Below are 41,480 nucleotides of genomic sequence, written 5' to 3' on the forward strand. Positions count from 1 at the left end.
CTCCCCACACGGGGGTGACTACCACACAAACCATCCCTCCTCATCATCCCCCACTCCCTCTTTTTTTTATAACTGGGCGGGGGCCCGGGCGGGGGGGGGGGGGGGGGGGGGGGGCCCCCCCCCCCCCCCCAACGATCCACCCACGTACGATCGAAAGGCTCCTGACATGACCCGCACCCGCCTCCGTCGCGGTGCGCGCGCACTCGCGGCCTCCGCAACGGTCTTGCTCATGACGGTGGGGTCGGGTGGCATGTCGGCCTCGGCCGCAGTCGTGCCCGCCGGTGCCGAGGCCGTCGTGCGCTACACCGAGCACGGGATTCCGCACATCCTCGCCGAGGACTACACCGGACTCGGCTACGGCTACGGCTACGCGTCGGCGAAGGACAACCTCTGCGCCCTGTCCGACGTGTACATGACCCTCCGGGCCGAGCGCTCCCGGCACCTCGGCCCGGACGCGCCGCCGAACGAGGGTCTCGCCAGCGTCGACAACAGCCTCGACAGCGACCTCTACTACCAGGGAGTGAACGACAGCGGGGTCGTGGATAAGGTGTCCGGTCAGCAACCGCCGCTCGGCCCGAAACCCGAAATCGTGGAGATGGTGCGCGGATACGTCGGCGGGTTCAACCGGTACCTGGAGGAGACGGGTGCCGACGGCATCACCGACCCCGCGTGCGCGGGTGCGGCCTGGGTGCGCCCGATCTCCGAACTCGACGTGTACCGGCACGTCTACGACGTGAGCACCTCGTCCGGGCTGGGCAGGCTGGCGGGAGACATCGTCAACGCACAACCTCCGGGGACGCGGGGGCGGTCGGCGGACGTGCCGCACGACGTAGGTGCCGTGCTCAAGGGGCTCGGTGCTGGAGACGGAGTGCGGCCCAAAGCGAGCAACGCGATCGCGGCAGGCAAGGACGCCACCCGGTCCGGGCAGAGCGTGCTGCTGGGCAATCCGCACTACCCCTGGCACGGACCGAACCGCTTCTGGCAGGCGCACCTCACCATTCCCGGTGAACTCAACGTATCCGGCGCCTCCCTGCTCGGGATTCCCAGCGTCCTCATCGGACACAACGACGAGATCGCGTGGAGTCACACGGTCTCCACGGCGGCGACGATGGGGCTCTACGAGGTTCCGCTGGTTCCGGGCGAACCCACCGCGTACCAGGTGGACGGAAAGCGGGAGGAGATGACCGGCCGCACCGTCCGGGTCGAGGTGCGCAACACCGACGGTGGCACCGACACCGTCGAGCGGACGCTGTGGTCGACCCGTTACGGCCCGGTGATCGCGGGTGCGGGCGGTTCCCCGCTGCCGTGGGAGACGACCGCGCACGCGGTGCGCGACCCCAACGTCACCAACCTCCGCACGCTCAACACGTGGCTCGACTTCGGTACGGCGGAGAGCACGGCGGACATGTCGAGAGCCCTTGCCGACAACCAGAGCCTGCCGTGGTTGAACACGATCGCCGCCGACCGGAGGGGAGACGTACTCTACTCCGACGTCCAGGTGGCTCCGCACGTCACCGACGAACTCGCGGAGAAGTGCAGCACTCCGCTGGGCGCGCAGATCTTCGCGCTGAGCGGTATCTCGGTTCTCGACGGAGGACGGGGTGACTGCGCCTGGGGCAGCGACGAGGATGCCGTGCAACCCGGCATCTTCGGCCCCGGCGCGCTTCCCGAGATGGTGCGTCGTGACTACGTGCTCAATGCCAACGACAGCCCGTGGCTGACGAACCTGGAGCAGCCGCTGGTGGACTACCCGCGCACCATCGGTGATGTCGGGACCGAGCGCTCGGCTCGGACCAGGGAGGCGATCGAGTCGGTGCGGGAACGCCGTGCGGGCGAAGACGGGTTGCCGGGCGAGGGATTCTCGCACGAGACGATGAAGGACATGCTGTTCGCCGACCGCAGCAGGGTGGCGGTGCTGGCGGCAGCGGATACCGCCGACATGTGCGAGTCGTTCCCGGGTGGCCGAGCACCATCCAGCTCAGGGCCGGTCGACGTATCGGCCGCCTGCGATGCGGTGGCGAAGTGGGACCACACGTACCGGCTCGACAGCCGGGGTTCGCTGCTGTTCGAACGCTTCGTCCGTGCCCTGGGGTCGGTCGAGGGCGGGCCGTGGCAGGTCGGGTTCGACCCCGCCGATCCGGTGCACACCCCGAACACGCTCAAGACCGGCGATCCCGCCGTGCACCGTGCGTTCGGCGACGCGGCGGTCGAACTCCGGAACGCCGGTATCCCGTTGGACGCTCCGCTCGGTGACCACCAGCAGGTGACCCGCAACGGTGCGGAGATCGGGATCCACGGCGGACCGGGGGAGTTGGGCGTCCTCAACGTCATCACACCCGAGTGGGATCCCGGGCAGGGCAACACCGAGGTCGCCCACGGATCGAGCTTCGTCCAGGTGGTGGAGTTCGGGAGTGCCGGGAGCCCGAAGGCCTCGACTCTGATGACCTACTCGCAGTCGACCGATCCGACCTCGCCCCACTACGCGGACCAGACCGAGTTGTACTCCGCCGGCCAGTGGGTGACCGACCGGTTCAGCGAGCAGGAGATCGCCAACTCCCCGGAACTGCGGGTCGAGGTCCTCGACCGGTAGCGGAGATGACCCGGGCGGCCGGGTGACGAGTGAGGAGAGCGGATGCCTTTCGCGTCGGTGAACGGCGTGCGCCTGCATTACGACGAGTTCGGCGTGGGCGAACCGGTGCTGCTCATCATGGGAAGCGGCGGACGGGGCCGCGCCTGGCACTTGCACCAGGTGCCCGCCCTGCGCGCCGCGGGCTACCGCGTCGTGACGTTCGACAACCGGGGCATCGCCCCCAGCGACCTGTGCGCGGACGGTTTCACGGTGCGGGACATGGTGGGTGACGTCGTCGGACTCATCGAGCACCTGGGCCTGGAATCGGTGCGCGTGGTCGGCACGTCAATGGGTTCCTACATCGCACAGGAACTCGTGCTCGCGCGGCCGGATCTGGTCCGGCAGGCGGTTCTGATGGCGACCAGAGGGCGTACCGACAGGTTTCGGGCTGCGTTGTCGACCGCGACTCGTGAGCTGCACCGCTCGGGCGCGGTCATCCCGTCGTCCTACTCGGCCGTGACGCAAGCGATGCAAGTCCTGTCACCGGCGACCCTGGCCCGGGACCAGGACGCCGCGGACTGGCTCGACCTGCTGGAACTGGCGCCACCGCCGGGTCCCGGCGAGTTGGCTCAGCTGGCCGTGGAACCGATGCCGGACCGGTTGGAGGCATACCGCGCGATCGAGGTCCGGTGCCACGTCGTGTCGTTCTCCGACGACCTCTTGACGCCCGCGCAGCACGGCAGAGAACTCGCCGAGATCATTCCTGGAGCGACCTACGAATGCGTGGCGGACGCGGGTCACTACGGTTATCTGGAGGTTCCCGAAACAGTGAACAAGTCTATTGTGGAGTTCTTTCGGTCGGCCTGTTGATTCCGCCGGGCAAGGGGAATTTCGCCCGGACTTAATGGCGGCGACTGCGGTCGCGGACAGTGCTAACGTGCGATCCAGTGAGGTCGTGCAGGCGTCAAAATCCTGCTGCGCCAGGGGTTTTGGGGACGCTGGGGGGCGAATTCCGCCTTCCTCGCGGTGAGCCGACTCACCGCCTTGATGGGCGCGTTGCCCGACGCCGCGTGGAGGGAAGACGTTTTTCGATGATGGACGTAGCCGCATTGACCAGACAGGTCGGCAGGATCGGTGACCTCGACCCGTCATTGCTCCAGCGCGCCAGCCGTGAAGGGGTGAGCGTGCCCGACGAGTGGGGACTGGAATACGGCGAGTACCAGAGCGGTGGGTGGCTGACGCTGTCGTTGTACAACGAGAGCGGTGATCCGAACGATCTCACCATCCGTGACTGCGAGCCGCAGGAAACCACGCTGTTGAAGCGGATGCCCGCCACTCGGGAGCTGCTGCGGTCCTTCGGGCTCAGCTACATGTGGGTGCGGATCGCGCGGCTGTCGTCCAACTCGTTCCTGTGGGAACACCGAGACTACGAGGAGCTGTCCGATGTAGAGCGGCATCGGCTGCACATCCCGCTGCGCACCAACCGTTCGTCGGCACTCGTGACCGGCGGGGCGAAGGTGCATCTCGGCTACGGCGGCATCTGGCGACTCGTCCCGACCCATGCGCACGGTGCGTGCAACCTGACCGGGCCGGACCGGGTCCACTTGATCATGGATTGCTACGCCGACGACGCGTTCCGCCGTTTCACCGAGAACATCCACCTCACGCAGCAGGACGTCCAGGTGTTGCCGGAGCCGGAAGACGACGTGCTGGAAGGACACCTGGACCGCGCGGTGCAACTGCTCACCTTGGGCTACGGGCGGGTGGCCGAGCAATCCCTGCTGCGCCTGTTCTACAGCTACGCCATGCCGGAAGGCACCGTGTACGACCTGATCCTCGAAGCCCACCGGCGGTTCGGCGACGAGTCCCAGGTCGCGGCCTGGCAGGACACGAAGAAGGTCATGCTCGGCCTCGCCTGATCTTCCCACCACGGCAACCGATCATTCCCCGTCAGATCCTCGCTAGGAGTAGGCGTGAGCACCTCGTTGATCAGCGACCTCGCGGAGTCCAGCCCGCCGACGATCCGACCACTGCTGGAAGTGGTGGTGGACGCGTTGTCGAGCAGTCCTCGCGTCCGCCGCATCGCGCTCACCGGTGGGCGGGTAGCCGACCTGCACGGGGCGGGCGAGATCGAGCTCGTCGTGGTGGTGGACGACGACTGCCTCGCCCTCTTCGCCCTCGTGCTCGACGACCTGATGACGCACGGGGTCGGGACGCTGTTGCCGGGTTGGCGGGAGAACGCGGACGGTGCGACCACCAGCGTCGATTCGCTCTACCTGGCCCCGCACGCCGGGCGGCTGCACCGATTGCGGGTGCGCCTCGTCGGCGGCGGACTGGCCGAGGCGGTCGAATCGCGGGAGCCGAGCTGCCCGCTGTACGTGGCGGATCAAGTCACGGCGGGGGTCGACTCCGCATCCGGGGTGACGGCCGAGGCGCTCACGGATCGACCGCCGACGGCGGCAGGTCTGCTCTGCGAGTTGCTCGTGCGCCTGCACACCCTCCGCGACGAGCTCGGCGTCAGCGGCTACCTGCGTGGCTACGGACGTGTGGTCGAGGTGCGGGAGACGCTGGCCCAACTGGTCGCCGCGGTGCTCGGCCTGCCCGAGTCCCGCAGGCGGTGGGCGGATCTCGACGGCGAACTCGCGGTCACCCCGTTGGGACGGGCGTGCCGCACCGCGCTGCACGACCTCGTCGCGGCACCGGTGCCGGGAACGCCGACCGACGTGGCGGCGACGGTGCGGACCTGTCTGGACCTGGTGGCCGTGGCCGACCCGGCGCTGGCCGCCGAGTGGGGCGGCACCCTCGACTCGTACCGGCACTACCTGGACGCGGCATGAGCGGTTACCTGCTCGTCCCGTTCCCGCTGCACGGCCACGTCAACCCGATGGTCGCCGTGGCGGAGGAACTCGTGCGTCGGGGCGAGCCGGTCACCGTCGCGGTGAGCGCCGGCTTCGCCGAACCTTTCGCCGCGGCCGGCTGTGCGATCGTGGAGCTGGACATCCGGGCTCGTGAACGCATCCCCGAACAGCAGGACCTGCGCTACAAACTCGGCGGGTTGCGCAGGGCGTGGGACATCGTCGCGGAGCGGTTCCGGCTCACCGAAGTCCTCGGCCGCGTGGTCGAGGACTTGAATCCGGACGCCGTGGTCACCGACATCATGGCGATCTGGGGGATCAAGGCGGCCGAGGCCAACGACGTCCCGTTCGTGTCCTTCTACGTGACCTACGCCCTGAGCGAGGAAATCCTCCTGTCCGATGTGGACCGCAAGTTCGGCCCCCGGATGAAGACCCTCGCCAGGTGGTCCGGTATCGCCCGCATCCAGCCCGGACTCCGCCGTCGCGTCACCGCGCACGCGGCCATGGCGCTGGTGAACGTGGTCTCGGAGTTGCAGCCGATGCGGTGGTCGTTCGATGGGCGTTTTCGTTTCGTGGGGCCGCTTCAGCGGGGTTCGTCGGTGGGGTATGAGGGTGGGGATCTGCCGTGGGACCGGATCCGCAGCGGCCCGACCGCGTACGTCTCGACCGGGACGTTGTTCACCCGTGGTGCGGAGTACTTCCGGCGGGTGGCGGAGGGTTTCGCGGGTTCTGGGTGGTGCGTGGTGATGGCGACGTCGCATACGGATCCGGCCGAGTTGGGTGTGTTGCCGGAGAACGTGGTCGCGCGTCGGTATGTTCCGCAGTCCGAGGTGTTGGCGCACAGTGATGTGTTCGTGACGCATGCGGGGATGAATTCGGCGATGGAGGGTTTGGCGCTGGGCATCCCGATGGTCCTCGTACCACGCGCCTACGATCAGCGCGGCATCGCGCGGCAGATCGCCTCCCTCGGAGCAGGGGAGATCGTGGCGGCCACGGCGGCGGCATCGGAGTTCCGCGAGGCGGCGGACCGAGTGCATGGCGACGAACGGATGCGAGCAACCCTCGACGAGCTGTCCGCCAGCGTGCGGGGCGCGGGCGGAGCCGGCGCCGCGGTGGATGCCCTGCAGAAACTCACGGCGAACCGATGACCCGCTACCTCGTGTTCCCGTACCCGCAGCATGGCCACGTGAGGCCGATGTCGGCGCTGGCCGCCGAGCTGGTGCGGCGCGGCGACCACGTCGCGGTCGCCGTGACCCCCGAGTTCGCGGCCGAGTTCCGCGACGTCGGTTGCGAGGTCACCGAGTTCGCCGCGACGGTCGGCAACGCCCACGTACCCGAACGGAAGCCACGCCGCACCGTGCTGCCCCGCCGAGTGGTCGCAGCTCTGTCGCGTCGGCGGAGCCGGAAGAGGGTGGTCCGTCGGATCCGCGGGTGCTGGACGTCGTGGAATCCCGATGTGGTGGTCACCGATTACGTGGCGGGCTGGGGAGCAACGGCAGCCCGTGCCGAAGGCACGCCCTGGGTCGCGCTGAGCGTCACCTATGCGCTCAACGACGAGGTCGTCCTGGACGAGTTGCGGGCGCGCACGGGGCCGATCGCCGAATCCTGCGCGCGTCGCACCGGGCTCACCCGCGTCCACCCGGCATTGCGGATGCCGGGTGCACGAGCACCGCTGGTGCTGGTGAACGTGGTCGCGGAGTTGCAGCCGATGCGGTGGTCGTTCGATGGGCGTTTTCGTTTCGTGGGGCCGCTTCAGCGGGGTTCGTCGGTGGGGTATGAGGGTGGGGATCTGCCGTGGGACCGGATCCGCAGCGGCCCGACCGCGTACGTCTCGTCGGGAACCGTGTTCTCCCGTGGTGCGGAGTACTTCCGGCGGGTGGCGGAGGGTTTCGCGGGTTCTGGGTGGTGCGTGGTGATGGCGACGTCGCATACGGATCCGGCCGAGTTGGGTGTGTTGCCGGAGAACGTGGTCGCGCGTCGGTATGTTCCGCAGTCCGAGGTGTTGGCGCACAGTGATGTGTTCGTGACGCATGCGGGGATGAATTCGGCGATGGAGGGTTTGGCGCTGGGCATCCCGATGGTCCTCGTACCACGCGCGGGCGATCAACTCACGACCGCGCGCCGACTGCGGGACATCGGGGTCGGCGTGGAAGTGGACGCGAACGCCTCCCCTGCGCAGTTCCGCGCCGCGGTGGAAGCGGTGCGCGACGACGAGTCCGTCGCGGCGGCGCTGGCGTCGCACGCGCGACGTGTTCGTCAAGCGGGTGGTGCGGGCATGGCCGCGGACCTGCTGTCGGAGTTCGCCCGCTCCTCCGCGGTCACCTCCCGCGCGTCGTCCACGAAGGACTCGACGTCGCCTGCGGGAGGTTCGTGTTGACCACGTTGCGACGCCGCACCTTCCTGTGCGGTTCGACGGCGGTCAGTGCTGTCGCCGTCGGAGGCAGCTGGGCGGCCGCACCCGTCTTCGCGGCATCGACCGAGCCGCACGAGGCGATCGTCAGGGACGCGCACCTGCACTGGAACTCGGTTCCTCGGGACTGGCGGAGTGCGCCGTTGCTGGGCAACGGTGTTCTGTGGGGACAGGTTCACCGGAGCGCGGACGGCAGGGGACTGACCGTGGCGCTCGGCGGCGCGAGCACACCCTGGGAGGCACCGGACGCCCGACTCGCGCTGGTGCTGGCCGGGACCCCGACGGAAGCGCGGTGGGAACTGGATCTGTGGAACGCGGAACTCACCGGGACGCTGACGACCACGCGTGGCTCCGTGCGCTTCGCCGCGCTCGTGCCGCGTTCCGAGAACGTGTTGATGATCTCGCTCACCCCGTCGGAAGGCGAGAGCCGCGCGGCGTGGGTTCCGGACGAGGACGCACAGGTGTCCTGGTGCGAGCGCCGCCAGGGCAGTCGGCGGATCGTGACGGCCTCGCTCGACGCCGGCCCCCCGCGGGACGTGGACGGTCCGGAGCTCGTCGAGTCGCACCGGGCGTGGTGGAACAGCTTCTACCGCCGCAGTTTCCTGTCGATTCCGGACAAGACCGTGCAGCGGTTCCACTGGGCGCAGCTGTACCGGGCCGCCGCGACACGTCCTGGCGGTGAGCACGCGACGGCGATGCTCGACGGGTACGGGCACGGCGCCTGGGCGGCTCCCTCGACCCCGACGCACGCACGGGCGGCGATTCCCGGCACCGGGTCCAAGGAAGGATTCACCGGGAACATGATCGCTGCGGCGGGTTTGCCCGCGCTGTGGCGGCACTGCGTCCACAGCGGCGACGACGAGCTGCTGAGGGAGACGGTGCGACCGGCGCTGCGGCGTGCGGTCGGCTTCTACGGCCAGTTCCTCGTCGAAGACGCCGGAGGGCGGCTCCACCTTCCGCTGACGCACTCGCCGACCTACGCCGACGTGCACGACAGCACCTACGATCTCGAACTGCTCCGCTGGGCAGCGCGGGCCTTGGTGCGGTCCAGCACGTTGCTGGGGGTGCGGGACCCTCGTGGCGACCGGTGGAACGACATCGGCGAGCGGTTGGTCCGGGCTCATCGGGACGTCGGTGGAGCTCCGATGGTCGGCGCGGGCGTGGCCCTCGGCGAGTCGCATCGGCACCCGTCACACCTCGTCGCGCTGCACCAGCTGGACGACCTCGCGGACTCGCACGATCGCGCCGTCTGGAAGCGGGGGTTCGAGTGCTGGTCGGCGCTGCGGGGTGACTGGCAGGGACATTCCCACCTGGCGGCGGCCGCGATGTCGAGCGCGCTGAACGACGGCGACGTGGCGCGCGCCGAGCTGGAGCACGTTCTCGCGGAACGCGTCGGGGACTCGGAGTTCCTGCCGAACACCCTCTACCGCGCGGGAGGCGCGGCACCGCCGGACGTGGGCTACGCGGTCAGCCGCATCCTGCGCGACATGATGACTCGGTGGCGTGGCGACGTCGTGGACCTCTTCCCCGCGGTGCCCGCGGGGTGGGCCGACGTCTCGGTGTCCGGCCTGGAAGTGCGGCAAGGCATCCGTGTCGACGCCGGGCGGAGCGGCGGCCGAACCGAGTGGGTGCGCGTGCACAGCGGAACCGACCGGGCCTGGACGTTGCGGCACGGGATCAACGGCCCGGTGACCGTGCGGGACGGGCGGGGACGCCGGATCCACGGCGGTGGTCGGGGGCCGGCGGAGGTGCGCGTCGCACCCCGGGCACACGGCGCGGTCGTGGTGGTCGAGCGCACGGGATTCGAGGGTGGCACCGAACCCCGCGACGTGACCGCCAGCGGCAGCGGGAGGCGATGGGGCTCGCCCGCGGTATCCCGGCGAGAACTGATCTGAACCGTGCAGTCGACCTAGTGGAGGGGTGAGGGACATGTCGCGACCTTCGTTGGTGTGCGTGCCGTTCGCGGGAGCGGGCGCGTCGTACTTCCGGCCGTGGGCGGAGCACGTGGAGCCCGCGTTCGACCTGGTACCGCTCCCGCTTCCAGGCAGAGAGCGGGAGATCGGCGCCGAACCGTTCCGGGATGCCTCGGTGGCGGCCGATTTCCTTCGGGACGCGGTGATCGAGCGGGTAGGTACGGGCGAGGTCGTCCTGTTCGGGCACAGTCTCGGAGCAGTCCTGGCCTACGAGCTGGCACACCGGCTGGCCGACGTTCCGGGCATCGACCTTCGACGCCTGGTCGTCAGCGGATCGCCGGGTCCGTGGAGCACCCGGCGGCAGCGGGCGACCGGGCTCGCGGACGCGGAGTTCCTGGACCAGGTGAGGGAATTCGCCGGTTACGACCATCCGGCCTTGCGATTCCCCGAGATGCGGGAGTTGATCCTGCCCGCGCTGCGTGCGGACGTCGAGATGCACGAGAACTACCGGCCGAGTCGAACCGAGCCGCTGCCGGTGCCGATCACCTCGCTGCGGGGACGCGACGACGAACTCGTGGACACCGAACACGCGGGGCAGTGGTCCAAGGCCACCACCGGGACCTTCGACCTGGTCGAGCTCCCCGGCGGGCACATGTACCTCACCGACTCGGTGGGCGCGGTCGCGGAACTCATCACCGCAGCGCTGTCCGAGGCGGACGGCAGCTCCTGGACCATCGGCACGTCGGCGACCTGAGCACGATCGCCCGGAAGGAACTCCGTTGCGCTTGATGGGAAAGACCGCGGTCATCACCGGAGCGGCGCGTGGGCTCGGACGGGCCTGCGCGGTCGCGTTCGCCCGTGAGGGGGCGAGCGTGGTCCTGACCGACATCGGGCAGGACCTGGACGGCGTTCCCTACCCGCTGGGCTCGGCAAGCCAGCTGGCCCACACGGCCGAGCTGTGCGCGGAACACGGCGTGGCCACGATGACCTCCGAGCTCGACGTTCGCAGGGCTGGCGAGGTGGCTGCGCTCGTGGACACCGCTCTCGGGCGGTTCGGGGCGGTGGACCTGCTCGTCAACAACGCCGGGATCGCCGCACCCTCAGGCCGTGCCGCGCACGACATCAGCGAGGACGAGTGGAATCTCATGCTCGACGTGGATCTTTCCGGCGCGTGGCGGATGATCCGTGCGGTCGCTCCGTCCATGTTGGACCGCAGGAACGGGAGCATCGTCAACGTCGCCTCCACCGCGGGTTTGGTCGGCTACCGCCATTTCGCGGGCTACGTCGCGGCCAAGCACGGTCTGGTGGGCCTGACCAAGGCCGTGGCACTGGACTTCGCGCCGAAGAAGGTCAGGGTGAACGCGGTGTGCCCCGGCTCGGTGCGGGACGACAAGTGGGCCGAGGGGCGGATGCTGTCCGAGATCGCTCGCTGCCTGGAGGTTCCCGTGGACGAGCACGAGGAGACCTTCGTGCAGGCCCAGCCGATGAACCAGTTGATCGAGCCGGAGGACGTCGCGGGAGCGGCGGTGTTCCTGGCTTCCGACGATGCGCGTCAGGTGACCGGTTCCGTGCTGACCGTCGATGGCGGGTTCACCGCGCGATGACGTGGCAGACAGCGCTCCCGGCGGAGCCGGGGACCACAGGAGAGGCGACGCCATGACCGACTTCTCAGCAGCCGGTGACGGGGGAGCGGAGGCTCGGCCCGACGCCGCACGCTGCCACGCCCTGTCCGTTCGCCTGGCCCCCTCGGTGGAGCACGCGACGATCGCCGCGAGGCTGGCGGCGGTCCGCCAACAGGATGCGCGCCGTCCGGCGCACGAGTTGTGGGTGCAGCGGATCGCAGGCTCCGCCGACGATCCGATCGCTGAGCGGATCCGACGCGGTGAGACGGCTCGGGGCGTTTCCCGCGCCGACGGGCTTCGGGTCGTCCTCCTCCAGTGCTCGGACGCGGTCGAACTGGTGCTGGTCGCCCATCGGGCGCGGTACACGGCCGGCCACCTGCGCGACACCGCTCGCTCGCTTGCCGGAGAGTCCGCGCCGGTGTGTCCCGCGTCGCCCATCGCCGGTCTGGACGAGGAGCTGTCCTTCGAGCCCGCCGACTGGGGCCTCGGCACGCGTGCCGAGAGCCGCCCCGGGCGGTGCGAACTTCCGGTGCGGGAGTCCGGGTCCGCGGAGACGTGGATCGCCGCGCTGTCGATCGTGCTGGATCGGTACGGGCAGGAGGCGACGTCGCTGCCGGTCGTGGCTTCGCGGCAGGCGGGTGGCGGGTGCCGTCTGGTCGCGGTGTCGACGGAGCTGTCCGGGGCCACCCAGGTCACCTCGCTGCTCGACGGCATCCGATCCGGGCTTGACGCACCGGAAGCCCAGGTGACGACGAAGGTCGCGCCGGTGGGTTTCATCGTGGACCGGATCGAGCCGGAGCACGACGGGGCGGTCGAGTACGAACCGTGCCTGGCCCCCACGTTCCCGGTCACGCTCTCGTTCGCAGCGGGGCGCGCGGACGGCGGAGTGCTTCGCTGCGACCACGATCCGCGCTGGGTCTCCCCGGAGATCGCGCACCAGTTGGTCCGGCACGTCGTGCGCGTGCACGACCAGATCATCGCGCACCCGTCGAGTGCGGTGCGGGAAGCGGAGATCCTCGGCGCCGAGTCGGCACGGGTGCTGGCGTTGGGGACCGGCCCCTCGCTCGACCGCGCCGAACCACGGCTCCTGCACGACCGGGTCAGGGCCAGGGCGGCGGAGACACCGGGAGCCATCGCGATCACCGAGGGCCCGCGACGGATCACCTACCAGGAACTCGACGATCAGTCCGACCGGTGGGCCCGCGCGCTCCGGGCGCTCGGGGTGCGGCGCGGCGCTCGGGTGGGCGTGTGCCTGGACCGCTCGGCGGAGATCCCCGTGGTGCTGCTGGCCGTGCTCAAGGCGGGCGGCGTCTACGTTCCGATGGAGCCCGCGTATCCCCGCGAACGCCTCGCCTTCATCGCCGAGGACGCGGAGCTGGCGCTGGTGGTGACCCGCCACGGCGAGTTCCCCACCGGTGCGGGCAGGAAGGCGGTCTCGCCGGAAGCGCTCTCCGCGGCACCCCCCGCCGACCATCTCCCGGAGGACGGGGAGCCCGCCGATCCGGCCTACGTGATCTACACCTCCGGTTCGACCGGCCGGCCCAAGGGCGTGGTCGTGCCACACGGCAACATCTGCGCGCTGCTCGACGCGACGAGTGTCGACTTCGGACTCGGCGGACAGGACGTGTGGACGTGGTTCCACTCCTGCGCGTTCGACTTCTCGGTCTGGGAGATCTGGGGATGCCTGGCGACGGGAGGCGGTCTCGTCGTCGTCCCGTACTGGGTCTCCCGCGACCCGGAGCGCTTTCTCGAACTCCTCGGCCGGGAGCGGGTCACGGTGCTCAGCCAGACGCCGTCGGCGTTCGCACCGCTTGCCGTCGACCAGGGCACGGCCGGCGTCGCGCCGCGCCTGGTCGTCTTCGGTGGTGAGCCGCTGGACACCCGGATGCTGGTCGGCTGGTTCGACCGGCACCCCGAGTCCCGGTGCCGCGTGGTGAACATGTTCGGCATCACCGAGACCACCGTGCACGTGACGGTGCAGACCGTGACGCGGCGCATCGCGCTGGAGGAGTCACGCGCGGTGGGACGGCCGCTGCCGGGATGGTCGGTGTCGGTGCGCGATGAAGGAGGACGGGTGTTGCCGCTCGGAGTCCCGGGCGAGATCTACGTCGGCGGTGCTGGTGTCGCCGCCCGGTACCTCAACCGCCCCGACCTCACCGAGCACCGGTTCGTCCTGGATCAGCACACCGGGCAGCGCGTTTACCGCAGCGGCGACCGGGGGCGCCTGCGGCCGGACGGCGTGCTGGAACACCTGGGCCGCCTCGACCACCAGGTGAAGATCCGTGGATTCCGCATCGAACTCGACGAGATCCGTTCGGTCCTGTTGGAGGACCCGGCGGTGAGTGCGGCGGCCGTGGTCGTCAACCGGACCGATCCGGACGACGCGGCCTCGGCCAGGCTGGACGGCTACGTCGTGACCGAGAAGTCCACTTCGGACATCCGGGCTCGCGCCGCACGACTCCTGCCGGAGCACATGGTCCCCGCGACGGTCTCCGCGATCCCCGCGATGCCGTTGACGGCGAACGGAAAACTCGACCAGCAGAGGCTGCCCGCGCCCCACCCGGCACGGCCGGCGAGGACCGCACCCGACAGCGGCGGATCGGCGACGATGGCGGACGCACTACGGGTGGTGTGGAGCGAGGTGCTCGGGGTCGAGGTCACCTTGGACGACGACTTCTTCGAACTCGGCGGCAACTCGCTGTTCGCGGTGCGGATCACGACCGCGCTGCGGGAGCGGGGCGTGCCTGCCGTCCCGCTGCGCGATCTCTACCGCTACCCGACGATCCGGCAGCTCAGCGTTCTGCGTGCGAGCGGCGGAGCCTCATAGCGGCTTGCGGAATCCCCGCACGGCGAACACGGCGCTGATCGCTCCCAGGACTGCGCTGGTGCCCAAGGCGAGGAACACGCCGTTGCCGGTCGGCAGCGCAAGGGCGAGGTTGCGGGAGGCGTCCACCGCGTAGGTCAGCGGATTCACGACGGCGAGGACTCGCAGCCAGTTCGGCAGTGCCTCCAGCGGTACGAACGCGCTGGAGACGAACATCAGCGGGAACATCGCCAGGAAACCGATGCTCTGCATCACCTCGGCCTTGCGCACCCAGGTGGCGATCGCCAGGAAGACCCAGGTCAGCGACCAGCTCACGACCAGCGCCAGCACCAGCGACGCGACCACGCCCCAGAAACCGCCCTGCGGGGAGAAGCCGAAGAGGGCGGCGGCCGTCGTCAGCAGGACGATCAGTTGCAGCGCGCTGCGGACGAGATCGGCGACGCTGCGCGCCAGCAGCACCGAGCTGAGGTGGATCGGTAGCGCGCGCAGGCGGGCGACGACTCCGTTGTGCATGTCCGAGATCAGGCCGATTCCGGACTGGAGGCCGGCGCCGATGCTGGTGGTGATGAGGATGGCGGGCATCAGGTAGTTGATGTAGTTCCCGCCCGGTGGGTCGATCACCGTGATCGCTTTGCCGAAGACCTGGCTGAACAGGACGAGCATGATCAGCGGCTGCAACATGCTGAACAGCAGCATGCGCGGGTCGACGAGCAGGGCGCGCAGCGATCTGCTGCTGAGCAGGTAGACCTGGGCGGGCATCGCGGCTCCGCGCCACCGGCGCGTGGGGGTGTCGGGGATCGTGGTCATGAAGGGACTCCCACTGGCTGTGCCCGTTCGGTCGATTGGTGGTGCGCGAGGTATACGTCGTCGAGGGTCGGTTCCCCGAGCCCGAGCGCGGCGACCTCGACCCGGGCTTCGTCCAGCGCCCGCACGACCGCCCCGAGTTCACGGGAAGCGGTGACGGAGGTCGTGATCTGGTGCCGTTCGGCGTCGTAGTCCGAAGGAAGTCCGACCGACGTGAGCGCACGCAACGCGGTGTCGGCGTCGGCAGGGTCGGACAGCGTCGTGGTGACGCTGCGTTGGCCGACTTCCGCCTTGAGTTCGCCGGGCGTGCCCGCCGCGACGACCCTGCCCTGGGACAGCACGGCGATCGAGTCCGCGAGGCGATCGGCCTCGTTGAGGTACTGGGTGGTCAGCAGCACGGTCGTACCCCGTTCCACCAACGCCTCGACGATCTCCCACATCCCCAGCCGACTGGTCGGGTCGAGGCCGGTGGTGGGTTCGTCGAGGAAGATGACGTCCGGATCGCCGACCAGGCTCGCCGCGAGGTCGAGCCGTCGCCGCATCCCACCGGAATAGGTGCCCGCGAGGCGGGTGGCGGCCCCGGTCAGGTCGAAGACGTCGAGGAGCTCGGCGGCGCGTTGCCGGGCCTCGGCCTTGCGGGCACCGAGCAGCCGGCCGATGAGCACGAGGTTGTCCACGCCCGACAGCTGCTCGTCGACGGAGGCGAACTGGCCGGTCAATCCGATGCGGGCGCAGACCTTCGCCCGGTGCCGGGTGACGTCGTATCCGGCGACCCGTGCGGTCCCGCTGCTCGGCGGGAGCAGGGTGCTCAGGATGTTGACCAGCGTGGTCTTCCCCGCACCGTTGTGGCCGAGCATGCCGAGAACGGTGCCTTGGTCGACCGACAGACACACGTCGTCGAGCGCGGTGACGGTACCGAACGTCTTGGTGAGGTGGTGGGCCTCGATGACGGGCTGGGACACGGTTGAACTCCTGGGCTGCCTGTCGTGGTGGTCATCGCGGGCGGCTCGTTCCACACCGCGGTCACGTCTGCTTCTCGGCGAAGCCGTCCCCGTTCAGCAGTGCGAGTCCGAGCGGTGTGAGCGAGTGCGACACCGCGTTCTTCTGCCTGCGCGTCGTGATCAGCCCCGCGTTGCGGAGCACCGAGGTGTGCTGGCTTGCGGCGGCGGCCGAGATGCCGAGCCGTTGCCCGAGCCCGCCGGTGGTGTAGCTGTCGAGCAGCGCGTGCAGCGCTTCGGCGCGCGTGCGCCCGAGCAAGGCGCCGAGCGTCTTGCCGCCGGACGTGCTGCGTGCCCACAACTGCTTGGTGTTCACGTCCAGCGGGGCCGGATACACCAGGACGGGGGTGCTGTGCGGATCGGTGTTGCTGAACAGCAGGGTCGGGCGGTCGAACAGGAAGACCGACGGCGTGATGACGAGACCGGCCGAGTCGAGGAAGATCTTGCGCGCCGGGCGGCCCGCGATCTGGAGGAACGGGGGCTCCCAGGTCGCCGTGGCGTGCAGGCTGCGGAGCAGTCCTTCGATGCCGTCGTTGAGAACGGCCTGCCCGCGAGCCGAGCGTTCGATCTCCAGGAGCACGGACAGGCGCTGCCAGTAAGGCTGCACGGCGGTCCTGCCGAACTCGTGGACGGCGGCGGTGGTCTTGTGGACGTCCTGCACGGGGCGTACGCATCCGGCCCGTCCGAGATCCGGGTGTGGTTCGGTGAACAGTTCCGAGGTCGGCCGCACGGCACGCACCAACTCGGTGAGGTGACGTGCTCGGGGCCCCAGCCGGGAGCGAACGGCGTAACGCCAGGGATCGAACGCGGCGGCGCCTCGACGCTGCCACAGCAGATCGGCGGCGAAGAGGATTTCGGCAACTGGAGAACGCGGGACGGCGATCCTCGTTCTGAGGAGATCGTCCGCCGAAAAATGGATACGAAGCATGGATGACCCCCAGGTCGTCGTTCACGTGCGGTTGCCACTCGTGGTGTCGGTGGAACGGTTTCCACGAGCTGATCCACCCTTGGTCCTGGAAGCAGCGCCCCGTGCGTGGCGTGCCTCCCCCAGAGGACCGATTGAAGCATCGGACGCTGGCCTGCCCTCCTGTTCTCCGGGATGATCACGATTTCTCGTGTCACGGATTGGTGCTGCTCATGATTCCTTCTCGTTCGATCCGGCAGGTCTCATTCCCGGAGAGGTGAACACCGGACGCGGCGGAACGTCCGCGATCGCGAATGTGCGATCGCGCGCGGCGTGACGGAACGCGCGGGTCGGCCCGGCCCCGCCGAGCGCGCGAATGATCATGATCGCAGCGCACGAGTTCGCTCCCGGCTGTCGTCGGACGGCAGACCGACGATCATTCTCAAGAATGATTCTCCCGGAACGTCTCCCGGGCCGTTCACGGCGTCTCCCCGTGGTCCGCCGCTAGAAGCTGTCGAATTCATGCGGAAGTCTGATCCCCCCAGGATCTTCGTCCAGTCCGCTGGACAGGCGCACGACGCTCGACCGTGCGCCTAACGCACCCCGATCTCACCTTGATCAAGGTCACGGGTGAGACTAGCCGATCGGCGTGCCGCCTGAGCAAGGTTTTTAAGTGCTCGCTGCAAATGCCAGGTCAGGCTCCGCTGGTCTGCGCTTGATGCCTCACTCGGAGTATTTTTACTCGCATTCGGCGGATGTCGGGGTTGTGGGTGACCGGGCAGGGTTGGGTTTGGCACGAATCGCGGTCCCGGTGGGTGTCGCGCGCCCGCTCGGGAATCGTGCGGTACTGGGATGATCTTCTTTCTGGGGCGGGCCGTCAGATCTGCCGCGGTGGTGCGGCGCGCAGGTGATTGCTGTGCTGGGAAAGGAAACATATCGCCGTGACGTGTCCGCGGGCGGTTCGGAGCGGACGATGCGAATGGGTTCATGGGAGGAAACGGCGTTGCAGGGTTCTGGGGGATCCGGGAATGTGGGAATGTGGCTCGTGGGCGCCCGCGGGTCGGTCGGGACGACCGCGATCTGCGGTCTGCTCGCGATGCAACGGCAAGCGGTGCCGCCGATCGGATCGGTCACCGAGGGCATGAGCTTCGGTGCCGCCGACGTGCCGGAGTGGAACGACATCGCGATCGGCGGACACGATGTCGTCGACACGCCGCTGCGCAAGCGCGCCGAGCAGCTCGCCGCCGCCGGATCGCTGCCCGGGCGACTCGTTCCGCTGATCGCGGACGACCTGTCCGAAGTGGACGAAGATATCCCGATCGGCTGCACCTCGGGCCGGTCGACGCAGCCGCAAGAGGACACGGTGCGTCGCCTCGCCGCGGACATCAGCCGGTTTCGGGACCGCCGCGGCCTGGCTCGGGTCGTGGTCGTGAACGTGGCCGCGACGGAGGCACCGCTGTCGCCGGAACCGGGGCACGAGGATCTCGCCGCGCTCAGGGACGCACTCGCCACTCCCGGGCGGGCGGTGTTGCCACCCAGTTCCCTCTACGCCTACGCGGCCCTGTCCGCTGGGTGTTCCTACGTGGACTTCACACCGTCCCCGGGCATCCGGCTCCCGGCGCTGGAGCAGTACGCGCGTCAGCGCACGCTCCCGTACGCGGGCTCGGACGGCAAGACCGGGCAGACGTTGCTGCGCACGGTGCTCGCTCCGATGTTCACCGCGCGTGCGCTGGCGGTGCGGTCCTGGTCGGGAACGAACCTGCTCGGCGGCGGCGACGGCGCGACGCTCGCCGAGAGCGACCGCGCGTCCGCCAAACTCGCGTCCAAGTCCCGTGGACTGGGCGCGTTGCTGGGGCCGGACGTGACGGCCCCGTTGCACATCGACAACGTGCCCGAACTCGGCGACCGCAAGGTGGCGTGGGACCACGTGCAGTTCGAGGGTTTCCTCGGTGCTGAGATGAGCCTCCAACTCACCTGGTCCGGTTACGACTCGGCCCTCGCCGCACCGCTGGTCCTGGATCTGACCCGCTTGCTCGCCGGCGCGCACGCCGCCGGACTCAGCGGCCCCGTCGCGGAACTGGCCTGCTTCTTCAAGGATCCGGTGGAAGGCGAGGAACACGGTTTCGCCGACCAGGTCCGCACGTTCGAACGGTGGGTCGCGGAGCTGGGGGCGGACGCGTGAGCCGCTGGATACGGCTGCTCCGGGCACCCGCGGCGTTGACGGCGTGGGCCGATCCGGTGGTGGGCTCGGTGGCCTCCGGGCGGTCTTTGCAGGGGCGCCGCCGGCTCCTTCCCGCGTCGGCGGCCGCGTTCTACTGGGCGGGGATGGTCCTGAACGACTGGGCCGACCGCGACGAGGACGCGGTGGAACGGCCCGAACGCCCGATTCCGTCCGGCGAGATCGCCGCCGAGCACGCGATCGCGGCGGCGACCGGACTGCTGACGGCGGGGGTCGGGCTCGCGGCGCTCGGCGGAGGCAGGGACGCGGTGCACATCGCGGTGCTGTTGGGGGCGACGGTGTGCGCATACGACCTCGTGCTCAAGAACACTCCTGCCGCACCCGTCGGCATGGGTGCCTGTCGCGCGCTGAACGTGCTGCTGGGCGCGGGCTGGTCCGGCATGCGCGCGGCGGCGTACGAGGCCGGACTCGTCGCCGCGCACACGGTGGGCATCACCGCGCTGTCCCGAGGCGAGGTCCACGGAGGGTCCCGGGGGATCGCCGTCGCGGCGCTCGGCGGCACCGTGGCCGTGGGAACCGCCGTGGTGGCGTCGCCCGCACCGTCCGCCCGGCACCGGGTCCAGGCGTCGGCAGCGGGTCTGACCTATGCCGGTCTCGTGGGGAGTCACCAACTGCGTGCGGTGCGCGGCCCCGCCGCTCCCGCAGTCCGATCGGCGACCGCGGCGGGGATCCACGGCATGATCGCGTTGCAGTCCGCGCTGGCCGCTCGCCGTGGTGCGGGTGCGGTGGCCGTCGTCATCGCGGCGGCGCTGCCGCTCGCACGGCGGCTCGGCAAGAAGGTGAGCCCGACATGAGCGGGTTCGCGCTCGGCTACGGCACCAACGGCTTCAGCAACCATCGGCTCGACGATGCGCTGACGTTGATCGCGGAACTCGGTTACACGGCTGTGGCGCTCACCCTCGACCACGACCACTTGGACCCGTGGGCACCGACGTTGTCCGGGGACGTGGCTCGGGTCGCGTCCCGGTTGCGGGAACTGGACCTGCGCTGCGTGGTGGAGACCGGAGCGCGGTACTTGCTGGACCCCCGCCGCAAGCACCATCCGACCCTGCTGTGCGCGGAACCGGAGCCGCGAGCGGAATTCCTGCGACGAGCGGTGCGGATCGGTGCCGAGCTGGGAGCCGACAGCGTGTCGTTCTGGTCCGGCGTCCGGGAGGCGCACGTCGCCCCGGAACTGGCGCGGGAGCGACTGCTCGCGGGTATCGCCGAGGTCCTCGACGAAGCCGGGCGCAACGAGGTCCCGTTGGGGCTCGAACCCGAGCCGGGGATGTTCGTCCAGCAGCTGAGCGAGGCGCTCGACGTGCGCGAAGCGCTCGGTTCACCGGAGTACCTGGGCATCACGCTCGACGTCGGTCACTGCGTCGCGGTCGAACCCGTCGACGCCGCGACGTGCGTCCGCCAGGCCGCCGGGTCGCTCGTCAACGTCCAACTCGACGACATGCTGCCGGGCGTGCACGAGCACCTCGAATTCGGCGACGGTGACCTCGACCTGCCCGGCACCCTCGCGGCCCTGGACGAGGTCGGCTACCGAGGGGTGGCGGCGGTCGAGCTGCCACGGCACAGCCATGCCGCCCCGGCGGTCGCACGGCGGGCCATCACGGCGCTGCGTCGAGCGCGCGGGGAACCGGCCACATCCCGGTGGGAGCTTTCCGGAGCAGGAGCGTGGGTCGAGCAGGCGCGGGCGCGGATCCGGGCCGATCCCACGGCGATCCGAGCGCTCTTTCCCGCCGCAGGCCGGCACGCCGGGCGGGCGCCGATCCGCGCCGACGTCGACGCGGCGGGGCTGGTGCACGGGACGGAGGACGACCGGGCACGCACCGCGATGCTGACCACCCTCGCCGCGGTCGTGTCCACCGAGGTTCTCGCCGCCGAACTCGGCGAGCTGTACCGGTACGGGGACGGCGCGGAACGACGCGGAGTCCTTCGTGCGTTGCACGTGATCCCGGCCGAGGTCGCCGGCGCGGGGATCGCGCTCGTCGAAGATGCGCTGCGCACCAACGACAGCACGCTGATCGCGGCCTCGATGGGATCATTCGCCGCGCGTCACCTCGACCAGCCCGCATGGCGTCACGGCGTTCTCAAGTGCCTGTTCCTCGGGATTCCGCTGGCGGCCGTGGCGGAACTGGAACGCAGGCGCGACGACGAGTTGGCTCGGATGGTGACCGACTTCGCCCGCGAGCGCCGCGCGGCGGGTCGGCCGGTTCCCCGGGACGCCGACCGGCTGCTGGCCGCCCGGAACTGACTCCTACGCCATGAGTTCCCAGCACCCCGACCGACGAACGACCCGAGGACGATTCATGCGCATCTTCGATCCGCACATCCACATGACCTCGCGCACGACGCGGGACTACGAGGAGATGTACGCCCACGGCGTCCGTGCCCTGGTCGAGCCCGCGTTCTGGCTCGGCCAGCCCCGCACCTCGGTCGGGTCCTTCACCGACTACTTCGACGGACTCCTGGGATGGGAGCGCTTCCGCGCCGCGCAGTTCGGGATCCGCCACCACTGCACGATCGCGCTCAACCCGAAGGAGGCCAACGACGCGCGGTGCCTGCCGGTGCTGGACGTCCTGCCCCGGTACCTCGCGAAGGACGGGGTGGTCGCTGTCGGGGAGATCGGGTACGACTCGATGACGCCGCAGGAGGACGAGGCGTTCGCCCGTCAGCTCGGCATGGCGGTCGCGCACGACCTGCCCGCACTGGTGCACACCCCGCACCGCGACAAGGTGGAGGGGACACGTCGCACGCTCGACGTCGTACGGGAGTCCGGCATCGCGCCCGAGAAGGTCGTGGTCGACCACCTCAACGAGGTGACCGTCGCGCCGGTGGCCGAGTCCGGGTGCTGGATGGGTTTCTCGCTGTACCCGGACACGAAGATGGACGAGCACCGGTTGGTGACGCTGCTCCGGGAGTACGGTACTGATCGGATGCTGGTCAACTCCGCCGCCGACTGGGGCCGGTCGGACCCGTTGACGACGTACCGAGCCGGACTGGCCATGCTCGAAGCCGGCTTCACCGAGTCCGATGTGGACAAGGTGCTGTGGTCGAATCCCGTCGACTTCTACGGTCGGAGCGGCCGTCTGTTGCTGGACGAACTTCCCGCGTTCACCGGTACGCCCGTCGAGTTCGCGGGCAACTCGGTGCTGCGCGGGGCACGCCCGGCGACCGCGGAGGCAGGAGGGCGGCCATGACCGAGTTCTCGTACTGCACCAACGTCCACCCTGCCGAAGACCTGGCAGGGCTGCTCGACCAGCTGGATCGCTACGCGGTCCCGATCCGGGAACGGGCCGGGTTGGACCGGCTCGGGCTCGGTCTGTGGCTGTCGGCGGACGTGGCCGCCGTGCTGGCCGCCGATCCCGACAGCGTGTCGCTGCTGAAGCGGGCATCGCGCGAGCGCGGGCTGTTCGTCGAGACGCTCAACGCTTTCCCGTACCGGGGCTTTCACGATCCGGTGGTCAAGCATTCGGTGTACCGGCCGTGCTGGGGCGATCCTCGTCGTACCCGGTACACCGTCGATTGCGCCCGCGTCCTCGGTGGACTGTTGGACGAGGACGCGGAGTACGGCAGTATGTCGACGCTCCCGTTGGGTTGGCGCGAAGGATGGACCGACACCGACGGCGAGCGGGCGCGCATGGCGTTGGACGGCGTCCAGGACGCGCTCCGGGAGGAAACGTCGCGATGTGGACGTCCGGTGCGGCTCGCGATCGAACCCGAGCCAGGATGCGTCCTGGACGAGGTTTCGGACGCGGTGCGGTGGATGTGGGACCGGGTGGACCCCGACGTCGTGGGCCTGTGCTTGGACACCTGCCACCTCGCGGTCTCCCACGCCGACCCGGGGAGTGCCGTGCGTCAGATCTACGACGCCGGCCTGCAGGTGTTCAAGGTGCAGGTTTCGGCCGCTCTCGAAGTCCCGGACCCTGCTGACCCGCGGGCGCGGAAGTCGTTGGCGGAGTTCGCGGAACCGCGCTACCTGCACCAGGTCCGAGAGCGCGGGCCGGACGGCGCGGTGTCCAAGGAGGATGACCTCGACGCCGCGGTGGGCACCCTTCCAGGGCTAGGGCCGTGGCGCGTGCACTACCACGTACCGCTGCACTGCCAACCGGTCGAGCCGCTGCGCGCGACGACCTGGGTGATCGAGGAAGCGCTCGATGCCGTGATGGCCCGCGCGGGAGGTGTGACGCCGCACCGTGAGATCGAGACCTACACCTGGAACGTGCTTCCCGAGCGTCATCGACAGGACCTGGTGGACGGCATAGCCGCCGAACTGCGCTGGTCCGAGCGGAACCTCGCGCACCGGCCTGGCCCGGTCCTCCCGCGTGGACAGGAGCTTCGATGAAACCCGTGCTGCTGCTGGACATCGTGGGGATGACCCCTGCCCAGCTCCGCCACATGCCGTCCGTCGCGGCGCTCGGGGCCCGTGGCGCGCGCGCCGAGCTCGGCACCGTGCTTCCCGCCGTGACGTGCAGCGCGCAGTCGACCTTCCTGACGGGGCGGATGCCTGCCGAACACGGCATCGTCGGCAACGGCTGGTACTTCGGCGACCTCGGCGAGATCCACCTGTGGCGGCAGCACAACAAGCTCGTCGCGGGGGAGAAGCTCTGGGAGTCGGCGAGGGCGGTCCGGCCGGACTACCGGGCCGCCAACCTGTGCTGGTGGTACGCGATGGGCGCGTCCACGGACCTCGCGGTGACCCCGCGCCCGGTCTACCACGCCGACGGGCGCAAGTCCCCGGACTGCTACACGCGCCCGCCGAGCCTGCACGACGAGCTGACCGAGCGGTTCGGCCCCTTCCCGCTGTTCCACTACTGGGGGCCGACGGCGTCCCTGCGCTCGACGCGGTGGATCGTGGGCGCGGCCCGCCACGTGCTGGCGCACCACCGGCCCGATCTGCAACTGGTGTACGTGCCGCACTTGGACTACGACCTCCAGCGGTTCGGCCCCGACTCGCCGGAGGCGGTCGCGGCGGCCCGGGACGTGGACGTCGAACTGGCGCCGTTGCTGCGCGAAGCGCAGGAAGCCGGGGTGACGGTGGTGGCGTTGAGCGAGTACGGCATCACCCCGGTCCAGCGGCCCGTCGACATCAACCGCGCCCTGCGTGCGGAAGGGCTGCTGGAGGTCTACACCCAGGAGGGCATGGAGTACCTGGATCCGTGGGCATCCCGGGCGTTCGCCGTCGCCGACCACCAGGTCGCGCACGTCCACGTCGCCGACGAGTCGGACCAGCCGAAGGTGCGTGACCTCGTCCGCGCGCTCGGCGGCGTCGACGAGGTGCTCGACCGTTCGGCGCAACAGCGGTACGGCCTGGACCACCACCGCGCGGGCGACTTCGTCGCCGTCGCCGAACCCGATGCCTGGTTCACGTACTACTACTGGCTGGACGAGGACCGGGCCCCGGACTTCGCCCGTGGCGTGGAGATCCACCGGAAGCCGGGATTCGATCCGGCGGAACTGTTCTTCGACCCCGCGGACAGGTGGGCGAAGGTCCGCGCGCTCACAGGACTGGCCCGCAAACGCGTCGGTTTGCGCTATGCCATGAACGTGGTGCCCACCGACCCGCGATGGGTGCGAGGCTCGCACGGCAGGCTCCCCGACTCGGCCGAGCACGGCCCGGTCCTGCTGTCCACGGACCCGTTCCCGGACGGCATCGTCGGCCCGGGCGACCGGATTCCGGCCACCCGGGTGCGCGACCTGGTGCTCGGTCTGCAAGGTCTGACAGGTCAGGCATCCCGCAAGCGCAGCACCGAGTAACCGACCCACCAACCGAGCGCGGCCCATCCGGCCAGCACCGCCACGGCGATCGACGGCGCGTACCCGTCGAACTCGGCGACGCCCATGAGCACCATGCCCGCTGGTCCCGGCATGTACTCAGCGGCCTTCGCCAGCCAGGGGATCGGCGTGGCCTGCAAACCCATCGGAAGGATCAGCAGCACGAGCACCGACACGGCGAGGGTTCCCGCCACGCTGCGGACGGCCGCGCCGATGCCGGTGACGAGGACACCGGCCATGGCGAGGTAGACCCCGACGGCGACGCTGCGCGTCAGCCACTCGGCAGCACCGGCGGCGTCGGCGAACTCACCGAGCGCGAGCGTCGCGACCGCCGTTCCGGCAAGCCCGAGCACGAAGCCCCACACCAGCAACACCGGCGCCAGCACGGCACATTTGGCCATCAGCATCCGTCCCCGGCGGGGCTGGCACTGCAACGTCGTGAGAATGCTGCCGGTGGCGTACTCCGAAGTGATCGTCATCGCGGCCAGGGTGAGCAGGGCGAACTGTCCACCGTAGAGCACGCCGACGGTCGCGTTGTCCAATGCGGACGTCGCGCCGTTCTCGGCGCCTCCGGCGGACGCGAGCGACCGCACCGACAGGCCGAGCACGACGCTGTAGAACACGACCAGGGCCAGCGAGGTGCCGAGGGAGATCCAGGTCGAGCGCACCGAGCGGAGTTTGGTCCACTCCGACGCGGGACCAGCGAGCGCGCTGCGGCGGCCGGGGGCGGCCGAGCGGGGCGAGGTGGTGTCGGTCATGGTCAGCTCCGCACTTCCGCGTCAAGGCCGGGTTCCGGCGCGTTGTACTCGACGTCGCCTTCGGTCAGACGCATGTACGCGTCCTCAAGGGACGGAGTGACCGACCGCAGCTCGTGCAGCCGCACTCCGAGTTCGTGCGCCAGGTCGCCGACGTCACCGGTGGTGGCACCGCGCACGAGTACCCCGCCGTCCTCGTCCTCGCACGTGAACCCGGCGGCGTCGAGGCGCTCGCGCAGGGCGGTGCGGTCCGCGCCGTCTCCGGTCCGGACGAACGCGGCTTCCTCCTCGGTGGAGCTGATGACCTCGTTGATCGGTGCGTTCGCGATCAACCGGCCCCGGCCGATGATGATCAGTTGATCCGCCGTCAGCTGCATCTCGCTCATGAGGTGGCTGGAGACGAACACGGTGCGCCCTTCGGCGGCCAGCGAGCGCGCGAGGCCGCGCACCCAGCGCACGCCGTCGGGGTCGAGCCCGTTGACGGGTTCGTCGAACAGCACGGTGTGCGGGTCGCCCAGCAGCGCCGCCGCGATCCCCAGCCGCTGGCCCATGCCGAGTGAGAACGTCCCGGCGTGCCGGGAGGCCACCCCGGTGAGGCCGACGGTGTCGAGCACCTCGTCGACGCGACCGGCCGGGATGGCGTTGCTCCGCGCCATCGCGAGCAGGTGGTCGCGTGCGGACCGGCGCGGGTGCAACGCGCGTGCGTCGAGCAGCGCTCCCACCTCGCGCAGCGGATCGCGTAGCGCGGCGTAGGTGCTGCCGTTGATCCGGGTCTCGCCGGAAGTCGGCCGGTCCAAGCCGAGGATCATCCGCATGGTGGTCGACTTACCGGCCCCGTTCGGGCCGAGGAACCCGGTGACCTGCCCTGGACTTACCTCGAAGGTCAGGTCTTGGACAGCGGTCGTGCTTCCGTAACGCTTCGTCACGTCGTGCACCGTGATCATGGAATCTCCGTGCTGTGTCGTCGGATCGGACAGGGCTGGGCGAGTGGATGGCGTCAGGTGGAAGGATCGGATTCGTGGCGTGGTACACGGCGGTCAGGGCGTGGATGGGATGATGACGAGGTGGCCTCGCCGCGTACGTGACGGGATACCCTCGGTGTTCGGACGCGGGGCGAAGTGGCTGAGGGGGTTGCGTGATTCGGGTCCTGCTCGTCGACGACGAGACGCTGGTGCGTACCGGCCTGCGCTTGATCCTCAATCCGGCCGAGGACGTCGAGGTGGTCGGCGAGGCCGGGGACGGCAGGGAAGCCGTGGACGCCGTCGCCAGGCACCGGCCGGACGTCGTGCTCATGGACGTCCGCATGCCGACCATGGACGGACTCGCCGCGTCGGAGGAACTCCAGCGCCGCGCCGATCCGCCCAAGATCATCATGCTCACGACCTTCGCCCTGGACGACTACGTGCACCGGGCCCTGCGCGCGGGCGCGGTCGGATTCCTGCTCAAGGACACCGAGCCGCGGGACCTGCTCGGTGCGGTGCGCACCGTCGCGGCCGGGAGCGCGATGCTCTCGCCCACGGTGACCAAGAGGCTGCTGACGACCTTCGCCGAAACCGAGCAGTCGGAGGTCGAGAAGTTCCGCCGGCGGCTGGACGTGCTCACGGCCCGTGAACACGACGTGATCCGCGCTGTGGCACGAGGGCTGTCGAACGCCGAGATCGCCCGGGAGCTGTTCATGAGCGAGGCGACCGTGAAGGCGCACGTGAGCCGGTCGTTGTCCAAGCTCGGCTTCCGCAACCGGGTCCAGGCGGCGATCCTGGTGCACGACGCGGGTTTGGACTGATTTCACCGGGAGGACGTCACCGGGTCGGAGCTCTCGGGTTCCGCTTCGTCCGACTCGGGGCGGCGGCGCCGGTAGAGCCACCGTCCTGCCTCGACCAGGACCGTGACCGACAGGGCGAGTCCCAAGCCGAACAGCAGACCCAGGATCGGGTTGCGCTCGAAGGCGATGCCGCCCGAGTAACCGATCAGTCCTGAATAGGCACCCCAGCTCACGCCCGCGAGCAGGTCGAAGCAGGTGAAGCGGTACAGCGGATAACCGACCATCCCGGCGGTCAGCGTGGTGACGGTGCGGCCGCCGGGGATGTACCGGGCGATGACGAGGATCAACCCGCCGCGCTCCGCGAGAGTGCTGCTGGCCCAGTCGAACGCGGCTCGGCGTCGGGGGGCGGTCCGGAGGTGCCTGAGCAGCTTGGCCCCGGCGAACCGCCCGACGAAGTACGAGACGTGGTCGCCGAGAACGGCACCCGCCGCCGACACGGCGATGACCAGGGCGAGGTTCGTCGTCCCGTTCGCGGCGAACACGCCGGCCGTGATGACGAGGCTCTCGCTGGGTACCACGGGGAAGAAGCCGTCGATCGCCGAGAAGGAGAACAAGGCGACGTACCACCACGGCGAGCCGAGGAGCGTGGTCAGGACGTCGAGTACCGCTTCCTTCATGCGGTGCTCGATGTCGTGGTGCCGACGTCACGACGGGCGCGACCGTTCATGATGGGGAACCTTCCGGTGGTCCAACGTGTTTCCCGAAGTCTGCGGAGGACGGGTCGCCGACGCATTAGCCGAAAGGATCCTGTTGACCCCTACTTTCGAAACGTCACGGGACATCATCGTGTACGTCACCGGGTGACGTGCAGGCGCGAGCCGTCGTGTGCTGTCCGCCGCTCCGGTTCAGCACTCCCCACAGCGACGCTCGACTCGGATCCGCCTCGTGCGGCTTGCAGCCGGACTCGGCGCATTTCGTGCTCGCCGTCGCGGGCGTGCTTCTCGATCTGCGGCGTGCCGTCGCCGCGCGTGCGGGCGCAGATCGCTGTAGACGCTCTCCAGCATCCGCGCACTGATCTTGTTGACCGCTGTTCCGCCGAGCGCGGGGAGGATGGTGCGCCGGAGGTAGCCCTCGTACGTGTGGCGCGTGCTCTCTTCCAGCTCACCGGCGCGCAGCCACTCGCTCCATGCGTGGGGGAGCGCGACGGTCGACGGCGCTGAGTTTCGTTGACCTGGTTGAGCAACTCCGTCAGGGCCTTCTCGGCGCGCTCGCGCGCGGCGTCGTTCGTGCCCTTGATCGTCTCGCGTAGGTAGACCCGCTTGCCGGTGACCGGATCGACGCCCGCGTGCGCGACCACCCGGAAGCCAGCAGCTCGCGCCTGGACCCGGCCGCGCTCGCGGGACTCTGAGCGCGCAGCGGTACGGCCTTGAGCATGCTCGCCCAAGGCCACACCCAGCGGACCAGACCAAGATCCAGATCTTCGGTTGTTTCCGCTGGTGAGTGGCGGTGCCCCCGGTCAGAGTCGAACTGACACTGTACGGATTTTGAGTGGTTCCGCCGAACCGGCTCTCACCAGCGGAAACACCCTAGCAAACGCCCGCGTGTCCGTGAATGGCACGTGGGGAACCCATTTCGCCGGCCACTCGAAGGTCTGACCGGCCCCCGACCACGGAGCCGGGGACCGCTTCGCCAGCTCCGGCTACCTACCGACGGCGCGGGCGAACGAACCCCACCATTCCCCCGGCGGGACCTCCATCGCGGCGGCGGCGAGCGCCTTGCCCGTCGCGGTGCTCACCGCTTCCGCACTGGAGCGCACCCACTCATCGAGCTCGGTGTAGCCCTCCCGCTGGTACTCCCTGGCTTGCAGCAGGCATTCGAGCTTGTCCGCGTCCCGGCTGCACCGGGATTCCGGCGATGCCTCAGCGGTCTTGGCGGACTCGTGTTCGTCCACCGCGGACACGATCCGGTCTCGGAGGCCTGTGGGCAAGCCAGCTGTCTGGTCGCTGACGATGTCGTGCGGGCTCGCCGTGCTCACGTACTTCTTGCCGACGCTCGGGACATCGCCGATGCGAGTCTCGGGCAGGTCGTGGAAAAGACCGAGCGTCGCGGCGCGCTCCGGATTCGCCCCCTCGCAGGACGCAATAACGTACGCGAGCAGGGCGACCCGGTACGAGTGCTCTGCCACGCTCTCGCCATTGCGGACCCCTCCGAGCAGCCAGCCGGTGCGCGGTGTGTGCTTGAGGTGCCCGGCTTCGTGGGCGAACGCGATGATCTCAGCGAACCGCTGGTCAGGCATGGGTGCTCCTCAAGGCGTAGGAGAGCTGATCGAGTTTACGTAGGGAATCACGGGCGAATTCGTGCGTCGCCGTCGACCGGTCGATCGCGGCGAGCACTCGTTGCCGCAGATCGGGGCGGTCCAGCCCACGGCGGAACGGGATCAGGGCGTTCAGGGCGTGCGCGCACAGATCTCGGTACGGGGCGTTCTCCAGTCCGCCTAGGAGGGAATTGAGCAGCAACTCGCCCGACCAGGTCTGGTCGTCGGCGAGCATGTCGGCATCGCTGGTCCAGGGCTCGGGGATCTCGCCTACCCAGTAGGCCCAGTACGAGAGGTTGGCCTTCACCGCAGCCTCCGTGCCGAGCCCGTGCTCGATGAACCTTGACAGGGGTTCCAGGTCGCCCGTAGCGGCCGAACTGATCGCCCGCGACCTGGTGACCGCCCACTCCGGCGACCATTCGCGGATGTCTCGAGCCGCCCGTACGTCTTCGGCCCGCATCTGCGCGACCCAGTCTGCCGAATTGGCGTGCTCGGCGACGAGGTATTGCGCTTGCCTGCGGAGCATCGCTCCTTCGACTCCTCGATCAGCCCGGCTCGCGACGGTGCGCAGGACGGCGGCGAGCTGATCCCGTTCGCCTTTCGCGACGTCCAAGCGAGCTTTCGTCCCAGCGAGCTGGCGCGGCGGAACACCCGTCATCGGCCAGGCGAGCAGTTCGGTCTGCAACCGAGTGGGCACTACGAGCGTGAGCGGGTGGGTAGCGGGGTCCTCGCTGCCGATCTCGGACAAGATCTCGTCCGCCTGCATGGCCTCAGAAAGAACCATCAGGCGCGCCGACGTGACCGTCGAGAGCTGAAGCACGCGGCGGAGCTTCCCGAAACGCGCCATCGGCAGGTTGATCAGCGGTCGCCTCCCGGACTCCCACCCCTGGACCGTCGCCAGCGACACCTGCATGGCCTCCGCGAGACCCTGCTGGGTCAATCCCACCTCGTTCCGAATAGCGGCCAAAACCGCCCCGGCAACCCTTCCCGCGACGGGAGACTCACTGGCAGTCAGCTCCATGTCGTCGCTTCGCCTGCGCAGCGCCTCCACCCCCTTCAAGACCCGTACTCGCAGTCAGTCCACATCGCACTGACCTGCACATACCTTTTTCTTATGCGCACCACACCGGATCAGCGATCCGCCAACCGACTGACCACCTCAGCGAGCTTGGTCTCGAGCGCGGACACCCGCTCTTCGAGGGTCGGCTCGACGCTGTCGGGGTTGCCCCGTGCAATGGCCGCGATCTTGCCTGACGGCCAGTCCAGCGCGTTCGAGATCGCCATGAGCGTCTTGGGGTTGCGCTCCCGCCGTTTGCCGTTCGCGAGTTCCTGGACGGTGGATAGGCCGACATCGGCCTTGTCAGCGACGTCCCGTTGCCGTAGGCCGAGCTGCTTCATGCGCTCCGAGACGGCCTCGCCAACCGCGGTCCAGTCCAAGTCCTGATCCATACACCCCTCGCTTGAAATCGGGCCTGCTTCAGGAGTGTAGCCAAGCGCGAGGCGCAAGAAAAACCTGACAACAGGTCTGTTTTGAGGTTGACATCAGGTCTGCTTCAGGTCCAGTATCAACTCGTTCGGTGCTCAGGCGTCCCGTCGGAGGAGAGATTCATGCACGACATCGGTTCAACCACAGCGAACAAGCCCGGAGCGAAGGAGCTGATGCAGCAGGTAGACCCCGAGTACTTCGCGCTGACGGTGCGCCAGGCGTTCGGTGAGCGCGACGTCGAGCCGGACCCGTACCCGGCGGACTACCTGGAGGGCCTGTCCGGCCCGAGCACGGAGGATCTGCTGCTGGCGGGGCGCGGTGAGCTGTCGGAGCACCCGGCCGTGGTGGAGGCCGACGAGCGGGTGTTGGCGGCTGAGATCGCGGTACTGGACGCGGAGGACGCGGGGCAGGTGGACGAGGTGGCGCAGCGGCGCCTCGACAAGGCTCGTTCGGAGCGCCGGTCGGTGCTGGTGCGGATGCAGAAGAACCGCACCGCCGCTCACACCCACCGTTCGCAGACGCGTCCGGCTCAGGTGCTGCCGCTGCGTCCGTTCCGGGTGATCCGGGGTGGTGAGGCGGCATGAGCGCGGCGGTGGATGTGGCGTTGCTGCCGATCCGGATGGGGTGGCGGCTGGTGAAGCTGCTGCTGCTGCCGGTGTTGTTCGGTGCCGGGTCGCTCGGCCTGGTGGCGATGGGGCTGGGCTGGATGCTCGGAGTCACGGCGCTGTGCGCGTTGTGGGGGCTGGTCATGGGCCGGTTGTGGTGGTTGCAGGTTGTCGGTGAGTTGCGGTCGCTGGGCCGCGGCACGGTGCGCATCAGCACCGGAAACGGCGGCCGGGGCAAGGGGGGTCGGCGGTGAGTCAGTGGGACTGGGTGCAGGCGAGCGAGGCTCGTAAGGCTAATGCTGCTGATCGTCGGCGGGCTGATCGTCAGGCGGTGTCGGCGGAGCGGCGGCGGGATCGCCAGCAGCGGTTCGAGCAGTCGCAGATGGTCGCTGAGAAGCGGCGCGCGCGGCGTGCGGAGGCGGTGTCGGCGGCGTGGTCTCGTATTCGGTCGTATGGGTTGTGGTTGCCGGTGATCGTCGCGCCGATGGTGCTGGCGTGGCAGGCACAGGCCGAGCAGGGCGGCAGGCTTTACGGCCCGGTGGGCTGGCTGCTGCCGGTGCTGACCGAGTGCGCGGCTTGGGTGATCTCGTTCGAGATCGCTCGGCAGCGGCGGCGTGGTGTGCCGGTTGGCCGGGCGCTGGTGGCGATGTGGCTTGTGGCCGGTGCGATGGCGGGGTTGAGCTTCCTGCACGGGCTGGAGACGAGCGTGATCACCGCGGTGGTGATGGCGGTTGTGGCCGTGGCCGGGTTGGTCATCCATCAGATCAAGGTCACGTTGGATGCCGGTTCGCCGCAGGAGTGCGGGTCGCCTGGGCTGGGACGCCGGTGGTGGTGGACTCCCGTGCGTTCGGTGGTCGCGGCGTACCGGTCAGCCCGTACGGGCATGCCGGTGACGGCGGTCTACGACGGGCGGGATCGCAACGAGCGTCGGCATGATCGCCGCGAGCGTCGGCAGGTTCGCGCAATTCGCCGGGCAGCGGTGGACAGTGCTGTCGGGAGGGTTCACCGGGACGGCACGGTCACGCTGCTGCACGTGCCGAGCACGGTCGAGCTCGCCCGCACGAAGTGGTTGCGGCGTCCGGTTCTGCGGGCTGTCAGCCCTCCGCCGGAAGCGCTTGCCAGCGTCACCGATAACACCGGCACCGCTGCCCACCCCCCTGTCCCGGCCGCTGCCGAGCAGGCAGTGCAGGAACCGACCGCCGCACCGGCGGCAGGACCGGGTTCGGAAGCGTCGGGAAGCACCTCGGGAAGCGTTTCCGGTGCAGTTCAGCGCGCTTGCGAGGTGCGGCCGGACTGGACACACGACACCTCCAGGACATCAGCTCCGGAAGCGCTTCCGGCAGGGGCGGAAAGCGGTAGCGAGAGCGCGGCCGAGCTGCCTTCCGACGAGTTGATTGATCGGGCCGAGCGGCTGGAGCGGCAGTACCTCAGCCGCTCCGGTGGGAAGCGCGGACTGCCCTTCCGGGAAGCGCCCCGGCGGCTCGGGGTCCGCTACGAGACCGCGCGTGCGGCCCTGATCGCGGCACGGGCCCGGATGGCCACCGAGTCCACCGAGATCGCCGCCTGAGCACCGGCTCGGCGGAGTGTCCGAAGTAGTCACTGAAGAGAAGGGTTTTCGCTGATGAGCAAGGAAATCTTGGGTTCGCCGGAGTTCGTGTCCTCGTCGTCGATCCGCCAGTACTGCGAGAACGCGCGGCGGTTGTTCCACCCGCTGTACCACGAGCTGCACGTGTCGGCGGAAGAGCTGGAAGCGGCCCTGCGGTACGTGAAGACGGCCGACCCGAAGTTCGGCGGGATGGACTCGCGGGTGCGGTCGAAGTTGGTGGCTCGCCAGCTCAAGCAGGCCGCGGCGGCGATCGAGGTCGCGTCGAAGTCGACGGTGGCGACCTACATGGCGTTCCTCAAGCACTACTCGCCGGAGGTGTCCGCGGCCCGGGAGAAGCAGCGGGCGCGGCGTTTCGAGTTCGACGAGTGACCGGGTGAGACGACGTTCGGGGACCGAGAAGGCCACCGGGAGAGGAGAAGACGATGGCTGGCAAGAACAACCGTGGCGGTGACCTTTCGGTCTCCGAGCAGATGCAGGGGTTCGGCTACTACACCCCCAAGAAGCATTGGGCGTCGCGGCTGGCGCCGTACGCGCCGGAGTGGGCTGGGTATGCGGCGGTGTGGCCGGTGACCTACGGGGTGCACGAGTGGCTGGCGACCGACCCGGCGGTGGCGCCGTGGGCGTCGGCGGGGTTGTCGCTGCTGGGGGTGGGGCTCACGGCGGTGACCTGGCAGTGCGCCCGCGCCAGGGCGGCGCTGACGCGGAAGTTCGCCACCGCCACCAGCGAGATCACCGCCGCCTGGATGACCGCCGGGACGATCGCCGGGCCGGGCGAAACGCCGCTGCTGGAGCTGTGGGCGGTCGGCGGTGCCGGGGTGGCGCTGTCGTGGTCGATCTACAAGGCGCTCAAGCGCGGTGGTGACGGCGAAGACGGAGAGAACGGGCTGTTCGAGCAGGTCAAGTTGGCGGGGGTGAAGCCCGCGGCCACGCAGGTGGAGCCGAACCGCGTCACGACCCGGTTGCAGCTTCCCCGCGGTGAGATGGAGGTGAGCGACGTGCAGAAGGCCACCGGCCGCATCGCCGGGCTCTTCGGGTTGGGCAAGGGGGCGGTGCGGGTGACAGAGGACCCCGACGACGTCTCGCGGGCGACGATGACGATCGTGCCGCGCGACGTGCTCAAGCACCCCACGGCGTGGCCGGGACCGTCGTCTCCGGGCGGGTCGATCATGGATCCGGTGGTGGTCGGGGTCTACGAGGACACCGAGCCGCAGGTCATCTTTTTTCCCGGCGACAAGTCCCAGAGCCGTAACGCCACGCACTACGGCGTGCAGGGCATGAACGGGTCCGGGAAGTCCCACGGGGCCAAGGAACCCTGGACCGAGATCCTGACCCGCCGTGACGCCGGGCTGATCGTGATGGACCCGTCCAAGGGGGAGCAGACGGTCGGATTCCTCGGGGACGCGCCGTACCAGGTGGTAACCGGGGAGAAGGCCTGCAAGAAGGCGGTCAAGCGCTTGCCCGGCCTGATCACCGACCGTGCCTCGCAGCTCGGGCAGTGGGGCTACGACCAGTGGGTGCCCGCCGCGTTCGAGCAGCACGGGCTGCCCTACCTGGTGGTGTGGATCGAGGAGTCCCCGCGGGTCCTCGACGACGCCAAGACCGTGATCCGGATCGCGCAGGAAGCCCGCTCGGCCGGGATCAGCCTGGTGTTGTCGTTGCAGAAGGCGACCTTCCGCAACATGCCCACCGACGTGCGCTCCCAGCTCGGCGGGGTGTGGTGCTTCGGGGTCAACGACATCGAAGACGCCGGGTACCTGCTCTCGGAGGACACCATCGAGGGCGGGGCGCGCCCGGACCGGTGGAAGAACCGCCGACCGGGGTGCAACTACCTCGAAGGACCCGGCATCGACGAGGCCCGCTACACCACCCCGGGCCGGACCCACGACCACACCGACGACCAGCTTCGCGCGGCGATCGACGCCCATGCCGGCATCCGGCCCGCAATGCACTCGATCGACGCCCGCCACCTCGACCTGACTGCCCCGGCCACCGACCAGCCCACGATGGTCGCCGGAGCCGACGGCGTGGAGCCGACTCCCGACTTCGAGTCCCTGGACAACCTGGACCCGGCCGACGCCGCCGACTTCGACGACGAACCGATCGACCTCCCCGAACTCGCCGACCCCGAGCTGACCGTCGACGACGAGCACGAACTGCCCGCCGACACCACGACCCTGGACTTCCCCGGAGGCCGTCCGACGCGCAAGGAAGCCGTGGCGCTGCTGCGCAGCCACATCGAGCAGAGGGCCGCCGCGGGCCGCACCCAGTTCACCGTCCGGGACTTCCCGGACCCCGAGGCCACCTACGGCCGCGGCCGCTCGTGGGTCTCCGGCGAACTCGACAAGCTCACCGGCACCCTCCTGCACCGGGTCGGCAAGGACGGCCGCGCCGACATCTACCGGCTCGCCACCCCGCACGAGGACACCGACACGCCTCACGCAGCGTGACAGGCGGCTGTGTCTGACGTCAGACGTCAGACACAGGCCCGCACTCCCGCCCAACGTGCGAGCGCGCGCGTGCGCGCGCGAAATCCCCTTAGTTGATCTTGATTGACGTCAGGACCGCGACCCCGCACGCCCACCTGACGATACGGAGAGTAACCAAAATGGAAAGGGTTCGACCCGTGAAGACCGAGTACATCGCCGCCCCCACCGACCGCTCCCAGCTCACCACCCGCGTCACCGACGCCAAGGCCGGCGTGCTCACCGAATTGCAGCGCGGCGACACGAAAGCCACCTCGCTGCTGGGCCTGTTCGGCGCGGTGCTGGCCGGAGTCATCGCCCTGATGCGCAGCGGGGTCTCCACCGCCGCCGTCGTGCTGCTGTTCCTCGCCGCGATCCCCACCGCCGCCGCGGTCGTGCTGCTGCTGTGGGTGCTGCGCCCGAACCTCAACGGCGGCAACGCCCGCTCCGGGTTCCTGCGCTGGGCCGCGTTCCTGCGCGACCCCGCCGCACTGGCCGACGACTTCGACCGGCCCCGGCGCGCCCACGACGAAGCCCAGCACCTCGCCGTGCTCTCCGTACTGGCCATCACCAAGTACCAGCGCATCGCCGTCGCCATCTACTGCCTGCTCACCGGCCTCGCACTCACCACGCTCGCCCTCATCGCCGCCTGAGCACGCCCGCGCAGAAGAAAGGGGGACACCCGCTATGGCCACCGTGACCGACGACGACATCGCCTTCGCCGTCCTCGCCGCCGCCGTACACGAAGCCGGACACGCCGTGCTCCACACCGTCGCCGGAATGCAGGTCACCGCAATGCATGTGTGGCACCACGGCGGCAACGTCACCAGCGGCCGGGTCGAGATCGCCGAAACCGAGATCGACGACGACCAGGTCGACGGCTACCTGACCGCCGTCGTCGCCGGAGGCGAAGCCGAAGCACTGTGGCTGTCCGAACAAGCCGGGCAGAGCATCGGCCGCTCCCGCCGCCAGGTCTACGCCTCGTGCCGCAGCGACCAGCTCAACTACCGCCGCACCCACCGCCACACGCCCGGCAGCCTCACCGAAACCGCCGCCCGAGCCCGTGCACACACCCTGCTCACCCGCCACTGGGACCGGGTCGAACGCCTCGCCGCCCGGCTCGCCGACGCCCGCCACCTCACCCGCACCGCGCTCTGACCCCGTACGAGAGGACACCGCACATGGCCGCCTTGATCACCACCATGCACGACCTGATCACTGCCACGAAGGCGCTCAAGGACGCCCGCCACGCGCCTGCCTCACCGCAGGAGGCGAAGGAGGCATTTCGCGACTCGATCGACGTCGGAATCAACCTCAACCGCTTCGCGGACACGCTGCGCAAGCGCGTCGACCGGGTGCTCGACGACCCGGAGCTGGAGATGACCCCGCAACAGCGTGACGCCTACCAGGACCTCCGTGAACAGCTCCACCAGCTGGTGAAGCGCTGCATCTACCTGACCGGCGGGTTCCACCGCGTCGACAAGGCACTTCACCAGCTCAGCGCCACGACGCAGCGCAGCGGCCACCGCTTCTGAACAGCCAACGCTTCTGCCCCCATCAATCTCTCGCCTGCTGTAAGGAGATTTCACGATGTCTCGCCACGAGCTCCCCGCCCGTAGCCCCGAGTACGACGTGATCGTCGGCTGGGACGCGCCCATGTCGACCTTCTTCGGGCTCGTCCTCGACGCCGAAGGCACTCCGGTCGTGGACCGCGGCGACTTGACCGACCGCATCGCCGCGCCCGGCGTGGTCCTCGCCGCCGTCCGCGACTACGCGGTCATCCCGCCCGGCTTCGAACACGAGCTGCTGGCCGAGGCCCGCGCCGACGGCCACATCACCACCTGAGGCCGAGCTGACGCTCTGATCCACCCCACGACGTAGCGGTGCGGCCCCGCCATCGCCCTGAGAAAGCGCCGGGGCCGCCCCTACCCCCTCACCAGGAGGTACCTGCCATGTTCGCAGAACTCGCCCTGATGGCTACCGCCACCGGTGGGAGCGCCGCCGCGCTCTACGCCCACCGCCTGCACCACCAGCTGCACACCGACCCGCTCACGAAGCTCGGAAACCGCGCCGCGCTCAACCGCGTGTTCCGGCGGGTGCAGCGTCGCGCCGGACGCGGCGGGCTCGCCGGGCTGCTGCTGCTCGACGTCGACCGGTTCAAGCTGATCAACGACACCCACGGCCACCGCACCGGCGACGCCGTGCTCACCGCGATCGCCGCCGACCTCGCCGACGCGTGCAGGCCCGGTGAAGTGCCGATCCGGCTGCACGGCGACGAATTCGCCGTGCTGCTGACGAACCTGGACGAGGTCCGCTGCGCCGAACTCCGCGCCCGCGAGCTGCGCCGTCACCTCACCACCACCCACGTGATCGACGGGCTGCCGCTGGCGGTGTCGGTCTCCATCGGCGCCGCCGTCGACACCGCCCGCACCAGCAGCCTGCCCGCGCTGCTCGGCCACGCCGACACCCGCATGTACAGCGACAAGAACACCCAACACGTCACCACCCTGCCCACCCGCCCCGCCGTTCCGGCGCGGCAGCGGGACCTGCCCAAGGAGGCCGCGTGAGTACCGCCACGACGCAGCTTCGCGCGTGGGCGTTGTGCCTGGCCGAACTCGGCTGGCACGTCTTCCCCCTCCAGCCGGGCCGGAAGGTCCCCGCCCTGCACGGGTTGAAGTCCTGTCCTCGCACCGGCATCTGCGCTGAGCAGCACCAGGGGTGGGAGCAACGAGCCACGACCGACCCGGACCGCATTGCTCGTTGCTGGGCCGAGACCCCGTACAACGTCGGCCTCGCCACAGGACGATCCGGGCTCCTGGTCGTCGACTGCGACCAGCCCGGGCACGCACACCGGATGCCCGACGGCTGGAACACGCTGGGGATCACCACCGGCGCGGGCGTGCTCGCCAGCCTCGTACGCCGCTCCGGCGAACCCTGGCCGGAGACCTACACCGTGGCCACCCCCTCCGGCGGGACACACCACTACTTCCGTGCGCCTGCCGGATTCCGCAACACCGCAGGCACGCTCGGGCCGCTCGTCGACACCCGCGCCGGTGGCGGCTACGTCGTCGCGCCCGGTTCGATCACCCCGGAAGGGTTCTACAACCTACTCGACGACACCGAACCGGCCGATCCGCCGGTGTGGTTGCGCCGGGCCGCCGCTCCGCGTCCGTCTCCGGCGCTCTCAGCGCCCCGTGAGATCGCCCCTGCCCGCCTGTCCGGGTACGTGGCAGCAGCGGTTCGGGCTGAGACCGCGCGAGTCACAGCGGCGGAGTCAGGGCGTCAGAACCGCACCCTCTACGAAGCCGCGCTCGCGCTCGGCCGCCTGGTCGCCGGAGGAGCAGTCGACGACGCCACAGTGCGCACCGCCCTGCACCGAGCCATGTCCCGGCTACCGCTGACGAGACCCCACGAACCGTGGACCGCTGAGCAGATCGACACCACCGTCGACTCCGCCTTCCGCGCCGCCGCCCACAACCCCCGCACGCTCACCCCGCGAGGCAACGCCGCATGAGCAGACCACAGCCCCAAAGCCCCGGTATCGGGCGCATCCAGCGCCCGGACCATCCCGCCCGCACCGGAGAGGAGGAACCCGTGACCACCCACCTGCACGCCGTCCCCGACACCGCAGGCCAGCACGCCGCGCGGTGGGAGGATGCGCCGATCCCGCTGGACAGCGTGCGTGACCTGCCCGCGTTCCCGGTCGACGCGCTGCCCGGCTGGCTGGCCGACATGGTCGGTGCAGTCGCCGAGTTCACCCAGACCCCGGCGGACCTGGCCGGAAGCGTCGCGCTCGCGGCGATGTCGACCGCGATCGGCGGCCGCGCCTCGATCCGTATCCGCCGCGGCTACAGCGAGCCCGCGAACCTCTTCCTGATCGCCGCCCTGCCGCCCGGCGCCCGCAAATCCGAGGTGTTCCGGGTCATGACCGCCCCGGTCTACGCCGTCGAACAGCACCTCATCGAGCAGGCCATGCCGAAGATCGAAGCCGCCCAGCTCGCCAAGCGCATCGCCGAGCGCGAAGCCCGTGACGCTGAAGAGAAGGCCAGTTCAGACGACCCCGCCACCATCGACGGCGCCACCAATGCGGCGCTGCACGCGCAGAGCCTGTCGGTGCCACCGAAACCGAAGCTCGCGGTCAACAACATCACCCCGGAGAAGGCCACCGCCCGCCTGATCGAGCAGGGCGGCAGGCTCGCCGTGCTCGCACCGGAAGGCGGCATCATCTCGATCATCGCCGGGCGCTACTCCGGCACCCCGAACTTCGACGTGTTCCTGTCCGGACACGCCGGGGAACCGCTCGACGTCGAGCGCCAAGGCCGCGACGAGATCCGCGTCGACGCCGCGCACCTCACGCTCGGGCTGGTCGTGCAGCCGATCGTGCTCAAGAACCTGGCCGGGATCACCGACGCCCGGGACAAGGGTTTGTTGGGCCGATTCCTGTACTCGCTGCCGACCTCCACGCTCGGGTTCCGCGAAACCCGCGCCGCCGCCCCGATCCCGGACGAGGTCGCCACCGCCTACGACACCCGCGTGCGCACCCTGGTCCACCACTACGCGGGCCTGTCCAAGCCGGTGCCGTTCGTGTTCAGCAACGACGCGAACGAGGCCATGTACGAGCTTCAGGCGGAGATCGAGCCACACCTGCGGCCCGGCGCGGCCTACGGGCACATGACCGACTGGGCCGGGAAATACCCCGGCGCCGTCGCCCGCCTGGCCGGGAACCTCCACGCCGCCCGCCACCTCGACACCGCGGGCGAGCATGAGATCACCGGCGAGACCTTCGCCGCGGCCCGGCGGCTCGGCGAGTACTTCCTCGCCCACGCCCTGGCCACCTACGACCACATGGGCACCGACGCCACCCTCGACGACGCCCGCACCATCCTCGCCTGGATCGAACGCACCCGGCCCACCTGCTTCACCCGCCGGGACATCCTCAACAACCACCGCCGCCACTTCGGCACCGCCGCGGCGATCGACCCAGCCTTGAGCGTCCTCGAAGACCGCGGCCACATCGTGCGCGTTGATCCACCCGCCCGTACCGGACCCGGCCGCAAACCGAGCCCGACCTACTGGCCCCACCCCACCTACCGCGCCTCCGACGACCGCCCCTGACCCCGTACGCAGAATCCGCACAATCCGCAAAAACCCGTTCCCGCAGGTCACAGAGCTACAGGCGCGTACGCAGAATGTACGCAGAATGTACGCAGAAATCTTCCCAGCTCAGACGCGGTCCACCACGGACACAAGCCGCTGACCTGCACATATTTTTGCAGTCATTTTGCGTACATTCTGCGTACACCCACCAAGATCACCTTCCAGGGCTCTGAACAGCAGAAACGACCCCCGCAGCTTAATTCTGCGTATTTCGCGGATTCTGCGTACACCCCTCCACCCCTCACCACCCGGGAGACACCCATGCCCGAACACCGCTACCGCACCAGCCTCGACTGCCACGACCCGAACGCCGACCACCACCCCATGCCCACCTACCCGTGGAACGCCGCACCCGAACACCTGCGAACCCGCCGCCAACTCCGCGAAGCAGGACTCTGCCCCGGCGGCAAACCCGCCGTCGCCCAGATGCTG

At 69.6% G+C, this 41,480-nt stretch carries 39 protein-coding genes; 29 read left to right on the plus strand and 10 right to left on the minus strand.

What is annotated here, in order from left to right; genetic code table 11:
* Nucleotides 1–229 precede the first annotated feature (229 nt).
* The 10 genes from LCD31_RS02925 (at nt 230) to LCD31_RS02970 (ending at nt 14,196) form a co-directional block, all read left to right on the plus strand.
* Entirely contained in the window at nt 230–2,590 is a 2,361-nt protein-coding gene (locus LCD31_RS02925; protein WP_224955857.1) for a penicillin acylase family protein, read from the plus strand.
* Nucleotides 2,591–2,632: 42 nt separating this feature from the next.
* On the plus strand, nt 2,633–3,439 hold the full coding sequence (locus LCD31_RS02930; RefSeq protein ID WP_224955858.1) for an alpha/beta fold hydrolase: 807 nt from the start codon (nt 2,633–2,635) through the stop codon (nt 3,437–3,439).
* Between the two features lie 314 nt (nt 3,440–3,753).
* A complete protein-coding gene (locus LCD31_RS02935; protein WP_224955859.1) occupies nt 3,754–4,488 on the plus strand; it encodes an aspartyl/asparaginyl beta-hydroxylase domain-containing protein in 735 nt (244 codons plus the stop codon).
* 54 nt (nt 4,489–4,542) lie between these two features.
* A complete protein-coding gene (locus tag LCD31_RS02940) occupies nt 4,543–5,406 on the plus strand; it encodes a hypothetical protein (RefSeq protein ID WP_224955860.1) in 864 nt (287 codons plus the stop codon).
* Entirely contained in the window at nt 5,403–6,572 is a 1,170-nt protein-coding gene (locus LCD31_RS02945; protein WP_224955861.1) for a nucleotide disphospho-sugar-binding domain-containing protein, read from the plus strand. The genes LCD31_RS02940 and LCD31_RS02945 overlap by 4 nt, the downstream gene beginning before the upstream one ends.
* Nucleotides 6,573–6,619: 47 nt before the next feature.
* Nucleotides 6,620–7,801: a nucleotide disphospho-sugar-binding domain-containing protein gene (locus LCD31_RS02950; RefSeq protein ID WP_374201636.1), complete on the plus strand. Its 1,182-nt coding sequence runs from the start codon at nt 6,620–6,622 to the stop codon at nt 7,799–7,801.
* Entirely contained in the window at nt 7,798–9,729 is a 1,932-nt protein-coding gene (locus LCD31_RS02955) for a hypothetical protein (protein ID WP_224955863.1), read from the plus strand. The genes LCD31_RS02950 and LCD31_RS02955 overlap by 4 nt, the downstream gene beginning before the upstream one ends.
* Before the next feature lie 34 nt (nt 9,730–9,763).
* The gene (locus tag LCD31_RS02960) at nt 9,764–10,501 is read left to right on the plus strand and encodes a thioesterase II family protein (protein ID WP_224955864.1); all 738 of its coding nucleotides are present in this window, start codon (nt 9,764–9,766) and stop codon (nt 10,499–10,501) included.
* Between the two features lie 34 nt (nt 10,502–10,535).
* Nucleotides 10,536–11,351, plus strand: coding sequence for an SDR family oxidoreductase (locus LCD31_RS02965; RefSeq protein ID WP_224955865.1), 816 nt, complete (start codon nt 10,536–10,538; stop codon nt 11,349–11,351).
* 52 nt (nt 11,352–11,403) lie between these two features.
* Nucleotides 11,404–14,196 carry a non-ribosomal peptide synthetase gene (locus LCD31_RS02970; protein WP_224955866.1) on the plus strand — a complete coding sequence of 931 codons (2,793 nt, stop codon included), beginning with the start codon at nt 11,404–11,406 and terminating at the stop codon, nt 14,194–14,196.
* On the opposite strand, the gene LCD31_RS02975 is transcribed toward LCD31_RS02970, so the two are convergent.
* The 3 genes from LCD31_RS02975 to LCD31_RS02985 all read right to left on the minus strand — a co-directional run bounded on the left by LCD31_RS02975 (nt 14,191) and on the right by LCD31_RS02985 (nt 16,923).
* Nucleotides 14,191–15,000, minus strand: a complete 810-nt coding sequence (locus LCD31_RS02975) for an ABC transporter permease (RefSeq protein ID WP_224955867.1) — start codon at nt 14,998–15,000, stop codon at nt 14,191–14,193. The genes LCD31_RS02970 and LCD31_RS02975 overlap by 6 nt on opposite strands.
* Complete coding sequence (locus tag LCD31_RS02980; RefSeq protein ID WP_224955868.1) at nt 14,997–15,959, minus strand: ATP-binding cassette domain-containing protein; 963 nt, start codon at nt 15,957–15,959, stop codon at nt 14,997–14,999. Before LCD31_RS02980 ends, LCD31_RS02975 begins: the two co-directional genes overlap by 4 nt.
* 61 nt (nt 15,960–16,020) lie before the next feature.
* The gene (locus LCD31_RS02985; RefSeq protein WP_224955869.1) at nt 16,021–16,923 is read right to left on the minus strand and encodes a helix-turn-helix transcriptional regulator; all 903 of its coding nucleotides are present in this window, start codon (nt 16,921–16,923) and stop codon (nt 16,021–16,023) included.
* A 1,012-nt stretch (nt 16,924–17,935) separates the two neighbouring features.
* Between LCD31_RS02985 and LCD31_RS02990 the strand changes: the two genes are divergently transcribed.
* The 6 genes from LCD31_RS02990 to LCD31_RS03015 are packed head-to-tail and all read left to right on the plus strand — an operon-like array spanning nt 17,936 to nt 24,883.
* The gene (locus LCD31_RS02990) at nt 17,936–19,081 is read left to right on the plus strand and encodes an inositol-3-phosphate synthase (protein ID WP_224955870.1); all 1,146 of its coding nucleotides are present in this window, start codon (nt 17,936–17,938) and stop codon (nt 19,079–19,081) included.
* Nucleotides 19,078–19,932 carry an SCO3242 family prenyltransferase gene (locus tag LCD31_RS02995; protein ID WP_224955871.1) on the plus strand — a complete coding sequence of 285 codons (855 nt, stop codon included), beginning with the start codon at nt 19,078–19,080 and terminating at the stop codon, nt 19,930–19,932. Before LCD31_RS02990 ends, LCD31_RS02995 begins: the two co-directional genes overlap by 4 nt.
* Nucleotides 19,929–21,380: an EboA domain-containing protein gene (locus tag LCD31_RS03000; RefSeq protein ID WP_224955872.1), complete on the plus strand. Its 1,452-nt coding sequence runs from the start codon at nt 19,929–19,931 to the stop codon at nt 21,378–21,380. Before LCD31_RS02995 ends, LCD31_RS03000 begins: the two co-directional genes overlap by 4 nt.
* 55 nt (nt 21,381–21,435) lie before the next feature.
* A complete protein-coding gene (locus LCD31_RS03005) occupies nt 21,436–22,326 on the plus strand; it encodes a TatD family hydrolase (protein WP_224955873.1) in 891 nt (296 codons plus the stop codon).
* A complete protein-coding gene (gene eboE, locus LCD31_RS03010) occupies nt 22,323–23,471 on the plus strand; it encodes a metabolite traffic protein EboE (RefSeq protein ID WP_224955874.1) in 1,149 nt (382 codons plus the stop codon). The genes LCD31_RS03005 and eboE overlap by 4 nt, the downstream gene beginning before the upstream one ends.
* Nucleotides 23,468–24,883, plus strand: coding sequence for an alkaline phosphatase family protein (locus LCD31_RS03015; RefSeq protein WP_224955875.1), 1,416 nt, complete (start codon nt 23,468–23,470; stop codon nt 24,881–24,883). Before eboE ends, LCD31_RS03015 begins: the two co-directional genes overlap by 4 nt.
* Here the strand turns inward: LCD31_RS03015 and LCD31_RS03020 are convergent.
* The gene (locus tag LCD31_RS03020; protein ID WP_224955876.1) at nt 24,853–25,659 is read right to left on the minus strand and encodes an ABC transporter permease; all 807 of its coding nucleotides are present in this window, start codon (nt 25,657–25,659) and stop codon (nt 24,853–24,855) included. The genes LCD31_RS03015 and LCD31_RS03020 overlap by 31 nt on opposite strands.
* Before the next feature lie 2 nt (nt 25,660–25,661).
* The gene (locus LCD31_RS03025; protein WP_224955877.1) at nt 25,662–26,600 is read right to left on the minus strand and encodes an ATP-binding cassette domain-containing protein; all 939 of its coding nucleotides are present in this window, start codon (nt 26,598–26,600) and stop codon (nt 25,662–25,664) included.
* A gap of 191 nt (nt 26,601–26,791) precedes the next feature.
* Between LCD31_RS03025 and LCD31_RS03030 the strand changes: the two genes are divergently transcribed.
* A complete protein-coding gene (locus tag LCD31_RS03030; RefSeq protein ID WP_224955878.1) occupies nt 26,792–27,439 on the plus strand; it encodes a response regulator transcription factor in 648 nt (215 codons plus the stop codon).
* Nucleotides 27,440–27,441: 2 nt separating this feature from the next.
* Here the strand turns inward: LCD31_RS03030 and LCD31_RS03035 are convergent, their stop codons facing one another.
* The 5 genes from LCD31_RS03035 to LCD31_RS03055 form a co-directional block, all read right to left on the minus strand.
* A complete protein-coding gene (locus LCD31_RS03035) occupies nt 27,442–28,095 on the minus strand; it encodes a DedA family protein (protein ID WP_224955879.1) in 654 nt (217 codons plus the stop codon).
* A gap of 228 nt (nt 28,096–28,323) precedes the next feature.
* On the minus strand, nt 28,324–28,887 hold the full coding sequence (locus LCD31_RS29730) for a hypothetical protein (protein ID WP_224955880.1): 564 nt from the start codon (nt 28,885–28,887) through the stop codon (nt 28,324–28,326).
* Between the two features lie 230 nt (nt 28,888–29,117).
* Complete coding sequence (locus LCD31_RS03045; RefSeq protein WP_224955881.1) at nt 29,118–29,714, minus strand: HD family hydrolase; 597 nt, start codon at nt 29,712–29,714, stop codon at nt 29,118–29,120.
* Entirely contained in the window at nt 29,707–30,753 is a 1,047-nt protein-coding gene (locus LCD31_RS03050) for a helix-turn-helix transcriptional regulator (protein WP_224955882.1), read from the minus strand. Before LCD31_RS03050 ends, LCD31_RS03045 begins: the two co-directional genes overlap by 8 nt.
* A 110-nt stretch (nt 30,754–30,863) precedes the next feature.
* Nucleotides 30,864–31,169, minus strand: a complete 306-nt coding sequence (locus LCD31_RS03055) for a helix-turn-helix domain-containing protein (protein WP_224955883.1) — start codon at nt 31,167–31,169, stop codon at nt 30,864–30,866.
* A 222-nt stretch (nt 31,170–31,391) separates the two neighbouring features.
* Here LCD31_RS03055 and LCD31_RS03060 point away from each other — a divergent pair, with 222 nt between their 5' ends.
* The 12 genes from LCD31_RS03060 to LCD31_RS03115 all read left to right on the plus strand — a co-directional run bounded on the left by LCD31_RS03060 (nt 31,392) and on the right by LCD31_RS03115 (nt 41,006).
* Nucleotides 31,392–31,802 carry a hypothetical protein gene (locus LCD31_RS03060; RefSeq protein ID WP_224955884.1) on the plus strand — a complete coding sequence of 137 codons (411 nt, stop codon included), beginning with the start codon at nt 31,392–31,394 and terminating at the stop codon, nt 31,800–31,802.
* Complete coding sequence (locus LCD31_RS03065; protein WP_224955885.1) at nt 31,799–32,077, plus strand: hypothetical protein; 279 nt, start codon at nt 31,799–31,801, stop codon at nt 32,075–32,077. Before LCD31_RS03060 ends, LCD31_RS03065 begins: the two co-directional genes overlap by 4 nt.
* Complete coding sequence (locus tag LCD31_RS03070; RefSeq protein WP_224955886.1) at nt 32,074–33,390, plus strand: hypothetical protein; 1,317 nt, start codon at nt 32,074–32,076, stop codon at nt 33,388–33,390. The genes LCD31_RS03065 and LCD31_RS03070 overlap by 4 nt, the downstream gene beginning before the upstream one ends.
* A 54-nt stretch (nt 33,391–33,444) precedes the next feature.
* Nucleotides 33,445–33,798 (plus strand): plasmid transfer protein TraA, encoded by a 354-nt coding sequence (gene traA / locus LCD31_RS03075; RefSeq protein WP_224955887.1) that lies wholly within the window; start codon nt 33,445–33,447, stop codon nt 33,796–33,798.
* A 53-nt stretch (nt 33,799–33,851) separates the two neighbouring features.
* Nucleotides 33,852–35,876 carry a plasmid transfer protein TraB gene (gene traB / locus LCD31_RS03080; RefSeq protein ID WP_224955888.1) on the plus strand — a complete coding sequence of 675 codons (2,025 nt, stop codon included), beginning with the start codon at nt 33,852–33,854 and terminating at the stop codon, nt 35,874–35,876.
* A gap of 176 nt (nt 35,877–36,052) precedes the next feature.
* Nucleotides 36,053–36,544: a Pycsar system effector family protein gene (locus LCD31_RS03085; RefSeq protein WP_224955889.1), complete on the plus strand. Its 492-nt coding sequence runs from the start codon at nt 36,053–36,055 to the stop codon at nt 36,542–36,544.
* A 34-nt stretch (nt 36,545–36,578) separates the two neighbouring features.
* Complete coding sequence (locus tag LCD31_RS03090) at nt 36,579–37,049, plus strand: hypothetical protein (RefSeq protein WP_224955890.1); 471 nt, start codon at nt 36,579–36,581, stop codon at nt 37,047–37,049.
* Nucleotides 37,050–37,072: 23 nt separating this feature from the next.
* Nucleotides 37,073–37,426 (plus strand): hypothetical protein, encoded by a 354-nt coding sequence (locus LCD31_RS03095; RefSeq protein ID WP_224955891.1) that lies wholly within the window; start codon nt 37,073–37,075, stop codon nt 37,424–37,426.
* Nucleotides 37,427–37,481: 55 nt separating this feature from the next.
* Nucleotides 37,482–37,736, plus strand: a complete 255-nt coding sequence (locus LCD31_RS03100) for a hypothetical protein (RefSeq protein ID WP_224955892.1) — start codon at nt 37,482–37,484, stop codon at nt 37,734–37,736.
* A 107-nt stretch (nt 37,737–37,843) separates the two neighbouring features.
* Entirely contained in the window at nt 37,844–38,458 is a 615-nt protein-coding gene (locus LCD31_RS03105; protein ID WP_304614361.1) for a GGDEF domain-containing protein, read from the plus strand.
* Nucleotides 38,455–39,405 (plus strand): bifunctional DNA primase/polymerase, encoded by a 951-nt coding sequence (locus tag LCD31_RS03110; RefSeq protein WP_224955893.1) that lies wholly within the window; start codon nt 38,455–38,457, stop codon nt 39,403–39,405. The genes LCD31_RS03105 and LCD31_RS03110 overlap by 4 nt, the downstream gene beginning before the upstream one ends.
* An 80-nt stretch (nt 39,406–39,485) precedes the next feature.
* Nucleotides 39,486–41,006: a YfjI family protein gene (locus LCD31_RS03115; RefSeq protein ID WP_224955894.1), complete on the plus strand. Its 1,521-nt coding sequence runs from the start codon at nt 39,486–39,488 to the stop codon at nt 41,004–41,006.
* The last annotated feature ends 474 nt before the right edge of the window (nt 41,007–41,480 follow it).

The organism is Saccharopolyspora sp. 6M (assembly GCF_020176775.1).
Classification (GTDB): domain Bacteria; phylum Actinomycetota; class Actinomycetes; order Mycobacteriales; family Pseudonocardiaceae; genus Saccharopolyspora_C; species Saccharopolyspora_C gregorii.

Excerpts from the sequence above, each read along its gene's own strand:
- LCD31_RS02925 (WP_224955857.1), top strand. The coding sequence starts at position 230 with ATGACGGTGGGGTCGGGTGGCATGTCGGCCTCGGCCGCAGTCGTGCCC.
- LCD31_RS02930 (WP_224955858.1), top strand. The coding sequence starts at position 2,633 with ATGCCTTTCGCGTCGGTGAACGGCGTGCGCCTGCATTACGACGAGTTC.
- LCD31_RS02945 (WP_224955861.1), top strand. The coding sequence starts at position 5,403 with ATGAGCGGTTACCTGCTCGTCCCGTTCCCGCTGCACGGCCACGTCAAC.
- LCD31_RS02950 (WP_374201636.1), top strand. The coding sequence starts at position 6,620 with ATGTCGGCGCTGGCCGCCGAGCTGGTGCGGCGCGGCGACCACGTCGCG.
- LCD31_RS02960 (WP_224955864.1), top strand. The coding sequence starts at position 9,764 with ATGTCGCGACCTTCGTTGGTGTGCGTGCCGTTCGCGGGAGCGGGCGCG.
- LCD31_RS02965 (WP_224955865.1), top strand. The coding sequence starts at position 10,536 with ATGGGAAAGACCGCGGTCATCACCGGAGCGGCGCGTGGGCTCGGACGG.
- LCD31_RS02970 (WP_224955866.1), top strand. The coding sequence starts at position 11,404 with ATGACCGACTTCTCAGCAGCCGGTGACGGGGGAGCGGAGGCTCGGCCC.
- LCD31_RS02975 (WP_224955867.1), bottom strand. The coding sequence starts at position 15,000 with ATGACCACGATCCCCGACACCCCCACGCGCCGGTGGCGCGGAGCCGCG.
- LCD31_RS02985 (WP_224955869.1), bottom strand. The coding sequence starts at position 16,923 with ATGCTTCGTATCCATTTTTCGGCGGACGATCTCCTCAGAACGAGGATC.
- LCD31_RS02990 (WP_224955870.1), top strand. The coding sequence starts at position 17,936 with ATGTGGCTCGTGGGCGCCCGCGGGTCGGTCGGGACGACCGCGATCTGC.
- LCD31_RS03000 (WP_224955872.1), top strand. The coding sequence starts at position 19,929 with ATGAGCGGGTTCGCGCTCGGCTACGGCACCAACGGCTTCAGCAACCAT.
- LCD31_RS03005 (WP_224955873.1), top strand. The coding sequence starts at position 21,436 with ATGCGCATCTTCGATCCGCACATCCACATGACCTCGCGCACGACGCGG.
- eboE (WP_224955874.1), top strand. The coding sequence starts at position 22,323 with ATGACCGAGTTCTCGTACTGCACCAACGTCCACCCTGCCGAAGACCTG.
- LCD31_RS03015 (WP_224955875.1), top strand. The coding sequence starts at position 23,468 with ATGAAACCCGTGCTGCTGCTGGACATCGTGGGGATGACCCCTGCCCAG.
- LCD31_RS03020 (WP_224955876.1), bottom strand. The coding sequence starts at position 25,659 with ATGACCGACACCACCTCGCCCCGCTCGGCCGCCCCCGGCCGCCGCAGC.
- LCD31_RS03025 (WP_224955877.1), bottom strand. The coding sequence starts at position 26,600 with ATGATCACGGTGCACGACGTGACGAAGCGTTACGGAAGCACGACCGCT.
- LCD31_RS03035 (WP_224955879.1), bottom strand. The coding sequence starts at position 28,095 with ATGAAGGAAGCGGTACTCGACGTCCTGACCACGCTCCTCGGCTCGCCG.
- LCD31_RS03045 (WP_224955881.1), bottom strand. The coding sequence starts at position 29,714 with ATGCCTGACCAGCGGTTCGCTGAGATCATCGCGTTCGCCCACGAAGCC.
- LCD31_RS03050 (WP_224955882.1), bottom strand. The coding sequence starts at position 30,753 with ATGGAGCTGACTGCCAGTGAGTCTCCCGTCGCGGGAAGGGTTGCCGGG.
- LCD31_RS03060 (WP_224955884.1), top strand. The coding sequence starts at position 31,392 with ATGCAGCAGGTAGACCCCGAGTACTTCGCGCTGACGGTGCGCCAGGCG.
- LCD31_RS03065 (WP_224955885.1), top strand. The coding sequence starts at position 31,799 with ATGAGCGCGGCGGTGGATGTGGCGTTGCTGCCGATCCGGATGGGGTGG.
- traA (WP_224955887.1), top strand. The coding sequence starts at position 33,445 with ATGAGCAAGGAAATCTTGGGTTCGCCGGAGTTCGTGTCCTCGTCGTCG.
- traB (WP_224955888.1), top strand. The coding sequence starts at position 33,852 with ATGGCTGGCAAGAACAACCGTGGCGGTGACCTTTCGGTCTCCGAGCAG.
- LCD31_RS03090 (WP_224955890.1), top strand. The coding sequence starts at position 36,579 with ATGGCCACCGTGACCGACGACGACATCGCCTTCGCCGTCCTCGCCGCC.
- LCD31_RS03095 (WP_224955891.1), top strand. The coding sequence starts at position 37,073 with ATGGCCGCCTTGATCACCACCATGCACGACCTGATCACTGCCACGAAG.
- LCD31_RS03100 (WP_224955892.1), top strand. The coding sequence starts at position 37,482 with ATGTCTCGCCACGAGCTCCCCGCCCGTAGCCCCGAGTACGACGTGATC.
- LCD31_RS03105 (WP_304614361.1), top strand. The coding sequence starts at position 37,844 with ATGTTCGCAGAACTCGCCCTGATGGCTACCGCCACCGGTGGGAGCGCC.